Annotated in this window: 40 protein-coding genes and 2 pseudogenes (2 of these 42 cut by a window edge); 24 read left to right on the top strand and 18 right to left on the bottom strand. The window is 60.9% G+C overall.

Features of this window, described 5'->3' with window-relative positions; all coding sequences use genetic code 11:
• Positions 1-562, top strand: partial view of a putative bifunctional diguanylate cyclase/phosphodiesterase gene (locus NKL06_RS10145; protein ID WP_023694859.1) — the 3' end only. 1,349 nt of this gene lie to the left of the window's left edge; 562 of the gene's 1,911 nt are visible here — the last part of the coding sequence; its start codon lies beyond the left edge, outside the window; it ends in the stop codon at positions 560-562.
• Positions 563-656: 94 nt separating this feature from the next.
• Here the strand turns inward: NKL06_RS10145 and NKL06_RS10140 are convergent, their stop codons facing one another.
• The gene (locus NKL06_RS10140) at positions 657-938 is read right to left on the bottom strand and encodes a DNA -binding domain-containing protein (protein ID WP_084567760.1); all 282 of its coding nucleotides are present in this window, start codon (positions 936-938) and stop codon (positions 657-659) included.
• A 104-nt stretch (positions 939-1,042) separates the two neighbouring features.
• Here NKL06_RS10140 and NKL06_RS10135 point away from each other — a divergent pair, with 104 nt between their 5' ends.
• From NKL06_RS10135 to rlxS, 10 genes are all read left to right on the top strand, one after another.
• Positions 1,043-1,276, top strand: coding sequence for a helix-turn-helix domain-containing protein (locus NKL06_RS10135; protein ID WP_023694857.1), 234 nt, complete (start codon positions 1,043-1,045; stop codon positions 1,274-1,276).
• Positions 1,277-1,648: 372 nt separating this feature from the next.
• On the top strand, positions 1,649-2,611 hold the full coding sequence (locus NKL06_RS10130) for an ArdC family protein (protein WP_023694856.1): 963 nt from the start codon (positions 1,649-1,651) through the stop codon (positions 2,609-2,611).
• A 248-nt stretch (positions 2,612-2,859) separates the two neighbouring features.
• Positions 2,860-3,279, top strand: a complete 420-nt coding sequence (locus tag NKL06_RS10125) for a DUF2958 domain-containing protein (protein ID WP_023694855.1) — start codon at positions 2,860-2,862, stop codon at positions 3,277-3,279.
• A gap of 79 nt (positions 3,280-3,358) precedes the next feature.
• A complete protein-coding gene (locus NKL06_RS10120) occupies positions 3,359-5,080 on the top strand; it encodes a ParB/RepB/Spo0J family partition protein (protein WP_031210790.1) in 1,722 nt (573 codons plus the stop codon).
• Positions 5,081-5,627: 547 nt separating this feature from the next.
• Positions 5,628-5,951 (top strand): DUF736 domain-containing protein, encoded by a 324-nt coding sequence (locus NKL06_RS10115; protein ID WP_023672372.1) that lies wholly within the window; start codon positions 5,628-5,630, stop codon positions 5,949-5,951.
• Between the two features lie 171 nt (positions 5,952-6,122).
• Complete coding sequence (locus tag NKL06_RS10110; protein ID WP_023672373.1) at positions 6,123-6,392, top strand: helix-turn-helix transcriptional regulator; 270 nt, start codon at positions 6,123-6,125, stop codon at positions 6,390-6,392.
• Positions 6,389-6,937, top strand: coding sequence for a S26 family signal peptidase (locus NKL06_RS10105; protein WP_023694853.1), 549 nt, complete (start codon positions 6,389-6,391; stop codon positions 6,935-6,937). Before NKL06_RS10110 ends, NKL06_RS10105 begins: the two co-directional genes overlap by 4 nt.
• Positions 6,925-7,218: a transglycosylase SLT domain-containing protein gene (locus NKL06_RS10100; protein WP_348625514.1), complete on the top strand. Its 294-nt coding sequence runs from the start codon at positions 6,925-6,927 to the stop codon at positions 7,216-7,218. Before NKL06_RS10105 ends, NKL06_RS10100 begins: the two co-directional genes overlap by 13 nt.
• Positions 7,209-7,610: a lytic transglycosylase domain-containing protein gene (locus NKL06_RS10095; RefSeq protein ID WP_023694851.1), complete on the top strand. Its 402-nt coding sequence runs from the start codon at positions 7,209-7,211 to the stop codon at positions 7,608-7,610. Before NKL06_RS10100 ends, NKL06_RS10095 begins: the two co-directional genes overlap by 10 nt.
• 187 nt (positions 7,611-7,797) lie before the next feature.
• Positions 7,798-9,768, top strand: a complete 1,971-nt coding sequence (gene rlxS, locus NKL06_RS10090; protein WP_023694850.1) for a relaxase/mobilization nuclease RlxS — start codon at positions 7,798-7,800, stop codon at positions 9,766-9,768.
• A gap of 725 nt (positions 9,769-10,493) precedes the next feature.
• On the opposite strand, the pseudogene NKL06_RS10085 reads toward rlxS, so the two are convergent.
• From NKL06_RS10085 to NKL06_RS10075, 3 genes and pseudogenes are all read right to left on the bottom strand, one after another.
• Positions 10,494-11,689: pseudogene (locus NKL06_RS10085) on the bottom strand (IS256 family transposase).
• A gap of 344 nt (positions 11,690-12,033) precedes the next feature.
• Entirely contained in the window at positions 12,034-13,680 is a 1,647-nt protein-coding gene (locus NKL06_RS10080) for an MFS transporter (protein ID WP_023692500.1), read from the bottom strand.
• 548 nt (positions 13,681-14,228) lie between these two features.
• Positions 14,229-15,374: a trans-sulfuration enzyme family protein gene (locus NKL06_RS10075; protein WP_023692498.1), complete on the bottom strand. Its 1,146-nt coding sequence runs from the start codon at positions 15,372-15,374 to the stop codon at positions 14,229-14,231.
• Positions 15,375-15,463: 89 nt separating this feature from the next.
• Here NKL06_RS10075 and NKL06_RS10070 point away from each other — a divergent pair, with 89 nt between their 5' ends.
• Complete coding sequence (locus NKL06_RS10070; protein WP_023692497.1) at positions 15,464-16,108, top strand: helix-turn-helix domain-containing protein; 645 nt, start codon at positions 15,464-15,466, stop codon at positions 16,106-16,108.
• 49 nt (positions 16,109-16,157) lie between these two features.
• On the top strand, positions 16,158-16,796 hold the full coding sequence (locus tag NKL06_RS10065) for an FMN-binding negative transcriptional regulator (protein WP_023692496.1): 639 nt from the start codon (positions 16,158-16,160) through the stop codon (positions 16,794-16,796).
• Between the two features lie 642 nt (positions 16,797-17,438).
• On the opposite strand, the gene NKL06_RS10060 is transcribed toward NKL06_RS10065, so the two are convergent.
• From NKL06_RS10060 to NKL06_RS10040, 5 genes are all read right to left on the bottom strand, one after another.
• On the bottom strand, positions 17,439-19,502 hold the full coding sequence (locus NKL06_RS10060; RefSeq protein ID WP_023692494.1) for a carbamoyltransferase family protein: 2,064 nt from the start codon (positions 19,500-19,502) through the stop codon (positions 17,439-17,441).
• Positions 19,503-20,642: 1,140 nt separating this feature from the next.
• Positions 20,643-22,853, bottom strand: coding sequence for a xanthine dehydrogenase family protein molybdopterin-binding subunit (locus NKL06_RS10055; protein ID WP_023692493.1), 2,211 nt, complete (start codon positions 22,851-22,853; stop codon positions 20,643-20,645).
• A gap of 3 nt (positions 22,854-22,856) precedes the next feature.
• Complete coding sequence (locus NKL06_RS10050) at positions 22,857-23,315, bottom strand: (2Fe-2S)-binding protein (protein WP_023692492.1); 459 nt, start codon at positions 23,313-23,315, stop codon at positions 22,857-22,859.
• Positions 23,316-24,486: 1,171 nt separating this feature from the next.
• Entirely contained in the window at positions 24,487-25,389 is a 903-nt protein-coding gene (locus NKL06_RS10045) for a dihydrodipicolinate synthase family protein (RefSeq protein WP_023692490.1), read from the bottom strand.
• Between the two features lie 52 nt (positions 25,390-25,441).
• Positions 25,442-26,674: a trans-sulfuration enzyme family protein gene (locus NKL06_RS10040; protein WP_023692489.1), complete on the bottom strand. Its 1,233-nt coding sequence runs from the start codon at positions 26,672-26,674 to the stop codon at positions 25,442-25,444.
• A gap of 83 nt (positions 26,675-26,757) precedes the next feature.
• Between NKL06_RS10040 and pdxR the strand changes: the two genes are divergently transcribed.
• The 4 genes from pdxR (at position 26,758) to NKL06_RS10020 (ending at position 32,311) form a co-directional block, all read left to right on the top strand.
• Positions 26,758-28,254, top strand: coding sequence for a MocR-like pyridoxine biosynthesis transcription factor PdxR (gene pdxR / locus NKL06_RS10035; protein WP_023692488.1), 1,497 nt, complete (start codon positions 26,758-26,760; stop codon positions 28,252-28,254).
• A 160-nt stretch (positions 28,255-28,414) separates the two neighbouring features.
• Positions 28,415-28,906, top strand: coding sequence for an MOSC domain-containing protein (locus NKL06_RS10030; protein WP_023692487.1), 492 nt, complete (start codon positions 28,415-28,417; stop codon positions 28,904-28,906).
• 6 nt (positions 28,907-28,912) lie between these two features.
• Entirely contained in the window at positions 28,913-29,863 is a 951-nt protein-coding gene (locus tag NKL06_RS10025) for a PDR/VanB family oxidoreductase (RefSeq protein ID WP_023692486.1), read from the top strand.
• A gap of 51 nt (positions 29,864-29,914) precedes the next feature.
• Entirely contained in the window at positions 29,915-32,311 is a 2,397-nt protein-coding gene (locus NKL06_RS10020; RefSeq protein ID WP_023692485.1) for a transketolase, read from the top strand.
• Between the two features lie 163 nt (positions 32,312-32,474).
• On the opposite strand, the gene NKL06_RS10015 is transcribed toward NKL06_RS10020, so the two are convergent.
• The 3 genes from NKL06_RS10015 to gmd all read right to left on the bottom strand — a co-directional run bounded on the left by NKL06_RS10015 (position 32,475) and on the right by gmd (position 36,262).
• Positions 32,475-33,896 (bottom strand): phosphomannomutase, encoded by a 1,422-nt coding sequence (locus tag NKL06_RS10015; protein ID WP_023692484.1) that lies wholly within the window; start codon positions 33,894-33,896, stop codon positions 32,475-32,477.
• Positions 33,897-34,247: 351 nt separating this feature from the next.
• The gene (gene fcl / locus NKL06_RS10010) at positions 34,248-35,192 is read right to left on the bottom strand and encodes a GDP-L-fucose synthase (RefSeq protein ID WP_023692483.1); all 945 of its coding nucleotides are present in this window, start codon (positions 35,190-35,192) and stop codon (positions 34,248-34,250) included.
• Positions 35,192-36,262, bottom strand: a complete 1,071-nt coding sequence (gene gmd / locus NKL06_RS10005; protein ID WP_023692482.1) for a GDP-mannose 4,6-dehydratase — start codon at positions 36,260-36,262, stop codon at positions 35,192-35,194. Before gmd ends, fcl begins: the two co-directional genes overlap by 1 nt.
• Positions 36,263-37,234: 972 nt before the next feature.
• Here gmd and NKL06_RS10000 point away from each other — a divergent pair.
• The gene (locus NKL06_RS10000; RefSeq protein WP_023692480.1) at positions 37,235-38,221 is read left to right on the top strand and encodes a nodulation protein NodZ; all 987 of its coding nucleotides are present in this window, start codon (positions 37,235-37,237) and stop codon (positions 38,219-38,221) included.
• A gap of 239 nt (positions 38,222-38,460) precedes the next feature.
• On the top strand, positions 38,461-39,876 hold the full coding sequence (locus tag NKL06_RS09995) for a mannose-1-phosphate guanylyltransferase/mannose-6-phosphate isomerase (protein WP_023692479.1): 1,416 nt from the start codon (positions 38,461-38,463) through the stop codon (positions 39,874-39,876).
• A gap of 201 nt (positions 39,877-40,077) precedes the next feature.
• Here NKL06_RS09995 and NKL06_RS09990 read toward each other — a convergent pair whose 3' ends face one another.
• From NKL06_RS09990 to NKL06_RS09975, 4 genes are all read right to left on the bottom strand, one after another.
• Positions 40,078-41,634, bottom strand: a complete 1,557-nt coding sequence (locus tag NKL06_RS09990; RefSeq protein WP_023692478.1) for an E2 ligase fold family C protein — start codon at positions 41,632-41,634, stop codon at positions 40,078-40,080.
• The gene (locus NKL06_RS09985; RefSeq protein ID WP_245267108.1) at positions 41,621-42,025 is read right to left on the bottom strand and encodes a hypothetical protein; all 405 of its coding nucleotides are present in this window, start codon (positions 42,023-42,025) and stop codon (positions 41,621-41,623) included. Before NKL06_RS09985 ends, NKL06_RS09990 begins: the two co-directional genes overlap by 14 nt.
• A gap of 98 nt (positions 42,026-42,123) precedes the next feature.
• On the bottom strand, positions 42,124-42,741 hold the full coding sequence (locus NKL06_RS09980; protein WP_023692476.1) for a putative metal-binding protein: 618 nt from the start codon (positions 42,739-42,741) through the stop codon (positions 42,124-42,126).
• The gene (locus NKL06_RS09975; RefSeq protein WP_023672403.1) at positions 42,734-43,030 is read right to left on the bottom strand and encodes a DUF2604 domain-containing protein; all 297 of its coding nucleotides are present in this window, start codon (positions 43,028-43,030) and stop codon (positions 42,734-42,736) included. Before NKL06_RS09975 ends, NKL06_RS09980 begins: the two co-directional genes overlap by 8 nt.
• Positions 43,031-43,466: 436 nt before the next feature.
• Here NKL06_RS09975 and NKL06_RS09970 point away from each other — a divergent pair.
• Positions 43,467-43,837 (top strand): annotated as a pseudogene (locus tag NKL06_RS09970) (DUF6088 family protein); the annotation flags it as partial.
• Between the two features lie 1,332 nt (positions 43,838-45,169).
• On the opposite strand, the gene NKL06_RS09965 reads toward NKL06_RS09970, so the two are convergent.
• Positions 45,170-45,658: a hypothetical protein gene (locus tag NKL06_RS09965; protein ID WP_156939143.1), complete on the bottom strand. Its 489-nt coding sequence runs from the start codon at positions 45,656-45,658 to the stop codon at positions 45,170-45,172.
• Positions 45,655-46,941, bottom strand: a complete 1,287-nt coding sequence (locus tag NKL06_RS09960) for a hypothetical protein (RefSeq protein ID WP_156939142.1) — start codon at positions 46,939-46,941, stop codon at positions 45,655-45,657. Before NKL06_RS09960 ends, NKL06_RS09965 begins: the two co-directional genes overlap by 4 nt.
• Before the next feature lie 295 nt (positions 46,942-47,236).
• On the opposite strand from NKL06_RS09960, the gene NKL06_RS09955 reads away from it, so the two are divergent.
• The 4 genes from NKL06_RS09955 to NKL06_RS09940 form a co-directional block, all read left to right on the top strand.
• A complete protein-coding gene (locus tag NKL06_RS09955) occupies positions 47,237-48,274 on the top strand; it encodes an IS110 family RNA-guided transposase (RefSeq protein WP_023692467.1) in 1,038 nt (345 codons plus the stop codon).
• A gap of 842 nt (positions 48,275-49,116) precedes the next feature.
• Positions 49,117-54,219, top strand: coding sequence for a RecQ family ATP-dependent DNA helicase (locus NKL06_RS09950; RefSeq protein ID WP_023692465.1), 5,103 nt, complete (start codon positions 49,117-49,119; stop codon positions 54,217-54,219).
• A gap of 466 nt (positions 54,220-54,685) precedes the next feature.
• Positions 54,686-55,516 carry a hypothetical protein gene (locus tag NKL06_RS09945; protein WP_156939141.1) on the top strand — a complete coding sequence of 277 codons (831 nt, stop codon included), beginning with the start codon at positions 54,686-54,688 and terminating at the stop codon, positions 55,514-55,516.
• Positions 55,517-55,865: 349 nt separating this feature from the next.
• Positions 55,866-57,671, top strand: the 5' portion of a protein-coding gene (locus tag NKL06_RS09940) for an SIR2 family protein (RefSeq protein WP_023692463.1). 12 nt of this gene lie beyond the right edge of the window; 1,806 of the gene's 1,818 nt are visible here — the first part of the coding sequence; the start codon lies at positions 55,866-55,868; its stop codon lies beyond the right edge, outside the window.

Genomic DNA, 57,671 nt, shown 5'->3' with positions numbered 1-57,671 from the left:
CGCCGACTGTTGTGCTTTTATCGACGGCTTGGTGAAAGCTGACTGTCGTGACATTCGTGTGGCGATGAATGTTTCCCCTCGCGAACTGGAAGCCGGCGATATCGACGACATGGTTCTGGATGGTCTGGCGGCAAGAGGCCTGCCTGCGACGATGTTCGAAATCGAGATTACCGAAGAATCGCCGGTGGACCCGGACAGAGTGGATGAAAAGCTCGGACGGCTTTCACATGCCGGTATTTCCATCGCGCTCGATGACTTCGGCACCGGCTTTTCTACCTTGGCATCTCTCAAGGACCGTCGGATACGCAAGGTGAAAATAGACCAGGGCTTCATTCGCGGCTTGGCCAAGTCCCGAGAGGACCGACTGCTTGTCAAATCGGTCATCGAACTCGGTGACATGCTCGGGATCGAGGTCATGGCCGAGGGCGTCGAAACAGAGGCGGATCGGCAAACCCTGCACAAGCTTGGCTGCCGAACCGCTCAAGGCTTCCTCTTCTCCAAGGCTGTGCCTTTGATGCAAGCACTGGAAGTGGCAGTCAAACAGCACGCGAACCAGTTGTGACCGCTCCCGCCGCGCCGGCCGTCGCGGCCGTGCGCTGCCGAATTTGGCTACAGAGACTTGCCTGCTCGAAACACGTGGCAGTGGGCGTTGTGCATCAGCCGCCGAACAGTTCCTTGTAGCCGGTCGTCACCATCCAGTTCGCACGGTCGATATGGCTGCGAAGAGCTTTGCGGGCGCGGACCGGGTCAATGGACGGGTCGATGCCGAGAATGCGCTCGGCCATCTCCTTTTCGCTGGCATTGTCGGCGCAGGCATCCAGGATCCGCAGGTAGATCTTGAAATGCTCCCTGTCGTAGCTCGTGAGGTTCTCCGACCAGGGGACTTCATCGCTCAAAGTTGAGCTTCGCGTCTCATCTGTTCCCATTGGTCCATTCATGCCTGCGGATCTCGCCTGTGAGCGCACGCAGTATATCCCAAACTGGGATAATCCGAAACCGGGATTAGTCGCTGATCCGGTCTTTACCCGACCGGTTCGCCTCCATGCCTAAATCCCTTCGATCGCCCCGCCACCAGCGGTTCCTGGCCCGGCTGGTTTTGCTGCGCAAGACCAAAGGCCTGACCCAGAAGCAGCTGGCTGACAAGCTTGGTCGTCCCCAATCCTTCGTGGCCAAGTACGAGGGCGCAGAGCGGCGTCTCGACGTCATCGAGTTTCTCGACATAACTGCGGCCCTTGACGCTGATCCGTGCGAGATTCTGTCCAGCCTCCGGTCCTAGCGGGCGCCCGCGCGCCTGACGACGCGCATCAGGCGCTCGTGAACCGAGCCCGCTTTCTTCGGCAAGCTCAGGCGGTCTCGGCCATTCGGCTTCGCCCCTTGGCGTGGGCAGCCCTTCGGGCTGAGACGGCCGCCGCCCTTGCGGGCGGCCCGGTTTGTCGGTTGGCCTTTCCCGGTGGGCGCGGGGTGGGCGGCACTCCCTTCTAGGCCCGCCGCGGCAGCCCGCAACCCTTCGCGTGCCGCTCAGGGTCCTCCTCTTCGTTCCGGTCCTTCGGATGCGGTCCGCCTACCACGGCGGGCCTTTCCGGTCGCGACTCGCCGCCCACCCCGCTTCCGGGGAAAGGCGCGGCGATTGGTGAGCGGAGGATAACACATGCGTGCAAACAGCAAGCGTACCACCAGCACAGAGGCTGGCGCAGGCAAGGGCCGGCGCCCGGGCGCCAGCCTCTATCAGGAGATCACCGACGGCATCATTGCCGAACTGGAGCGCGGTACCGTGCCATGGGTCAAGCCATGGGGCAGCGCAAAAGCAGGCTTTGGCCTGCCGAGGAATGCGTCCACGGGGCGCACCTATTCCGGCATCAATATCCTCATCCTGTGGGGCGCCGTCATCGAGCGCAGCTATCCCAGCCAGAACTGGCTGACCTTCCGGCAGGCGCTTGCCCTTGGCGGCAACGTCAGGAAGGGCGAGCGCGGCACGACCATCGTGCATGCCGACCGCTTTGTCCCCAAGGACGAGAAGGAGCGCGCACGCCACGAGGGCGATGAACCACTGGCGGTCCTTTTTTTGAAGCGCTTCACGGTCTTCAATGTCGCGCAGTGCGAAAATCTTCCGGAAGAGCTCCATGCCGCCGCCGAGCCGCTGCCTCAGTGCGAGATCGTGCCGCAGGCCGAGACGCTCATTCGCGCCAGCGGTGCGGATTTCAGAGTCGGCGGCGATCGCGCTTTCTACATGCCGGGCAGCGACCACATTCAGGTGCCGCCGCAGCCGGCGTTCCATCAGCAGATCGACTATTACCGGACCTGCTTTCACGAGCTTGGCCACTGGACCGGCCACCCGACGCGGCTTGCTCGCGACCTCTCCGGCTCGTTCGGCTCCAAGGCCTACGCGCGTGAAGAATTGGTCGCCGAAATCGCTGCCGCCTTCGTCTGCGGCAATCTCGGTATCGAGCCGATCGTGCGTCACGCCGATTACATCGGCTCATGGCTGAAGGTGCTGCGCGAGGACAACCGCGCCATCTTCCGTGCCGCCAGCCTCGCCTCGAAGGCCGCCGATTTCCTGCTTGGCCTTCAGGCCGATGCCGAAGGCGAGGCGCAAGAAGGGATTGCGGCATGACGATGCGCGATCCTCAACTGGCCGTGACCGAGCCGACGCCGCAAAGGAGCAGATGCTCATTCCCGGCGTCCAGCCCATCACCACGCGGGCAAACCCTCCTGATGGACGCGCCGATGTGTCCGCGCGCGGCGCAAAGCTGCTCGAAGTCGGCCTCTTAATGGTGAGGCGGATCAGAGGAAGGTCCAGGGAGCCTTTCTCCCGCCGGACGCAAGAAATCAACGCGACCCGTTCTGACAAGGAGTCTTTCCATGATCCTGATCACCAATCCACTGCGCGCACGACTGCTCGCCCATGGCGCCGCCGGCGCCGACATCGACCATTTTCCCGTTGTGAAACTATTTAATCCGACAGGTGCCGCGACCTGGCTTCTGAGCGAACTCGACGCCGATGGCGACACGCTGTTCGGTCTTTGCGATCTCGGCTTCGGCTTCCCCGAACTTGGCAGCGTCAGTCTGGCCGAGCTTGCATCCGTAAAAGGTCCGCTTGGCCTCGGCATAGAGCGCGACCTGCATTTCCAAGCGCGCTTTCCGCTCTCCGTCTATGCCGAAGCCGCCCGCATTTGCGGCCACGTCAGCGAGGCCGAGCGACTGCTGCGGCAAGCAGCAGACGCCCTATCAAAGCCCCATTCCGAGCTTCCGCCCGACACGGCGGAACAGCAGCGCCGATAGGCGCAAAAACCGTCCCGCCGCGCCGGCCTTCGGCCTCTGCGGCGGGGACAACCTCAACCAAAGCAAAAGGAGAGTAACCATGCAGCTTGCCCACATTCCCTTGGATCAGCTCAACATTTCCGCGCTCAACATGCGCCATGGAAAACGCGCGCCCGACATATCCGACATCCTGCCCTCCGTGCGTGCGCGCGGCGTGCTGGTGCCACTCCTTGTGCGGCCGAACGGCCAGCCGGAAACCTTCGAGATCGTCGCCGGCAGGCGGCGCTATTTCGCCGCGAAATCGCTTGCCGACGAGCGCGGCGAAGGCGATCCCTTGCCCTGCGCCATCATGGAGGACGGTGACGACGCCGATGCGCTGGAAGCTTCGCTGATCGAAAACCTCGCCCGCCTCGATCCTGACGAAGTATCGCAATGGGAGACGTTTTCGCGGCTTGTCAGGCAAGGCCGCACCGTTCCCGACATCGCTGTGACCTTCGGCATCACTGATCTCAAGGTCAAACGCATTCTGGCGCTTGGCGACCTCTTGCCCAATATCCGCGAAGCCTATCGGCGCGAGGAGATCGATACCGAGACGGTGCGCCATCTCACCATGGCTTCCAAGGCGCAGCAGAAGGACTGGCTGGCACTCTGTGCCGATCCCGATCAATACGCGCCGCGTGGCTATCAATTGAAGCAATGGCTGTTCGGCGGCCAGTCGATTTCCACCAAGGTGGCGCTGTTTGCCATCGAGGAGTATCCCGGCCTGATCACCTCGGACCTGTTCGGCGAGGACAGCTATTTCGCCGATGCCGACCTGTTCTGGCAAAAGCAGAACGAAGCGATTGCCACCAAACGCGACACCTATCTAAACGAGGGCTGGAGCGAGGTTGTGCTGCTGGAACCGGGCCAGTATTTCCACGCATGGGACCACGAGAAGACCCCGAAGAAGAAGGGCGGCAAGATAGTCATCACTGTCTCGCATCGCGGCGAGGTCGAGTGTCACGAGGGCTGGCTGTCACGCAAGGAAGCCCGCCGCGCCCGCGAGGGCGGCGAGCAAGAAGAAACAGCCGCCAAGCTGCCGCGCCCCGAAGTCACCGGCCCGATGCAGAACTATATCGATCTGCATCGCCATGCCGCCGTGCGCGCGGCCATGCTCGACCATCCCGCCGTGGCGCTGCGCCTCGTGGTGGCGCACGCCATCACCGGTTCGGGCCTGTGGCAGGTGCGGCCCGAGCCGCAGCGCGCAGCCAACGAGACGGTGACTGCCAGCCTTGCCGGCTGCAAGGCTGAAGCCGCATTCGGCAAAAAGCGGCGCGAGGTATTGGCCCTGCTCGGATCACCGGATGAGGATAGCTTGGTCGCCGGCGGCAATGGCGACGCCGTTGCTATCGCCGGCGTGTTCGCGCGCCTCTTGGCGCTCTGCGACGACGATGTCATGCGCGTTCTCACCCTTGTCATGGCCGAGACGCTTGCAGCCGGCAGCGCCGTCATCGAGGCGCTCGGCAACCACCTGAACGTCGACATGGGCATATGGTGGCAACCGGACGATGCCTTCTTCGACCTCTTGCGCGACAAGGAAATCGCCAATTCGATGCTGGCCGACGTCGGCGGCAAGCTGGTCGCGGACGGCAATGTCGCCGAGAAGGTCAAGACGCAAAAGAACATCATCCGCGACTTCCTGGCGGGCGAGAATGGCCGCCCCAGGGTCGAGACCTGGCTGCCGCGCTGGATGAAATTCCCGGCCGAAAGCTACACCAGCCGCGGCGGCTTCCGCACCGCCGATCAGTGGACACAGGTGCAGCCGCTGTTCGTGCGCGAATAGTCGATCAGGGCACGGGCGGCGGTTCTCTCGATTACCGCCGCTCAGGTCGCGCGCGCCGCTATGGGCCACGCCGGCTGCCGATTGGGCGTCTTGTCGAGCCAGTGCCGCGCGCGAGAAATTCCGACGCCAGTTCGCCCCATTTCGGCAGCCCCGCACCGCGCCGGGTTGCTTGCTGAGGCGCCAAAGGCGCATGGGGCCAATTGTCCGATCCGGTTGCCGACAGAGCCCGCGCAGCCGGCGCCCTGCATTGCCGCCGGCTTCTTGTGTCACCGATCGCGCCACCTGTCTCCATTGTGTCTCAGGGACCATTCCCCTGCGGCTGGCTTGTCGACCTATGGGCGGATCCGGCCCGCCCGAAACCCTCGCCGGCAGCTTTTTTCCCCGCCGCCTGCGGCGGCTTCCTCGCGCCGCTTCGCTTCAAAAAAGCTGCCCGCGCGGGTCCTCCGCTATCGCTGCGGCCGTCCCGGTTCCGGCGGTCCGGACGCGCCCATCACGGTCCGCCATCGCAGGGGAATGGTCCCCTGCGAGCACCAAGAGGAGACTGGAAATGACCGCGATCGGATACGTCACCAAACAGGAAAACGGCGGCTACAAGGGCCAGCTCAAGACGCTCAGCGTCCGCGCCGACATCGATATCGTGCCCAATCAGGCAAAGAGCGCCGACACCCATCCCGACTTCCGGGTGCTGACGCAAGGGGTCGAAGTGGGTGCGGGCTGGATCCGCACCGGCGAGACCTCCGGCAAGGACTATGTGAGCCTGTCGATTGCCGCCCCCGAGTTTGGCCCCCGCAAGCTCTACGCCAATCTCGGCCGCGCCGCCGGCCAGGATGACGACGACACTTACGCCATCATCTGGAACCCGGTCGACTGACCGGCCGATCCGGAAAGCCCCGCGCCGCCACCGGCGCGGGGCCTCTCTCAGGACCCGTGAGGCCGCCGAAGGGGGCGGCGAAAACTCGCCCCCCTACTCTTCGCCCGTCCCCAAAACGATCTCGCTCGCCGATCCTCGCCTTGGCTTGTCCGTAGCGAAACGAGGATCATCATGGACGACGAAAACGAACGCGCAGCCCGCGCCAAGAAGGGCAGTCCGTTTCTCAATACCGCGCAGGCGGCCTTCTATATCGGGCTGTCCCAGCGCACGCTGGAGAAGATGCGCCTCAAAGGCGGCGGCCCGCAATTCCGCAAGCACGGCCGCTATGTCCGCTATCACATCGACGAACTCGACGATTGGTCGAAGGGGCACGCGCAGGAGACCGGGCCCGAGGACGGCGGGCACGATTCCGGCTCGGCCGGCGAGGGAGGCCGCTCATGAGCCGGCGTCCCACCATCCATCTGATCGGCAGCCATCTGCGGCGCATTCGGGCGCGCAAGACGATCGCCGTGGCCACGATGGGCCTTGCCCTGATCGGCTTCGCCGCCTTCTGCAAACCATCGCCCAGGCTGGTCTGGAACGCCTCGGCGAGTGCGCCGGTCGGCCTCTATCGCGTCGCATCCGGATCGCCGGCTCTTGGTGATCTCGTACTCGTCCGCCCGCCAAAACCGGTCGTTGATCTGGCCGCCGAACGCTTCTATCTGCCCAGCAACGTGCCGCTGGTCAAGCACCTTGCCGCGCTGCCTGGCGAGCATGTCTGCGCCTTCGGCGACGCCATCATCATCAGCGGCGAGATTGTCGCGCGCCGGCTTGCAACCGACACGCAGCACCGTCCGCTGCCTTGGTGGAATGCCTGCCGAAAGCTCGCCGCTGCCGAGGTTTTCCTACTCGGCAGCGATAAAAATCGCTCGTTCGACAGCCGCTATTTCGGGCCGGTGCCGACCGAAAATATCATCGGGAGGCTCGTGCCCCTATGGACCGAGTGACCCTCCTGATGCTGGGCATGGTGTCTCTCGCACCATGCTCCTGTTCCGCCGCGACCAACACGAAGCCGGTCGTCATCTCCCATAGTCCGCAGCTTACAAGATGGCAGCCCTTGGTAGCCGAAGCAAGCCGGCGTTTCAGCATTCCACAAACCTGGATTTATGCCGTCATGGATGCCGAAAGCCGGGGGCAGACGGCGCTCAATGGGCGGCCTGTCACGTCGAGCGCCGGCGCCATTGGCCTCATGCAGGTGATGCCAGGCACCTACGAGGATTGCGCGTAGAGCTTGGCCTGGGAGCCGCCCCGCACGACCCTCGCGACAACATTCTGGCAGGCACTGCCTATCTGCGCGCCATGTATGACCGCTTCGGATTTCCAGGCCTGTTTGCAGCCTATAACGCCGGGCCGGAGCGCTACGAACAGCATTTGCAGCGTGGGCGGCCACTGCCCAGCGAGACGGTTTCGTATCTGGAAGAGGTCAAGGCGGCGGGCATTTCGGCCGCCGATATGGACGCGCTCACCGACAAATCCCGTTCCAAAACCGCGCCGGGAATCCCGTCCGGGCAGTCGCTGTTTTTCCTCCGAAACGGTGTTTCCGTGACCGGCCCGAATGGCCAACTCCTGGTGCCGCTCGGATCGGAGCGAGCAAGGTCAGGCCGGCCGGATCGCAGGTGAGGGCAGCGGCTACCGTGGTTCGGGCGGGGGGCAGGGAGGCAGGTCCGCGAAAGGCAAGATAAAGGCATCGCCTCCTGGAGGCGGCGAAGTGTTTGTCTGCACATCGTTTTCCCAGGAGGTTGCCTGCGGGTCCAGGAGGGTCTGGCGCGCAAGCCTCTGATTTTGCTGCTGGTTCATCGGAGGCCGCATGCAGGATGACGAATTCACGCCGAGGCTCGGCAAAATTGGGTCGCGCGGCTCGAAGGCGGGCAAACGCTATGCTGGCCAGGTCCGGGCCGCGGTCAACCGAGCAGGCGGCAGGAGCGGACGCGGCAGCCGCTTCATCGGTAGCCGGGTGGGGCGCGGCGGGGCTGCTGCCGCCGTTCTTAGAGCGCGCGACCCTCACGCGGCGTTTCGGCAGCGGCGCGCAGTCGTCAAGGCACGCGTCGTCAAGCTGGCCGGCAAGGGAGTCGACGGGGCTCGTGCGCACCTCCGCTACCTCCAGCGCGACGGCGTCACCCGGGAAGGCGAGCGTGGCGAGCTCTACGCTGCGGACAATGACCGCGCCGACGGCAGGGCCTTTCTCGATCGCGCGAACGGTGACCGTCATCAGTTCCGCTTCATCGTCGCCCCCGAAGACGGTATCGAGTATGATGACCTGAAGCCGCTCACCCGGCGCCTCATGGCGCAAATGGAAGAAGACCTCGGCACCAGGCTAGACTGGGTGGCCGTCGACCATTTCAACACCGGCCATCCTCACACCCACATCATCGTGCGCGGCAGGGACGATTACGGCGAAAACCTCGTCATCGCGCGGGACTACATTTCCTCTGGCCTGCGCGAGCGCGCAGCCGAACTGGTTAGCCTCGACCTTGGCCCGCGCACCGACCGCGAGATCGAGCAGCGCTTGCGCCAGGAGATGGAGCAGGAACGCTTCACCAGCATCGACCGGCAGCTGATGCGCATGCGCGACGATGAGGGGCGTGTCTCACCGGCCAGCCGAGACACCTTTCGCCAGACGCTGCACCAGGGCCGCCTGCGCAAGCTCGAGCGGATGGGCCTCGCCGAGGAGATGCCTGCGGGTCGCTGGCGCCTGGAGGATGAGCTCGAAGCCACGCTACGTCGCATCGGCGAGCGCGGCGACATTATCAAGACCATCCATCGCGAGCTGACCGGCAAGGGGCTCGTCCGCAGTGCCGCCGACTATCTTATCCACGATCGATCCGACGGGTCGGCCCAAACCGTGGTCGGACGTGTCGTCGGGCGCGGGCTGGCCGACGAAATCACTGACCGCCAATACCTCGTCGTCGACGGCGTGGACGGCAAAAGCCACTATGTTGATATCGGCAAAGGCGAGGCTACCCAACCCACGCCAGAGGGCTGCATAGTGCGGGTCAGGCCGAGGGACGCCGGGCCCAGACAAGTCGACCGCACAATTGCCGGCATCGCCACGGTCAACGACGGGCGCTACAGCATCGATATCCATCTCAAGCATGACCCCTCGGCCACCGAACGCTTTGCCGAAACGCACGTGCGGCGACTGGAGGCGATCCGCCGTGCGACCGGTGGCGTCGAGCGCGAGCCGGACGGCACATGGACAGTCGCGCCTGACCATCTCAACCGCGTCGCGGATTACGAGCGTCAACGAGCGAGGGCCCAGCCTGTTGTCGTCGACAAGCTCTCATCAATGCCGCTGGAGAGCCAAGTAGGCTTTGACGGCGCCACCTGGATCGACCAGGAGCTGGTATCAGCCCACCCTGAGTCCTTGCGCGACTCTGGCTTCGGTCGCGAAGTACGTCAGGTCCAGGCCCGCCGACAGCAGTGGCTGATCGCGCAAGGTCTTGCCCATGATGCGCAGGATCGGGTCATCTATCGCGCCAACATGCTTTCAATGCTGCGCCAACGAGAGCTGAACCGTGTTGCCAGTCAGCTCTCGGACGAACTCGGGCTCTCGTATTCTGAAGCGCAGCATGGCAATCGAATAAACGGCACGCTCCGCCGCTGCGTCGAGCTCGCCGGCGGAAAATACGCTGTCATCGAGAAATCGCGCGAGTTCACGCTGGTGCCCTGGCGGCCGGCGCTTGAGCATCATATCGGCAAGGAGGTGTCTGGCATGGTGCGAGCCGAGGGGATTTCCTGGACGATCGGACGGCAAAGGAGCGGGCCTGGCGTTTCGTGATCTGGCTAAGAACCTTCTTGTTCGCGCTGAAACTGGTACTCAGTCCAGACGGAGTTCCTCCGCCTGCTAGTTGCCCGGACCATTCATTTGGCGGAGAATTCAGTGTCTGCCAAAAAAGTGAGTCCCAAAAGCGTGCCGCCCTGGTTGGGCATCGGCGCCGCTCCCAAATCGGCCACCAGCTAGAAAGGTGGCTGGCGCCTCGTGGCAGGGCCAGGGGCTTTTGGCAGCCGCCGTACGGCGAAGCCGGCTGTTGTTATTCTGCTCCCGAGATCAGCAGAAGCGGCGGTCGCCCCTGCGGGCAAGCATGCTGTTGGCTCGCGTGAACTGGCAGCCCGTCCCGCTGAGGATCTTGTAACGGGAAAAAGCTCGCTGCGATGCCGAAGATTTCGGTCGTCGGGCGACGACGCGTTCAGCGACCATGCCAGACGAGCTCGGCAGCCTTCTGCCGCGCCATGGTGCCGGCGCGATCAGGCCCCCGAAGGACATCGGGTCGCGCGCTGGGCACCAAGGCAGCTTTGGGCATGAGACCCGATCAATCGCGCCGTGCCGCACGGTCATTGCAGCATTTGGGGTCGAGGTCGGATTAGACCGGGGGAAAACCTGCTTGTCGCGCAGGAGCCCCGCGCCCCAGCAAGCCGCCTTGCGGATTCCTCCTCTGCCCGCTGAGCAGACGGGGGAGGGTTGTGTGCGTCAAGTTCTGCAAAATGGGGCGGCCATGATGCTGGTCATGCGGCTTGGCGCAGAGCGAGCTTCTTGTGCTCGCGCAGGTCGTCCATGTTGATGTATAGGTTGGCCTCCATCCAGTTTTCGTTGGTCTCGACGGCCAAGGCCCTGACCAGGCGCAGGCAGCTTTCGGTATTGGGAAGATGCGCACGACATAGGTGCGCCGGCGGATTTCCTCGTTGAGCCGCTCCAGCATGTTGGTGGACTTGAGATGCTTGTGGTGCTGTCTCGGCAGCCTGAAGAAGGTCAGGGTTTGTTCGATGGCATCCTCGGCCCAGCCTGTCAGGCGCGGATAGCGTGCCGACCATTTGGCAAGCCATGCGGCAAGATCAGCCCTGGCCTCTGCGAGATCGCGCCGGTCGTAGAGCCAGCGCAATTCCTGCAGGCAGTCGTCGCCGTGCTTCCTCGGCAGATGATCGAGCGCGTTCCTGAGGAAGTGCACGTAGCAGCGTTGCCAGGCGGCTTCGGGGATCACCTCGCCGATCGCTGCCACCAGGCCGGCGTGATCGTCGGACACAACCAACTCGACGCCCTTGAGGCCGCGCGCCTTGAGGCCGACGAGGAAGTCCCTCCAGGCCGAGCGGCTCTCGCGATTGGCCATCTCCACGGCCAGGATCTGGCGCCTTCCGTCCCAGTCGATACCGACCGCGATCAGCACCGCCTGGCTCATGACAACACCGGCTTCACGCACCTTCTCGTAGCGCGCATCGAGGATGAGGTAAGGAAACGGCTATTGAAGGGGGCGCCTGGCAAAGGCAGCGAGGCTCTCGTCCAGCCGCTTGTTGATGGCCGAGATCGTCGAGGCCGAGAAGGCATGGCCGCACAGTTCTTCCGTGATCGCCTTCACCTTGCGGGTCGACACGCCCTGCACATACATCTCCGCCAGTGTCGCCACCAAGGCCCGCTCGGAACGCTGGTAGCGCTCGAACAGCTCGGTGGAGAAGCGCCCGGCCCGGTCCTGCGGAACCCGCAGCTCGAGCTTGCCGACCCGCGTCACAAGGGTACGGCCGTAATAGCCCGAGCGATAGCCAAGCCGTTCGGGCGTGCGCTCGCTCTTCGAGGCACCCAGCGCCTCGTCCATCTCGGCCTCAAGCACCTCCTGCATCACCGCACGGAGCACTTCGTGCAATCCATCCGGGTTCGAAAGCAAAATGTCTTTGACGGCAGCGCTGGCGGTCTTAACTTCAGTCTTGGTCATGGTGGCGTTCCTTCGCGGGAATCAGGTGACGTGAACAATCACCAGCCCGCCATGACCGCCCCCTCTCAGCGAATTTGCAGAACTCTCAGCACACTACCCGGGGGAGACCCCTCCGCCCCCTTGCACTTCGTTGCTCGCCGCTATGCAGAGGACAGGCGACCTGAATCCGTGCTCAAGCCGATCTGGCGGCAGAGGCGGTCGGGCTGAACATGGAACCCGTGATGGACACAATTGCCACGCGAAGTCTCATGCTCGCCTAACCGGCCGGAACGATTTGCAATCCGGGCAGACTCGACAAAAGGAGGAGTAGCTCGTCTGCGTCCAAGCCAGACAAGTCTTGGTTCCTAAGGGCGCGATACAAAAGGCACAGGCTGGACTTGGCTGCCGGGGGCGGGGGTTGTCGGCCGCTCGATTGAAAGTGAGATACGAGGCGGAGAATCACCGATCTGCAGAGCGGAAAGGCGCTCGCCTAACTCCCTGTCAGTCACCGTTAGCCGATGGTTTAGACGAAGATAGTCCGTCCATGTCGGCGTGCGGAATGTCTCGGTCCAAAGAGTCGACTTCTGAAGGTCGCGCTGGAGGGTCCAGTTCCGCGCACCGGCGCGGCTCTGAACGCGCCGCCTTTCGCGCATGCAGCTCAGAAATTCCTCGATACTCTCCTCGAGTATCGAGTACTCCACCTTGATCACGATCGGGCCGCTCCTGGGCTTCAAAGGGAGGGCCAGTTCTGGTGGCCTGAAATCGAAGGCCGCTTGATCCGATTCCTCCCATAGCCGCACCGGCAATAGCTTTCCCACAGCTGCAACCAACAACAGTGCCGCTGCAGCACCTTCCAAAGCCCACGTTAGGGAATAGTACTGTGCGACAGCACCCCAGATATAGCTGCCCGCTGCCATGCCGCCGTAGGTCAGGGCGTAATAGATGGACAGGGTGCGACCAACGACCCACCTTGGGCTTGCCAACTGCACACACACGTCAGTTCCGGTCCAGGTGACAACCCAGCCTGCGCCACCGATTGCAAGCGCGATCGCCGCCACAGCCACCGACGATGTGAGAGCCATCAAAAGGCAGCACGCTGCGCAAGCAACCGATGCGAGCGTGATCAAACGGTTCTGGGACGTGATGCGTCTCAAGTAGCTGTTGCCAATGCCGGCGATGAAGGCCCCTGTGCCGAAGCCGGCCAACAGGACGCCGTAAACAATGGGCCCTCCCGCCAGCTGGTCGCGCACCAGGAGGGGGAGCAGAGCAAGGATCGAGATGCTTGACAGCCCGAACAGGGTTGCACGCACAATCGCCACTCTGATCTCCGAGGATATTGCCGTGAATCGCATGCCATCATGAATGGCCGTCGTCATCCGCTCGCGCGGAAGAGGCGAAGAGCGAACTTGCCACTTCGAGCGCAGGACAGCGCTCAACGGGACCAGGTCGCTCAGCGCAGCGAAAGCGAAAGCCGTAAGGGGGCCCAGCAAAGCCAAGATTACACCGCCCAGCGCCGGTCCTATGCTCCGAACCACGTTGTACCCCACCGACATCAGCGTCACTGCAGCGGGTATGTCGCGCCTTTCCAGGATATCGCCGACCGACGCGTGCCAGGCTGGATCGTTCAAGGCAAAGCCGCATCCGGCCAAGAAACTCAGTCCCAAGATCAGCCATGGACTGACAAAGCCCAGTCCAACAGAGAGTGCCAGCGCCGTGGATGCCAGTGCAATCAGGCAATGTCCGGCAAGCATCACGCCGCGGCGGCTGAAGCTGTCTGCAATGGCTCCAGCAAGGATCGACAAGAAGAAGGCGGGCAGGGTCGATGCAGCCTGTACGAGCGCAACCATCAGATCGGAGGCTGAAATCGTGGCCATGAGCCAGCTTATAGCCACGCTCTGCACCAGCCAGCCAAGGCTGGATATCTGCGTGGCTGTCCAGATAGAACGAAAGACCGGGTTTTGAAGAGGGATTAGTGTGTTTGCCGCAAAGCGCGGAGGATCTTGACGCCGCATCACTTCTCACCTCCACTGGGTGTCGTTCTTCCGCTCATTTGCTTACAGCGGTGCGCTCTGTGCACAGACTGCGTCACAACGAAGTTCCGAGATCGCGCTCGCAACAAGGACAATGTGACATCCATGGTGCTGATGCGCGTTGAGGTACCAACCTGGCCGTTAGCCGATGGGTCCCGCAGCCCGCTGGGTGCGGTCAGTTCTCCCCTGCGACTCTTGGCTTTGGACGGTGCTAGCGCCCCGATGGCCGGCTTGTCAAACTGCCGTAGGGCCAGCACATCCATCCCATCTGTTGACCGCGATCTCCGACGAGGTCGAGCAGCAGTAGGTCAACGGCAAATCTGGGTATTTCCGCTATCCGGTCGAGCGCGTGGCCATCGTCCGGAAACCCGAAGACGTTCATCACCCCAGGCGACCACACGCCCGAGACGATGCGACACGGCGGTAGCGGTTCACCAGAGGACGTGCGTTCTACTCAGCAGGAACATTGTTCTGCCGATCGTCGGCTGCGCCAGCCGTCACGTAAAGCGGCGCCAGAGTTCTTGCACCCGTCATTGGACTCCCGCTTTGCAGGTTTCGCCTAGGGCCTGCATCAGGTCATCGATAATGTCCTGAGGATGTTCAAGCCCTACAGAAATTCGCAGCAATCCGCCTGGCGCTTTGGACTTCGCACCTTCAACGGATGCGCGATGCTCTATCAGAGAATGCGTCCCGCCAAGGCTTGTCGCCCGGACAACAATCTTCAGGCGGCCGGCCACGGCCATTGCAGCATCGGCTCCGCCCTCGACGATAAAGGATAGCATCGCTCCGTAACGGCTCATTTGCCGCGTAGCAAGATCGTGTCCCGGATCAGTTTGCAAACCAGGAAAGAGCACTTTTTCGACGCGCGGATGAGACGCCAGGGCCTCGGCCACTTTCTGGGCGCCTTCGCAATGGGCGCGCATGCGGACCGGCAATGTCTGCAGGCCCCGCAACGCCAGCCAACAGTCGAAGGGCGCTGCGACGCTGCCCTTGTGTTTCTGGACCATCCGCAATGGGCGACCGAGGGGTGACGCGTTTGGGACAATGACGACACCGGCCATCAGATCCGAGTGGCCGCCAATGTACTTTGTCGCCGAGTGCATCACCGCGTCTGCCCCGATCTCGAGTGGCAGTTGAAGCACTGGGGTGGCCCACGTATTGTCCACCACCGCCAAGGCGTCTGCCTCGTGCGCGATTGCGCAGATGGCCGCAATGTCGACAACGCGGATCATCGGGTTTGACGGCGTCTCGACCCAGACGAGGCCAGTCCGCTTCGATGTCACCGCGGCGCGCAAAGCGTCCAAATCGCGCATGTCGACGGGGGCAAAGTCGAAGCGAGACCCAATGTCGGTCTCTTCGATCAGCGAACGAATGCCGAAATACATGTCATCCGGCAGAACGATCCGACCCGCCGACGGATGGCTCTCGAAAACTGCAGCGATTGCGGCCATGCCCGAAGCGAAGGCGATGCCGTCTTCCCCTCCCTCAAGCGTCGCCATGGCCGCCTCGAACGCATTGCGTGTCGGATTTCCATCCCTTGTGTATTCGAAGCCGGACGGAAATGACCCGTTGGCGCCTCGTTCGAACGTCGTGCTGGTGTGCAGCGGCATGGATACGGCCCCCGTGGACGCGTCGACACCTCGGCCGCAGTGGATCGCCTTCGTCTCAAAACGCATCGGTTATTTCCTTCCTAACGGGCAGTTGCAATTTCGCGCCGGTCATTATACTGACCGCAATACGTGAGCCGAGGACCAAAGTCAATATAATGACCGATGTTACAACAGCGTTTGATGCCGAGCAGGCGCTTGGGCAAGCGATAGCGGCCCGGATCCGAGACCTGAGGCGTGACCAAAACCTGACCCTGGATCGCCTGGCTAAACTAAGTGGCCTATCGAAGGGAACCGTGGTCGCGCTGGAGCAGGGTAGGGCGAACCCCAGTATCGGCATACTGTGTCGGCTGGCGGCGGCGTTTTCGCTCTCGGTGGCCGATTTGTTGAACGAGCACCCTTCCACGGTGCGCCTTCCCATTGAGCGGACAGAGACCAGGAGTCTTTGGACGAGCGCCAAGGGAAGCTCTGCGCAACTGCATTCGTCGACCTCGGGACACACGATGTTCGAACTGTGGAGCTGGGTCATGATGCCGGGCGACGTGTTTTCCGCGGACGCTCATAGTCCGGATACGCGCGAGCTGATCTCGGTCAGTCAGGGGGCCCTGAGCGTTGTGGTAGGTACTCATGTGGTAATTTTAAGCGAAGGCGAGAGTGCGCGGCTTGTCACTGACCAACCTCACTCATATGCGGCGGCATCTGATGTGCCCGCCCACTTTACGATGGCGGTGCTTGAGCGTGGTGGACACCGAGATCCGGGGCACTCGTCGACGGCAGCGAAGATTCAGGGGCCCGTTCCGTAAGGCCCCGCCGATTACCAACAACCGCACATTCGCGACAGGAGATAAACCGTTGTACGTTCCGCCTCATTTTGCCGTCCCTGATCAGAACGCCCTGTTCGACCTTATCGAGAGACACCCGCTCGGTATCCTCGTCACCCAAAGCAAAGGCACGCTGGACGCGAACCACCTCCCTTTCGAGCTTGACCGCTCGAAGGGAGACAAGGGCGTTCTCAATTGCCATGTCGCTCGCAAGAACCCAGTCTGGGAGGAAGTCGCCAATGGCGATGAGGTTCTCGTAATCTTCCGTGAGGCCGACGCTTACATCTCGCCGAACTGGTATCCGAGCAAGCATGAATTCCACAAGCAGGTGCCGACGTGGAACTATCTCGTCGTCCATGCCCACGGACGCATCACTGTCCGGGATGATGAGCGGTATGTGCGCCGCAACGTGGCGAAGCTCACTCACATGCAAGAAGCCTCGCAGCCGGTCCCATGGAAGATGGGCGACGCGCCGAAGGACTTCATCGACACGATGGTCAAGGCAATCGTCGCCCTGGAGATCGAGATCACCGGTCTGGTTGGAAAATCAAAACTCAGCCAGAACAAAGAGTTGCGCGACATTCAGAACCCTGGTGAAATGCTGCGTGCCCAAGGGGCCATTGCGATGGGAGAAGCGATGCTCGCGGCTGCGGCGGCCAAATCCCAATAGCATGTGTCTTGTCCCGACAAAGCCGCTGGTGCCGGCTTCCCGACGGGTCACCTAGCCCGCCTTGACGCACGGCAATAGCGTTTGACGGCCTGAAGCACGCTGTGGTCACCCTTGTGATGCTTTTCCACGCGCCTGGTCAGGCGACAGGATTGCTCCGTCGTGAGGACAGGCGGGAGTTTGCAGGTTGCGGTCGGCGGGTTCGTTTCCGGCGCCTGCGCCCCGTCGTATGTCGCGAGTCGAGGAATGCGATCGAGGGCGATGTGCAGGATGCGCTGCGGTAACGTCGTCGGCTGGCACAGACGGACTTCCGATTTCACCTCGACCACCCGCGCAGCGGTTTTGAATGAGGCGCAAACGCACGCGTGTCGAATTGGGCGATTTCCCTTGGGCGCCGAGCTCGACCATGCGCGATGATGCGATCGACGCAGCCCCAGCTGGCGGCGCCTTCAACGAACTCCTTGAACCTGCAGACCTTGCCCGAAAGCACTTCTCTTACGGGAGATGATTGGCTTTGTCGCCGAAGCGGCTGATGGAGATGGTGGTGGGCGCCGCCGCGTAGGCGACGACCCCGTAATCACAGCGGGAGCTCGCAGGCGGGGTCGACAAACACCCTTGATTGGCCGAGCTTGAGGTGCATCTCTATCACGCTGATTGCCTATTGGGCTGGTCCAGCGTTTGATCGGACCCATGATCCATCCGACCAGCTTGTGAGGGATGCAACCGAACCAGGCGCTGCTCCCACAGTCTTCGCAGGCCCTCCATTAGAGCTGCATGCCTAGCCTGATCCGGCTCAATCATATTGAGGTGATCTCGCAACACGGCTTCGCCCTCGATCCGCATCAGTAGATTAAACAAGTCGTTTGAAATTCGCACACTGTCAATGCTGAAGTGGTTCGGAATAATCTCGCAGACAGTCTCCTGATGATCTCGCGCTGTGTAAGCACGGGTTTGATGGAGGGAGACTGAGGGAGGCAATGAAATCGCAAGCGCAGTCCAATCCTGCAGCGTTGCAGCCCGTTTTTTTACCAGGAAGGGACCGACCACAAGTCCATCCAGCTCTGTCGTCAAAAATGTGGCAATCGCGTCTGCAACCGTATCCACGATCGGTTCAGCATTGTTGTTAAAGGACGTATTGAGCAGAATTGGAGTGCCTGTCCGCTTCTTGAACGCATTGATGACCTCCCAGTAAGCGGGGTTGGCATCGCGCGATACTGTTTGCAGCCGAGCCGTACCGTCGACGTGCGTAATGGCACCCAACAAGGCGCGCTTTGAGTCACGCACGCGAACGACGAAATTCATGAATGGAAATTCGTGCTTACCGTCCGGGAGGTCGAAAAATTCGCTCGCATCCTCTTCCAGCACAGATGGTGCGAAAGGCCTATAGCCTTCGCGCTTCTTGACCATGGCATTGATCCGGTCCTTGTTTGCAGCGGGCCGAGGGTCGGCAAGAATGCTGCGGTTGCCCAGCGCACGTGGCCCAAACTCCGAACGACCCTGCACCCAGCCGATCACGGCGCCGTTGGCGATCCAGTCGGCTGCACTGCTCGCTACGTCGTCAGAGCGTTCAACCTCGAGATGTCCGGCCCATGCATTCAGTTCCTGTTCCACGGCGCGGTCGCTCCCGAGATCAGGACCCCAATAGACCTCCTGCAGTCGCTCACGCGGCGCGGGGCGGCCCATCTCGTTAGAGACTATCAGCGCAGCTCCCAATGCGCAGCCAGCGTCGTGAGACGCGGGTTGCACGAAGATGTCTTCGAAAAGCCCTGAATACAGCAGCTTGCCGTTCATCGTGCAGTTGTGGGCTACCCCTCCCGCCAGACACAACCGCTTCATGCCGGTGGCCTCACGGTGGTGCCGGAGAATGTGGAACACGATCCGCTCAAGCGCTTCCTGCAGTGACGCACTCACATCTCGATGCTGCTGGGTGAAAGGCATTCCCTTTCGCCTGATCTCGATGTTGCGGAGCAACGCCGGACCGATGCGGTCGAGGTGAACACGGTAGCCACCGTTGGCGGAGAGCTCGTAGAACTGCTCGAAGAGCTCGCGATAGGGAGCGGGGTCGCCATAGGGCGCGAGTCCCATTACCTTATACTCGTCGAACAGGCCGTAGCCGAGATAGCGGATCGTCTCGAGATAAAACAGCCCAAGAGAATTGTCCTCCGGGAAAGCCTCGATTTGCGTAATTTCTGTGCCAGACCCTACCGCCACAAGGCCCGACAGGAAATCACCACAGCCATCAATCGCTAGAATGAGACTTTGTTCGAAGCCCGACATTGCAAAGGCGCTCACGGCGTGCGCCTGATGATGACCTACGAATGAAATACGTGAACTGTCCAACTTAGTGTCGAACTCACGCGCTAACAGGTTCTGCACCAACATTTTAGCATCCAACGGAATGGAGAGAATGTCCGGTTGGGAAGCGGACATACCTTCAAGCATGGCGTTGGCGTAGGTCTCGCTGGCGTAGACCGCGACACGATCAATGTCGCTGAGCTGAACCCCGGCCGTCGAAAGACAGTATTGAATCGAACCACTTGGCAGCTTGTTCGAGTGCTTGATTCGATTGAGGCGTTCCTCTTCGACGGCGGCTATCACCTTTCCGTCTCGGACGAGCACCGCGGCGCCATCGTGCATAAAGGCGTTCGGACGCTCGAATCGGTTTTCATGGACTTGGTCAAGTCCGCCGCTGATTCCTAGACACAGCATTTCTTTCTCCAAATAGTAACGGGAAAGCCAAATTGGCCTACCTCGACTGTTTCCAACTAAATAGGCCGTGTTGTCGCCTGCAGCTGCGACCGCCCGTCAGGCATCAGCGGCATCGAAGAAAGCCTCATAAACGATCAATGAGATGTTTCGACTGTGACACCTACGGTGCCATCACGCGAGAGCTTGGCTGGATCATCCAATCTTGAGCGGCTGCTGACATGTATCCGGCTCTGTCGTTTTCATCGGCAGAACCAACTTGCGATGCCGCCTGTTCTTGGGAAGGGCGGCCGTCGACGAATAACAGTACCGCCCCCTTGAACTGGCCCGATTTCATTCTCCGAAGCGACCATAGTCGCACCGCCCGACATTGTCGGCCAGTTGCAACTCACTTTCTCGGCACGACCTCCACTGCACGTCAGGGCGCATCGAAGATTTTCTCCTTTGGATTATTCCTAAGGCAGCTTTCGTCACGCGATAGAGCAGCGTGTGATTGGTGCGTGAGGCTCTTTTTTTGTCCATGCACGATTCCGGAAGAGTGATGAAATCGATTGTTTTGATCAAAGTCATCCACGCTATGAATAACAGCCGCAGCACATGCGTTTCAAAGCGCTTCAGGCTTCCCGGATGGCTACTCCGATGTGAAGCGCATGGCATTCCAAGCGCTCTGTCAACTAAACGATGAGTATCGGCGTCGACCCTCATTGCCTTCGTCTTCGCGACTCCGTGACAGCGGCTGGCATTGTGTTTGTAGGGCATCGGGCGAAGATCATGTCGATCGGCCATCTCGCCTGCCTATCGGCAAACCCTTGAACAATGATCCACGCACCAGCGCGATTGTGATCACGAGCGCCTCTGAGCTCGGGAGGTTCGGTTTTCTGAGGGTTCCTGGGTCTCCGAAGCGATGGAGGTAGCTAGCCTTCCTGGTGCTATACGGTTGTGCTCTTCATGGAGTGGACGCATTTGCGTCTCGAAAGCGGTTCTTCAGTGGAACCGGCGCCAAGGCCCGTCTGTGGTCGTTCAGAACACGGGGTGCCGTCTCCAAACTGGATATTGGAGCCGGCAGCCGCCGGAACTTGACCCATGGAGATGAGCGCCTGTCAGGAGGCGTTCGAAAACGGCGCGATCTTCATCGCGGCTGTTTCATGGTGTCATTCCTGACATGTTCTTTATAATCGGCAGCTTGCGGATAGTCTTGCCCGTCGCCGCCCGTAGCGCGTTGGCGACGGCCGGGCCGATCGGCGGCACACCTGGCTCACCAACTCCCGTGGGCGGCTCCTCGGAGGGCACAATGTGCACCTCGACTCGCGGCATCTGCTCGATCCTGAGCGGTGTATAGGTATCGTAGTTCTCTTGGTCTACGACACCGCCCTTCAGGGTCAGCTCCTCCTGGAGGATCGCGCCTAGCCCGAAGCCGATACCGCCCTCCATCTGAGCGCGAATCTGGTCAGGATTTATCGCGGTGCCGCAATCTACCGCGCAGACGACGCGGTCGACCTTGAAACCATTTTCATCGTTGAGGGTGATCTCCACCACATCGGCGACATAGGTCGAGAGGCTTTCATGCAGGGCCACGCCGCGGAAACGGCCTTCCGGCAGAGGCTTGTCCCAGCCTGCCTTCTCAGCAGCCACTTTAAGCACGGCGGCATGCCGTGGATGGTGACCGAGCATTGACAAGCGGAAGTCGACCGGATCACGGTTCGCAGCGGCGGCGAGCTCATCGATCAGGGTTTCCACCGCGTAAGCGGTGTGGGTGGAGCCTACCGAACGCCACCACAGCACCGGGATGTTCACGTCCGTGGTGGTCAGCTCGACCTTCAGGTTCGGGATCGCATAGGGCAGGTTGGTGGCGCCCTCTACGGAGGTTGGATCGATGCCGTTCTTGATCATCGCCGCAGAGGTCGAACCGCCCAAGACCGATTGGCCCACGATGTGGTCATGGAGAGCGACGACATTGCCTTTCTTGTCGAGCCCCGCCTTGACTGCGTGCACATAGGCCGGCCGGTACCGCCCACCCCGCATGTCATTCTCGCGGGTCCACTGCACCTTCACTGGCTTGCCGCGTCCCAGTGCACGCGCTGTGGAAACAGCTTCGATAATGACATCTGCATCCAAGACGGCGCGGCGGCCGAAACTGCCGCCGGTCTTCATCACGTGCAGCCTCACCTTGTCCGGCGTGGTGTCGCCTACCTGAGCGGCAGCCGCCTGATAAAGGTCGGGCATCTGGTGTCCGCCCCAGACGTCGATGGTGCCGTCTTCGTTGATTCGGGCGGCCGCGTTGAGTGGCTCGATCGAAGCATGGACAAGATAGGGGAATTCGTAGTGCCCCTCGATGATTTTCTCAGCACTGGCGAACGCTGCGGGAGTGTTACCGTCGTCGCGCGCGGTGGCCGCGCCCAGATCGTCTGCTGCCTTGTTGTATTCGGCCATGATCTCGGCCGTGCCGCGCCCTTCGGCCTTCTCCTCGTTCCAGGTCACCTCCACGAGGTCGCGGCCCTTGAGCGCCGTCCAGGTGTCCCTGCCAACCACGGCAATGCCTCGCGGCGTCTGGACGACATCGACAATGCCGTCGAGTGCCTTGGCCTTGGTTGCGTCGAAGCTCTCGATCTCGGCGCCGAACTTCGGCGGATGGATCATAACGGCCGTCTGGAGTCCCTCCATCATGAGGTCGATCGTGTAGGTCTGCGCGCCGTTGGTCTTGCCGGCGGAATCGTAGCGCTTGAGGCTGTCCGATCCGATCTGGGCCCACTTGTCGCGCGGCTTTAGCGGCACGTCGTCGGGAACCGGCATTCCCGCTGCGGCTTCAGCCAGGTCACCGTAGCGCGCCTGCATCCCTGAGGCGTGCGACACGACCCCGGAAGCGACTTTGATCTCGCCGGCTGGCACATCCCACCGCTGCGCCGCGGCCGCCACCAGCAAGGCCCGTGCGGCAGCACCCGCCTTGCGGTAGCGTTCCCACGACGAACTCATCGACGTGGAGCCACCAGTTGCCTGTGCGGCCCCGCCCCAGGCGAGATTGCCGTAGAGCGCGGTATTGCCATATCCGCCGACCACGTCCACCTGCGCCCAGTCGCCGTCGAGCTCTTCCATAACCAGGGTGGCGATGCCGAAATAGGAGCCTTGTCCCATCTCGAACTGCGAGGAGTAGATGATGATTCGGTTCTCCTTTGTGATCTCGACATAGGTCTGGAAGGGGTTCGCCTGAACCTTTGCAGTAGTCGTTTGTGCGATGTCGGACGCCGCCAGCACTAGCCGGTAGCCCACGGCGAGGCCAGCGGTGGTGACGCCCGCGCCGACGAGGAACCGGCGGCGCGTGGGCCGCACGGAGTTATGCTTCGAGAGAAACTGCGACATGCCTCAAGTCTCCAGCCGGTTGGCGGTCTCGTGGATGGCCGCGCGGATGCGATGATAGGTGGCGCAGCGGCAGAGATTGCCGCTCATCGCCGAATCAATATCATCGTCCGACGGCTTAGGCGTCTCTGTAAGGAGGGCCACGGCCGACATGATCTGGCCAGACTGGCAATAGCCGCATTGAGGTACGTCGAACTCGGCCCACACGGCCTGGACCGTTTCGCCTATCTTGCCCGACACACCCTCAATGGTGATGATCGAGGCTCCTTCGATGTCGCCGACTGCGGTCTGGCACGAGCGCGTCGGCATGCCGTTAACGTGAACCGTGCAAGCGCCGCACTGGGCAAGCCCGCAACCGAATTTCGTTCCCGTGAGTCCGATGACGTCACGGACCGCCCAGAGCAGCGGCATCTCTGGATCGACGTCGAGTGTTCGCACCTCGCCATTGAGGGTAAAAGCGACCATTGCTTGCTCTCCTTGTCCTGAGCTGGCTATCTCGTTGAGCCTCCGCCCGCCTGGCAACCGAGCTCTTGTTGCTGAGGCCTAGCCGACCACACCCTAGGAACGCGCAGCTCAAGCAACAAGCCGCTAGGTTGGCGAGTTACGAGATCGTGAAGTGGGTCGTGTCGAAGGCTGGAGGCAACTGAATGTCATTTTTTGGGCGGACAGGCCGCTTTAGGCTGGGTTACACGAGACTGGACATTCGGGTCGTCGCGAACATCGACCGCTGGTCGGCCGCGTCCGGCAGGGCCCTGATTGGCTACACGAAATGAAATGGGACGACTATCGATGGGGGCCTACCTCGACCCGCAACCTCCACGACTGGACCCTCAGGTTTCCGGCTATCGTCCCGGGCGGTGGCCGAGCTCGGCGCCTCGGACGCGATAATAGACGGTGATGCGTTCGTCGTTGACCAGAAGGCTTGTCGCGCATTCCCAGTCTTCAGCGGGCTCTTGGCCGCGGCGGGAGACGTCAGGACCATGCTTGCCGGCTTCGACCCGCTCAAGATCGACGGCGAGGGTCTTCGCGATCGGCCACTCGTCGATCGGCGCAAACCGCTAGTTAACCTGCTGAGACGCCGCCAAACGGCATCGTTCTGAGCGACGAGATCAGCGGCGGCAGCGACATTCTCGCGCAAGTCTCCCAGTTCGGCCTCGACGGCATCTTCTCCAAGCTGCGTGTCAGTCCATATCGATCCGGCCGGCGCCAAGAATGGGTGAGACAAAATGCGTGCTGAGTGATGAGTTCATCGTCATCGGCTGCGAACCCGGCAACAGTTACGGCGGTCGGGAAGCGTGCTCTGGCGAATGTCGAGGACGGAAATCTGGTGTTCGCCGGCGGCATTGGCACCGGCTTCAATGCGCGCACCGGGCCGGAAGTAAAGCGCCGGCTCGATGCCATTCCAATGGATAAACCACCGATTCCTAGTTTGAAGGCGAACGGTGCGGCATGGGCGGAGTGCCCTGCGCAGTCTGTACCTCCGCAGTCGATTGTCGAGTTCGAAGGGGGTGTGATTGGCGTCGAGACCGCTCCAGCCATGGCTATCAGCACGCCGAGTGCGTTGTTTTCGATCAGTTCTCGAAATGAGCGGGTAATACATGACACTTCCTTTCACTTGCCGAACGGGGTTTGCTGTTCACCGGCTGGCATCCGATGGCAAGCGTTCCAACGCGGCGGCGATCTGGCGCTTCGCTGCTGGGGGCAGAGGCAGGATGGGACGCGGGGGGTCGGCGCGGCAAATGTCGAGCAATTCAGCGAGTGCATAGACGACGCGAAGGCTCGAGAACTCCTTGAAGAGGCTCCAGATCGGGACCAGCGCGGCATCGATCCGTCGCGCTTCGGCCGCATCGCCCTGTTGCGCCGCTGTGAGGATCGTCATGCAGACCTCGGGCAGGATGCCCGCGAGGACGCTGTACCATGTGTCGGCGCCGGCGATCATGGCCTCGGCGGCGTTCCAGTCGCCGCTGTAGCCAATCGAGAACCCTTCCGGCAGTGTGCGCCTCTGGGCGGTCAGGTGGTTCTTGATCGCATCGCTTTTGTCTGTCGGATTCTTGATGGCGACAATCCCAGCCACCTTTGCCAGGCGGCTGACAAGGGGTGGACTGAAATGGAAATGCGTCGTTCCTGGATTGTCGTAGACGACGATCGGCAGGCCACTTTCGCGCGCCACAGTGGAGAAATGTTCGAACACCTCGTCATCAGTAAGCGGGGTGTAGGAGGCGGCGGCAAGCAAACCCGCGGCAGCTCCAAGGGCCTTGGCGTCCTGCGCGAGCCTCACGGCTTCGTCGGTGCGCAGCGCGCCTATACCCACCACGACCGGCATTCGCCCTGCGATTTCGTCCAAGGTCTCGGCGAGCGCCCGCCGCCGTTGCTCCCGCGACAGATACATGTATGTGCCGGTGCTGCCGAGAAGACCGATTGAATGGACCTGAGCGGCGCCAAGCCGAGAAATCAGCTTGCGCAGACCAACGCTATCGACACGGCCGTCACGATCGGTCGGCGTAATGGGGAACGCGGAAAGACCGCTCAGGAATGCCATGGCAAGGCTCCAGGTTCATGCGTGAGCGCAAGGGTGGCCACACGACAGGTCATCATAAGCCGTCCAGACCCCGCCGCAGGTCTGCGATGAGGTCATCGGCGTCTTCAAGACCCACCGAGAGACGCATGAGGTCCTCGCCCACTCCATCGGCCAAATGGGCATCCTTGCGGATCGGCTGCCGAGCACGGGTGAGGCTTGCTGGATGATAGATAAGGCTGTCGGCATCGCCGAGGCTGACGGCGCGAGTGATCAGGTTGAGCCGGTCCATCATCAGGCGCGCTCCTTCGTATCCAGCGTGGAGGCCAAAGGCCAACATGCCCGATCCGTTGGACATCTGTTTTCGCGCCGTCACCTGATCAGGGTGCGAGTCGAGGAAGGGATAACTCACAAATGCCACTGCCGGGTGCGCTTCCAGCGCCCGAGCCACCGCAAGGGCCGTGGCGCTGTGCCGTTCCATGCGCAGCGTCAGCGTCTTCAGACCGCGCAGGATCAGGAAAGCTGACATGGGCGAGAGCGCTGCGCCGGTGATGTAGCGCAGGCCGGTTTCATGCAGCGTGCGGAGCGTTTGCGCGTCGCCGAGAAGCGCTCCGCCAAGGGCATCGCCATGACCATTGATGTACTTGGTCAGCGAGTGGAGCACGATGTCCGCCCCGTGCTCAAGCGGTCGCTGGAGCGCGGGCGAGGCGAAGGTGCTGTCGACTGCAACCCTTACACCGCGCTCGTGAGCGCGCTCGGCAATTGCCGCGATGTCGAGGATGCGGCTCAGCGGATTGACCGGCGTCTCGAAGAAAACCAGCCGCGTCCGCTCGGTGATCGCGGCATCGAGATTTTGGGGATCGGACAGATCGACCGCGACGACCTTGATGCCGAAGCGGGGGACCGCCTGTTCGACCATGGCAAGCGTGTTCGCATAAAGCGTCTTGTGGACGATGAGTTCATCGCCTTGGGACAGGAGCGACAGGATCAGCGTGCCGAAGGCCGCCATCCCCGAGGCAACAACCAGCCCCGCCTCGGCTCCTTCCAGATTGGCGAGCCGCTGCTCGAGGATCTCGGTCGTCGGATTGTATTCGCGCGCATAGAGCCGTCCACCAAGAGCGGCGGCGGCCTCGTTTGCTGCCACGCTTTCGAACCCATAGGTTGACGTCAGGAACACTGGCGGCTGGACGGCATTGGAAAAGCCGGCCGGATCGTAGCCATGATGGATCGCCCGGGTGGCAAATCCGGGGCTGGTGCGGTTGAGAGACCCCGTTGGAGCATCGGTTTCGGATTGATATTTGCGGGTCATTCGGCCTCTGAGATCTTTCTTGGGCTCCGAAAACATTGACGGCAAACTGGCCGATGTGAAATATCCAGTTGGCGATGAAAGAGATGGTCCAGTCTTCAAGTGCCGGGTCTGCAGCGCGCTCGCACGCGATGGGTGCACGCCAGATATACGAAGCCCTTCGCGAGCAAATCCTCGGCGGCGTCTACGAAACCGGCAGTCAGTTGCCATCCTCCCGGGCCCTGGCAAATGACCTCGGCGTTTCGCGAACCACGGTAACGGTCGCCTATGAGCAACTGGCTGCGGAAGGTTTCATCGAAGCCCGTCAAGGCGCGCGACCTCGCGTTGCGTCTTCGTTGATTGGCCATGAGACGGGCCGCACTCACGCGAAACGGGTCGGCCCAATCCACCTGTCCGCATATGGCGAGCGGCTGCGCGCGACGTCACCCTGGCCAGATTATCTGCCGACTGGGCTGAAGGTCGAGTTCCGCTATGGGGACCTGGCACCGTCGGATTTCCCATCGTTGGTCTGGAAACGCGCGATGAACGAGGCGATGGGGCAGCGCCCGCTGCGTCTTGCCTATGACGATCCTCGCGGCTCGCGCCGGCTCCGCCAGGCGCTTCAGGGATATCTCTGGCGCGCCCGGACCCTGAGCTGCGACCTCGACCAGATCATCATCGTCAGCGGTTCGCAGCAGGGCCTTGATCTGTGCGCGCGCCTGCTTCTCGATCCCGCCGACCGCTTCGTCATCGAGGATCCGTGCTACAGGATGGCGCGTCAGGTCTTTGCCAGTACGGGTGCCTCACCCATCCCGGTCATCGTCGACGAAGACGGGATGAAGACCGAGTTGCTGGCGGGGATCGGGGCACGACTGGCTTATGTCACGCCATCGCATCAGTTTCCGCTGGGTGGCGTTATGCCTATTGCGCGCCGCCACCAACTCTTGGAATGGGCGCGGCACAACAACGCCTATGTGATCGAGGACGACTACGACAGCGAATATCGCTACGACATCAATCCGGTTCCACCGCTGCACAGTCTCGAGGACCACGGGGCTGTCATCTATCTCGGCACGATATCCAAGACGCTCTCGCCAATGCTGCGCATCGGCTACCTCGTCGTCCCACCCGAATTGCAGGAGGTCTTCGCAAACGCCAAACAATTCGCAGACCGGCATTCGCCGGTCGCTGAACAGGAAGCGCTGGCATCTTTGATCGAGAGCGGCGGCTACGAAAGCCATGTGCGCCGTGTGCGCAGGCTGAACGGCGAGCGTCGGGAAATGTTGTTGGATGCCTTGCAGCACAGCTTCGGGGATCGCATCACTGTCCAGGGAGCTGATGCGGGACTGCACGTCGCGATTTGGTTCAATGACCTGCCACGATCGCGGGAAACGGCCTTGGTCGAATCCGCCCGCGACGCTGGCCTGGGGCTACACCTGATCTCGCCGCTCTACGAACGGCCATCGAACGAAGGCCGCACCGATCGCGTCGGACTTGTCATGGGCTATGCCGCCTTGAGCATTCGGCAGATCGGGAAGGGCGTTGAGGTCCTGCGAGAGGTTGTCAAGCAGGTGCAAGACGCGATGCCGGTGCGGAACAACTGAGACGGGGGACGTCAAAAGCTGGCGCTGCAAGCAATCCTAAGGCCCACCCGCATTTCGTGGCAAAGCCAACTGGACTGGGAAAACGCCATGCAACTGGTGCTGTTGATCAGGCCAGTTTGGCGGCAGATTTTGGTGCGAGACGAATTTCCGAGAGCGATGCATGATCTGGCAAGGAAAGCTGCTTCACGTCCATATCGCGCCCGCTGCCTCCTATGAAATGGAGGAGCTGGCGCAGGCGCAGCTTATTGCCGGCCAAGGCATTGTCGGAGACCGCTACTACCTGGGGACGGGGACCTATTCGGCGCGTCCTGACGTTCGGGAGGTGACACTGATCGAAGCTGAAGTTCTGGACGCCATCGCGAAGGGCGAGCCCGGGATTCCGGGCTTCAAGGCCAAGCTCGCACCCGAAGATCACCGGCGCAATCTGACGACACGAGGCGTTCCGCTTGGCCATCTTGTCGGCAAACGCTTCCGGGTCGGGGAAACGATCCTCAGAGCCGCCCGGATGAATGTGCCGTGCAAGTATATCGAGGAGTTGCTGGGGCTTCCGGGTCTCTACGAGGGGCTTCTGAACCGCTCCGGCCTGAACTGCACAATCGAGGTCGGGGGCGTGATCCGCCCCGGTGATCTGATCTTGCCCATCGACGAGTGAAACGCCATGGCCTCGCCGCGTATTATCATGAAGCTGACCGTGACCGCTGTCCGCAAGGAGCCGGGCGACGTGCTGGTCATCGACCTGAAACGCCCACGCAAACCTGTGCTGCCGGCGTTCGAAGCGGGTTCTCACGTTGATGTCCATCTTCCCGAAGGAAAGGTACGTCAGTATTCACTTTGCGGCGACCCGACCGAGCTCAGCTGCTACACCATCGCGGTGAAGCGCGAGAATGACGGCCGTGGCGGCTCGGCGTGGATCCACGAAACCATTGTCGTCGGCTCCACACTGCCTGTCTCCACGCCACGCAACCATTTTGCTCTCAAGCCAGGCGAGGGGCCGACTTTGCTGCTGGCAGGGGGGATCGGGATCACCCCGGTTCTGGCCATGGCGCGCGCGCTCGCCCGGCAGGCCAAGCCCTTCGAGTTGCACTATTTCACCCGCGGCCGGGCGCTCACGCCACTCTTGGAGGTAATCGAGGACGATCTTCCTGGCGATAATGTTCGGTTCCATTTCGACGACGAGCCGGCGACCCGCCAGGACATCGCCGCGCTGCTGGCGAACCGTTCGGCCGAGGCTCAGGTTTACTATTGCGGGCCGCCCGGATTCATGGCCGCCGTGGGGCGGGCGGCTGAACCCTGGCCCGAGGGCACGGTTCATTTCGAAACTTTCCAGCCTCCCGAGTTTGATGGCGCGCCACCGGAACCATTCGTCATAGAACTCCGTGCGGGCAGGGTGGTTGAGGTTTCGGCTGAGACCACGGCACTGGCCGCCTTGCGTGCGGCCGGTGTGCCGTTGATGGCCTCGTGTGAGAACGGGGTGTGCGGGACCTGCGAATGCGCAATGCTGGCGGGACAGCCGATCCATCGGGATGCCGTCCTGTCCAAAGAGGCACGCGGCCACCGCTTCATCCCCTGCGTGTCGCGCGCGACAGGTGTGTTGAAGCTCGATCTTTGACCATTTGGGCGGGGGTCCTGTGAGACCGGCAGCTGATTTGCGGGAAACTGAATGACGAGGAAACTGGAATATCTGAACGAGATCGAGCGCTGCGTCTCCTGGCTCGCAGCCTGGACGATCCACCACGCCAACCACCTCCGCGAGGGCGATGAGATCAAGGTCGGGGGGCATCAGGCCTCGTCCGCGTCGCTGAGCACCATCATGACCGCGCTCTACGGTTCGGTCCTGCGCCCGCAGGATCGGGTGGCGGTCAAACCCCACGCGGCGCCGATCTTCCATGCACTTCAGTATCTGGCGGGCAACCAGACCCATGAAAAGCTCATGAACTTCCGCGGCTACAAGGGCGCGCAGAGCTATCCTTCGCGGACGAAGGATGTCGACGATGTCGACTTCTCGACCGGGTCGGTGGGTCTCGGCGTTGCTCAGACGCTGTTCTCGTCGCTGGTGCAGGACTACGTCTCGGGTCACGGCTGGATGAAGGAGCGTTCCGAGGGCCGAATGGTCAGCCTGATCGGCGACGCCGAGATGGATGAGGGCAACATCTACGAGGCCCTGATCGAAGGCTGGAAGCACGGGCTCAGGAACTGCTGGTGGGTGGTCGACTACAATCGCCAGTCGCTCGACGCCGTGATCCGGGAGGGCCTCTGGCAGCGGTTCGAGCAGATTTTTCGCAACTTCGGCTGGGACGTGATGGTCCTGCGCCACGGCGCTCTGCAAGAGGCTGCCTTTGCCGAGCCGGGGGGCGAGAAGCTGCTCGAGTGGATAGAGCGCTGTCCGAACCAGCTCTATTCGGCGCTGACCTTCCAAGGGGGGGCTGCCTGGCGCAAGCGGCTGCTCGACGAGATCGGAGACCAAGGGCCGGTCACCACTCTGATCGAAAGCCGCTCCGACGACGAGTTGCAGGCGTTGATGACGAACCTTGGCGGGCATGACATGCCGAGCCTCCTCGAAGCCTTCGAGGCGGCGTCCAGGCATGACCGTCCCGTCTGCTTCATCTGTTACACCATCAAGGGCTACGGTCTGCCGCTTGCCGGACACAAGGACAACCACGCGGGGCAGATGACGCCCACGCAGATGGAAGACTACCGCCTGCAGATGGGCGTAAAGCGGGGTGAGGAGTGGGACAAATGGGCGGCCGCCACCTTGCCGGAAGCGGAACTTGACGCCTTCTTCGCAAAAGCGCCGTTCTTCAGTGAGGGGCGTAGGAGGCTGTCTGCGCCTTCGGTGCCGGTGCCCGAAACCCTTCCGTCACCGGGGCAGCCCGGCAAGCCGCTCTCGACCCAGATGGGCTTCGGCCAGATCCTGAACGACATCGCACGCGAGCGCAGTCTGCTTGCCGACCGCATTGTGACCACCTCGCCCGATGTGACGGTCTCGACCAATCTCGGTGGCTGGGTCAACCGGCGCGGCCTTTTCGCCAGGGAGACCATGGCGGACACCTTCAAGGCCGAACGCATTCCGTCGACCTTTACCTGGGAATTTGGGCCGAAGGGGCAGCACCTCGAGCTCGGTATCGCCGAGTCGAACCTGATGATCATGCTCGGGGCGCTCGGTCTCTCGCACTCGATCAATGGCGTGCGTCTGCTGCCGATCGGGACAGTCTATGATCCCTTCATCTACCGATCGGCCGACCAGCTAAACTACGCCTGCTATCAGGATGCGCGCTTCATGCTGGTCGCAACGCCCTCGGGCGTGACGCTGGCGCCCGAGGGCGGGGCACACCAGTCGATCGGCACCCCATTGATCGGCATGGCGCAGGATGGGCTTTGCGCCTTCGAACCGGCCTTCGTCGACGAACTGTCCGTGATCATGCGCTTTGCCTTCGATTACATGCAACGTAATGGCGAGGGGGATCCGGATGAGACGACGTGGCTGCGTGATCAGACCGGAGGATCGGTCTATCTTCGCCTGTCAACCCGGCCGCTCGAGCAGCCGCTGCGCGACATGAACCCGGCGCTCGCGCGGGACATCGTCAATGGCGCCTATTGGCTGCGTCCGCCCGGGCCGAACGCGAGTGTCGTCATTGCTTATCAAGGCGTTGTCGCGCCGGAGGCGATTGCCGCGACGGGTCTTCTGGCGGAGGACCGGCGCGATGTCGGGCTGCTCGCGATCACCTCCGCGGACCGGCTTAATGCGGGCTGGCAGGCGGCGGAACGAGCCCGGCAGCGTGGCGCGATTGGCGCCCTGAGTCATATCGAGCGGCTGCTCACGCCGCTATCGCGTGACTGCGGCATCGTCACCGTGATCGACGGCCACCCGGCGACGCTCGCGTGGCTCGGTGGGGTTCACGGGCATCGCGTGAAGGCGCTCGGGGTCGAGCAGTTCGGCCAGACGGGGACTATTGCGGACCTCTACCGTCACCACGGCCTGGACACCAACGCCATCGTACATGCGGCACAGGCGGTGAGTGCGGGACCGGCTGTTCGCTACCGGAAGGCGCTGCCTTGACCATGAGCTACCGGACGGGCAGTGGCCGGTACGGATCGGCTGTTTCCACGGGCGTTCCGGTTCGCTTCAAAGCGGACAGGGCCAGGGACACTGTGGACGTTCTGATCGCGCTAGAGTAGCTCGTGCGACCCCCAGGGTCGCCTGGAATGGAGGCGGCTTTTATTTAGCCTTGCGTCCAATTACGAATTCGATCCAATCCAGTCCGGAGCAAAAGCTCCGCGTCCTCCCGATTTTCGGCTTCGACGTAGCACCGCATTTCCGGGGCATTTCCGGATGGACGCAAATGCAAGACACGGTTATCCGCGAGAGTGATACGAAGTCCGTCAACATCGCTAACCTTGCTTACCACTCCAATCGACCCGACGAAGGCGGCGATGTTAGTTTCCGCTGTACGAAGGTATGTCATGAGGCGAGTGCTGCTTTCGACGGAAAAATTTTCCAAGCGATCCGCCGCCGCTGCCGGCAATTGAAAGGAACTGCCAATCTCCGACAGTGGCTGCCCACTTGTACTAACAAGGGAAAGTGCCGCAAGGATGGGGAGAAAACTGTCGCGTGTAGGGAGCGCTGGCAGTTTAGTTCCGTTCGGGTCAAAGTCCGTGCCGGTCAACAAACCACCGTTTGCTTCGAAACCAACCACGCGCTCGTGACCCGACGCAACCAAATCGAGCATGGCAGCAATAACAAATGGCGATCCAACCTTAGTACGCACGACTTTAAAAGAACCTGCGGTCTCGATACCAGAGTTTGATGTGACCGGCGTGACGACTGCGTTCGCTTGCAGGAAGTTCGCCGTAATCAGGCCTAACAAATCACCGCGAAGGGGGTCTCCGTGGTCGTCAGCTACCAGTGGGCGGTCACCATCGCCATCTGCCGAGACGACCGCATCAAGCCGATGCTCTTTGGCCCAGAGCTTGAACTGTTGAGCAGTCTCGTCAGAGACCGCTTCAGTGTCGACAGGAATGAAACCTTCCGAACGTCCCAGGGTTACGACCGTCGCACAGTGATATGAGAGAATGTCAACCAAGAGATCGCGCGCGACTGTGCTGTGCTGATATACGCCCACCGTTAAGCCCTTTAGAGCATTAATCTCCATAAGCTTTCGATTGCGCGCCATGAAAAAGGCCTTGCATTCGGCCTCCCGGTGCTGCCGACGTGCAACAGCACCTTCAAGGACGTATCCGCGCTTCTCCAACTGCAAGGCGATGCGCGTTATCTCCCGCTCATCACCCTTGTCGATCTCACCGTCGGGTCGATAGAATTTTATTCCATTACGGTCGGCCGGAATGTGCGAGCCTGTGATCATCAAACAACCACTCTTACGCGCCTGAGCATACAGTGCCAGGGCAGGGGTGGGGACTGCGCCGCAATCGACTACGATGAAGCCGAGCGCAGACAGTGCCGCCGCACAGACGGCGGCGATGGCCGGACTCGAGGCGCGAAAGTCGCGCCCTATGAGTATCTCGTCGCCAATTCTGGCCAGGCCGGATTCCAGCAGGAATGTCGCGAATGCCGTTGCATATAGGGCAGAGGCGGCTCCTGCCAATTCTGTCGCCAGGCCCCGTAATCCACTTGTTCCGAATTTCATACCAAATCCGACGTTGCTAACCGGGTTTTGAAGGTAACATGCTCAAACTTTGGCTCGTCCGGAATGCCCATCGACAGATCCCTCGGACGAGAACAAGAGTACATTCGGTTACCGTAGACGCGTTCGGTTCTCGACGGTTACCCTTGTGAGGATTGACGCAGTCGGCGTCGGCGTGGGCAGCGCACCGTGACCTTCACGGCGACGAGGTTGGAGCGGATGGGGTCCGGGTCCGGCAGGGCTCCTCGCGGCTGGCTCACATGAGCGCTATCGCCATCGAGTGATTGTCTCAGTCTACATTAGCTCTGGGTCCCGAAAGCGCGTACAGGCCTGAGACGCAGCAAATCCTCTTATCTATCGCCGTTCGGTGTAGCTCCCGTTCAGAAATGCATGATAGACACTCTCGATGCCTTCCATGAGAGTGATCTTTGCTGCCCATCCCAAAGTGCGCAGCTTGTCGACGCTCATCAGCTTTCGCGGTGTACCGTCAGGTCTAGAGTGATCATGCGCGATCTCCCCGGTAAATCCGACTACACGGCAGATCATTCTAGTCAGCTCTAGGATCGTGATGTCCTGTCCGCAGCCGAGATTGACGTGATCATGGTCAGAGTAGTTCTTCAGAAGGAAGACTAATGCGTCGGCGCAGTCGTCGACGTGCATGAATTCCCGACGTGGTGTGCCCGTGCCCCAGATGGTGATTTGCTTATCACTTATGAGCTTAGCTTCATGCGCTTTCCGGATCAGCGCTGGGATGACGTGGCTTGACTGCAAGTCATAATTGTCGCCTGGTCCGTAGAGATTCGTCGGCATAGCGGAGATGTAGTCGCGGCCATATTGCTGGCGATAGGCTTGAGCCATTTTGATGCCGGTGATCTTGGCGACGGCGTAGCATTCGTTGGTGCGCTCTAGTGGCCCGGTCAAAAGCGCGCTTTCAGGAATGGACTGTGGTGCCATCTTCGGATAGATGCAAGACGAGCCGAGGAAGAGGACGCGGTCGACATTGTTTTCGTGGGCTGCCGCGAAGATATTGGCCTGGATCATCAGATTGTCGTAAAGAAAGTCGACCGGATAGGTGGCGTTCGCGAGAATACCACCTACCTTTGCCGCCGCCATAATGATAGCGTCCGGTTTCATCACTGCCACGAAGTTTTCAACCTCGGTCTGTCGCTTGAGATCTAGCTCTCCCCGAGGGGCGGCCACAACTTTGCAGTCTTCAGACGCGAGTCGGCGTACAACAGCGCTGCCCACCATACCTTTGTGGCCAGCGACCCACACGGTTTTTCCGTTCAGATCATACATTACGCTTCCTTCATGACTACAGATGTCTGCATGACCTTCAGGTCTTCGCGTACCATTTCCGCAGCAAGCTCGCGCACGGATGTCTCATGCACCCAGCCGAGCTTCTCCTTCGCCTTGGTAGCGTCACCCAGGAGAAGATCGACTTCCGTGGGGCGGAAGTAGCGTGGGTCCACTTGGACTAGGCATCTGCCGCTCGCTACATCATAGCCCTTTTCGCCGACACCCTTGCCACGCCATTCGATCTCGACGCCGATATCTTCGAAAGCCCACTCGACGAATTGGCGGACAGGAGTCGTTTTGCCCGTAGCCAGCACGTAATCATCCGGTTGATCCTGCTGTATCATCATCCACATACCTCGCACGTACTCACGCGCATGGCCCCAATCGCGTTGAGCATCGAGATTGCCGAGATAAAGCTTGTCCTGCTTGCCCAGGTAGATAGCAGCGGCAGCGCGGCTGATCTTGCGCGTCACAAAAGTTTCGCCACGAAGGGGGCTTTCGTGATTAAAAAGAATGCCGTTGGAAGCGTGCATACCATAGCCCTCGCGATAATTGACGACCATCCAGTAGGCGTAGAGCTTGGCGGCGGCGTAAGGGCTGCGCGGATAAAAGGGCGTCGTTTCGTTCTGCGGTACGGACTGCACGAGGCCGTATAGCTCCGAAGTCGAGGCTTGATAGAAGCGGGTCTTGTCCGTCAGACCGAGGAGGCGAATCGCCTCAAGAAGTCGCAATGTACCGATACCGTCCGCGTTTGCTGTGTACTCAGGTGTTTCGAACGACACCTGCACATGGCTCTGAGCAGCCAAGTTGTAAATTTCGTCTGGCTGAGATTCCTGAACCACGCGGATGAGGTTAGTCGAATCAGTGAGGTCACCGTAATGCAAGATCAGGCGCGGATCGGATTCGTGCGGGTCTTGGTAGAGGTCTTCGATACGACCCGTGTTGAAGGAGGAGGAACGTCGCTTAATCCCATGAACGATGTAGCCTTTTTTGAGAAGAAGACGGGCAAGATAGGCACCATCCTGTCCAGTTATGCCCGTAATAAGAGCAACTTTCCTGCTATCGCCCATTCTATTCCTGCTCTATTAAAGTTTAAAGTTTCGGCTCCGGCTCGCCACGCCGACACAATGTGCGGCCAGCCCCGTGCGCTATGGAGCACTTCGACAGATGCGGCGCGAAGCTCGTCATTGACAGTCCGCCAGCCGAGCACACCTCTTGCTTGGAGTCACAGCAAAATAGAGTTGCGCCGCTAACCGTCGGCTTCGTACATGCGGTCTGAGTGCCGCTCAGCTCACGCCGTGAGCGACATGTACTCCCAGCACCTTGCCGCTGATTTGCTCATCCATCAGCGAGTGAGGACGCCTTTCTTTCTTGCTTCAGCGTCTTCTAATGGGAATTGTTTGGATCAGTGAAATCGATTGTTTGGATAAAGTGCATCCACAGAATGGATGGTCTGACCGAGCAGCGGGGGCGCATCGCCGGCCCGGAGTCGTAGGCGCGAGCTTCCGTTCGGGGCGAGGACAAAGTTCGTGGCCGCGAGCCCTCACCACAGCATCCGGCACAGGTCGTGCAGAACTTTGGGAGCAGACTGCAGATTCTGTCGATCAGCTGGTTCCAGGCGCGTCGAGCTGTCGACCTCATCTCGCCCGGTACAGGTTGCGTATGCAGCCTTGCACCCTTGGCGTATGGCGTCGACGGAACGATTTGCTCCGGCAGGCAGTGTCGCAACGTTCCCCGGCTGTTTCGGCTCTATTGGCCGGGCCCGCGTCAGCCGAGCCCCTTCATCATGGCATCCAACGCATGGATGGCCGGCATCCACTCAATAGATTTTACATATGCCGCGGAGGCCCAGTAGAGAAGGCTGAACCGAAGCGAGGGCATCGGCTTCAAGCTGTGCGAGCGTCACGGGATTAGTGGGCAGTGCTGAGTGAGCTCTTCTGCCCTATGGCCCGGCCTCTGCCAAGCGCCCGGCGTCAGGGTCTACGTGTCGACTAAGGATTCCAAACCGGATGCAACCTCCTCTCTGAACGAGATTTCCGAAAATGCATGTTAGTGGAGTGGAAAAGCGCCGGTTCGTCATCTCTCGGAGGCGTACGGGGTTCGGTGATTGTCTGTGGTCGTTGGCGGCCGCTTGGCGCTACGCGCAGCGGTCGGGACGAACTCTAGTCATCGACTGGCGGGGGGCCTGCTACCTCGACCAACCCTTCACAAATGCGTTTCCGGTGTTCTTCCAGCCGATCAATGACATCGCTGGCGTGCCGGCTATTTCCGACGACCGGGTCAACGACGTTTCCTTCCCTGGTCCATTCTTCCCGGAGTGGTGGAACAGGCCGGCGATCGAGTGCCTTTACCGGCCAGATGAGCAGATTTTCCAAGAGCGCGATGAGTTGGGCGAGCTCTTTCAGGCCGAACACGATGTCGAAGCGAACACAGTAGTGTGTGACGCTTGTCTGATGTGGCGGTGCGATGAGGATGCAGAGCGGCAGGTGTTCCAGAGTGTCCAGCCTCGGCCAGAAATTCAAGGCCGCATAGATGCCATTTATCAGGAATGTTTTGAGGGGCACAGCATCATCGGGATTCATGTTCGGCACGGTAACGGTGAAGACATCATGGAGCATGCGCCCTACTGGGCCGATCCGGAGCTCGCCGTTCGGCAAGTGTGCGCTGCAATTGACAAGGCTAAGGCGTTACCGCACCCCAGGCCTGTGCGGCTGTTCTTATGCACGGACAGCGCGCGGATACTGGATCTTCTGTCGGCCAGGTTTCCCGATCTGCTCACTGTCCCGAAGCACTTCGGATCCAATCAAGGTGGCCCCTTACACACTGCAGCACTCGGGATTGACGGCGGAATTTCCGCCCTCGTTGAGATGTATCTTCTCGGGCGCTGCGATACCGTAATTCGGTTTCCCCCGACGAGCGCCTTTACACGATATGCACGTCTATTCGCACCACGGGTAATTGAATTCGATCTGAAGGAGCCAAGTCGTTTGACTTTGATAGAAGACAGCCAAGTCTCTGATCTCAGTTAAGACCCGCCACCTGCGCAATTCGGCAGAGGCAACCAACAGGCATAGTTGAATGCGCATTTCTCACCGACGCCAGTGGAGGCGTCGTACATTACCGATAGCGTCGTCATCTGACGCCGCCTGCAACGCACCAGAACTTCGCTGTTACGCGGGGCCGCAGACAAGCCAGAGCGACGGCGATCGTGACGCTGACGCTCGAAACAACGCGGGCGATCACTCCAGAGACGAGATTGAGGTTGGTTATGAAAGTCATTCCCGTGATCATCAGCGGCGGAGCCGGATCGCGGCTATGGCCCGCCTCAAGGCAATCGCACCCCAAACCTTTCCTCAAAGTAGCGGATGGATATTCTCTCATTCAGCACACTGTGCTGCGCGTCGCTTCGATAGAAGGTGTCGTGGAACTCGTCGCTGTGACATCCGGGGAACACCTCTTCCTGACCAAGGACGAATTTGACGAACTGGATTCCGTGGTCCTGCCACGCACCTTTCTGCTCGAGCCCGAACCTCGGGATACGGCCGCCGCCGTGGCTGCAGCCGCGATCCATGCGAGGGCAACGCAAGGCCCTGACGCGATCCTGTGCGTCTTCCCGGCCGATCACCTGATTGGCAACCTGCCTGCGTTTCTAGACGTCATGGGCCTGGCCATGGAACATGCGAAGCTCGGGCGGATCGCCACATTGGGCATCACCCCAACCAGACCGGACACAGCATTCGGCTACATCGAAGCAGATGGTGAGAACGTCGTCCGTTTCGTTGAAAAACCGGATCTGGATACAGCCAAAGCCTATGTCGCGTCTCAACGCTTCTTCTGGAACGCCGGCATCTTCTGCTTCAGTGCGCAAACCATGCTCGACGAGATGGTTTTGCATTGTCCCGAGGTGCTCCAGGCCGTCGCCGACAGCTACGAGAACGGCCGCGCCAGTCAATGCCAAGGCTTTGCCAAAATCGAACTCGCGCCTGAGCATTTCGGTTCCGCGCCGCGAATTTCGCTCGACCACGCTGTCATGGAGAAGACTAACAGACTTGCCGTGATTCCCTGCCACATGGATTGGAGCGACATCGGATCTTGGAACGCAATGGCCGATTTGATCGCCCCCGACGAAAGCGGGAACAGGATACGCGGCGATGTGCACATGGTCGACACGACCGGCACCTATGTGAGCTCCGACAAGCGCGTCATCGGCACGGTGGGCGTAAGCGATCTGGTGATCGTGGATTCCCCGGACGCTTTGCTTGTCACATCCCGCGACCGCGTTCAGGACGTTAAGAAGCTCTTCGAGGGCCTCAAGGCTTCCGGACATGAAGCTCATCTGGTCCATAGCACGGTACACCGGCCCTGGGGTACCTATACGGTTCTGGAGGAAGGCGAGCGCTTCAAGATCAAACGCATCGAGGTGAAGCCCGGTCGCCAGTTGAGCCTGCAGATGCACTATCATCGTTCGGAGCACTGGGTCGTGGTCAGCGGCTCCGCTAAAATCGTCAATGGCGAGCAGGAGTTGTTCCTGGGGACAAACGAATCTACTTACATCCCCTGCGGCCATAAGCATCGGCTCGAGAACCCAGGCAGAATTGACCTGGTTATCATTGAAGTGCAGAGCGGCGATTATCTCGCCGAGGATGATATCGTTCGCTTCGACGACGAATATGGTCGAACGTAGATAACAGTACAAAAAACGTTAAACGGCGAGCAGTCGCTCAAGGATCTCTGTCGTGGGTTCTGGGCCTGACATGGGCAAGCAGCGGGCCGAGCGTGTCATAGTATCCGCCCCGCACTCTCATCAGGCACTCGATCGTGGTCCAAAACGTCGGTGAGCGCTTGACAGCGCGCCGTCGGCGGCAACGAAGACTTCAGATCTTTCTTAGGCGGACCCGTCGCTCAGCTGTTCAACGGCACAGCCGTATTTCAGCCTGTAGGCGGCAACGAAATCCTCATCGCTGCAGATGCAGCGGCCGCTGGAATCTTTGGCTTTCGGATCATGGAGGTAAGAACCAAGGGGGCGCAGTAGATTCACGCGAGTGCTGGTCGTCGGACTCATCGGAAAACCCGCACTATGCTTGACCAGGTCTGCGGCAAGCATGATCCCGGCAAGCGCTGATTGAAAGGCCATCGGAACCACGGTTCGAAGGAGACGACTTCCATCGCTAAGCTGGAACACCAGGCCGCCGCAGATAACCTGCTGATAAAAGGAACGGAGGGGCTGGCCAACAAACGCGGCGAGCGGCTCAAACGGCACAGCCATCGCCGTAGCCACCCGAGCTACGAACTCATTGGGGACTCCGGTATTGGTCTGCAGGAGCGTTTTTACCTCCTCGTGTGCTTCCGGCATTCCGAGTTCCTCCGCGACCAGTTGGTGTTCGTCCTTGGATTTCCCGGTCGGCATGTACATGCAGCAAAGGCAAGCCTGGCCGTCATCGAAACCATGCCGCGAGATGCCTAGATCTTGCTCCTGAGTCCAGGCGTTCGCGATCCATCGGGGCAGAGCACCTTGGACAGCTAGACGGTCGGCGGCGGTGTCAAGCGCCACACCCACTCGGTCGAATACCCAGTCGCCCCGGCGCGCAACATATTCTGCCCACTTCATAGGGTGCGCCTCGACCTCAAGGGCGGTGGACCGAAGGGCGTGGGTTGCTAGGGCCGCCTTAGAGAGGCCGACCTCCGCCTGACCTGCCAACACGTAGCGCTGCAGGTTTGAGAGTTCGATAGCTTCGTGATCAACTACATGCAGGCGCCCGGACAGACCGGATTGCCTCGCCAGCGCCCAGAGCGAGCTATGGCCTATCGCGCCGAGCCCAACGAGGTGCGTTTCACCGAGGTCGACAGGGAAGTCTAAGGGGCTGGAATCGCCAGCGTTGCTCTTGTTGTAGGTGTATAAACAGAGGTCGATGTTCTCGTCCAGCTCCGCGCCGGTCAGCTGGGAAGCAAAGACGGTTCGAAAGACGTTGGCGGCGGCAAAGCAGCTTGCGGCGCCGGCTCCATAGGGCAGCAAGCTCGAGCCAGAGCCCACCGGGTCCGTACGCGACAACTTTGCCGCCCAACCCTGCGATCCCAAGAAGAACGTTGGGCACCGAAGTGTTGGGTGCACCGCGCCTGCAGCTACACAGACTGTGGCAAACTTGCCGGAACGCCGGATGCTGATTTTTGGATTGATTGACTTTGCCAAGCGTTCGAGCGCTTGGGCTTGAGAGCTCGCGGTCATATCCAGGGGGAGTATGGCCAGAACCGGATACAGTCTGGCGAGCAATCTGACCGTAAGATCAAGCGTCGCCTGGCCCTCGGCACATGAAGCGGCTTGGCTGTCGAAGGCCACAGCCACGACCTGCTGCTCGAGAGCTGCTTTGAAGTCGCCTAGATGAAAGTCGGCCAGCACCTGAGATGCTGCCGTGGCGGCACGGTCGATGAAGTTAGCGAGTGCCATTGTTCAAACCCGTTATCGTGATCATTCGCGTGAGTGCCGCGGACGGGACCTCATTCCAGTTCGCGTTCGCGTCAAGTCGATAGGCGGCGACCCGAGCAAGATCGAAAGGCTCGCGGGCGAAATTTGGCACCACCAGCGACAGACACCCAACCGTAGTAGCGACCGCGTAGGCGTCGTCGGTCGTCGAATGGTAGGCTCGACCCGGATGGCTATGGATTTGGGCGAAGAGTTTCAGGCTGCTCTTGTAGAGCCAGACATTGAGCCGGTGCAGTTCTTCGGCCGGAACTATCACGCAAACGCCGTCGCCCGTCCGAATGTGACGCTGTGCCGGGATAACAGTCTCTGTTACGGCAAAGTGCTGGTCCTGCTGAACGCCGACCCAGAGCGCCATCCCCTCATTGCCCCGGCGCCCAACTGAGCGCAGGTGCTCCGAGACACTTGAAAGACAGTCTCGGGGAAGAGCGACTGTCCTGACGTCCTTGAGCGCGGTCATTCTGGAATGGCGGGAAGGGGTGCTATCATGGCTCCCACTGATATTTGGAACTGATACTGAAGCTGCTCCACGGGAGCGGTCCCGTACTTGATGATCTTGTCCAGGACGAAGGCCAAACAGCCTTCGCCAGAACCCCGGTGGAGAAGCCATGAATCACCTGAATGGGCTGGATTGTCGTGGTATTCCCGGACGCCTGCCATGCACAGGAATGGCGTGTGTTCCGCACTGTTGGCCTGGATGAAGTCCGATAGCGACAGAGCGTTCTGCTGCATGAGGACCAAAATCATATCCGGGGGGGTTCCGGGTAGATGCGGCCGTCTCAACATCCTAAGCAGTAAATCCTTCCGGGCAATCGGCCGGCGCATAAAGGGGTCGACGAAGACCACCGACGGAGGTCGGAGGTCGTAATTGGAGAAGTCGACCTCGACAGCTGCACCGATGATCTGTGGCTTTATCTTCGGCGGTGCGAAGATGAAGAAGGCCTTCGGGAAGCTCGCCTCGATCAGGAAACAACCCTGAGCCCGGTAAATAGCTGCTTGCGTTTGGAACCAGCCGATCTGCCGATCGAACTTCGCTCGGGAGACCTCCGGGTCCACAGTTTGGAGTTCAGGCACCTGCGACGCCCGCCTTCAGGCTGAGGAACAGGGTCACAGTGGTCGCGAAACCGAAATCGCCAACTTTTTTGTCGACGTCGAGCAAGGTGCCGGCCTCGTCCTTGAATTCCCAATTCTCGGCCGGTTGGGCGACGTTCTGCGTGTTTTCAAGCGCTTTGGTGCGGACGACGTGAAGCGGCTGGTTGGGATTGGCTTCGACCTGTGTGGGCTGGCCGTTCACCACCACCGTGATCTCGATCTTCCCGGGGCCGCCGCCGTGATTTTCGCCCTTGCCCGAATCCTTCGACATTGTCCTACTCCTGTGGCTTACCAACGGGCCCCAAGCCGCCAGTGCAGACCTGCTGGTGAGCGGGCTGGCGGTCCTCAATCGTCCACTCGGCGCCACGGACCGCGAGTACGCGAAAGACAAGGGATAACATCGAATCGATGCTGTCTCCTTTTATGGGGACTTGTGGGGCAAGTAAACGGCCGAAACTGCTCTTCACAACTATAATCGATTAGAGCATTGGCTAAATACCGGCCCCCACCTATTCATGAACACGCCGCAGCTTGCTCATTCCACTGGCCGCGTGCAACTCGGGCACTTGGTGATTCAGTTGGCAACATGCAAAATGGACCCCTGCCGCCAGTATCCAACGTGGAAGTCGGCAATACCCCCGCAAGTTGTCCCTGCTCCTTTGGAATAACGCGCCTGGGGTTGGGCCCGCTCTCGCGACGTCGCCTAGGCGCTCGCTCGCGAGATCGGCTCGCGGGTGCAGATCGCGGGCACTCGCGCTGCGAACGTGCTTGGCCTCTGCACCCAAGTTCCGGCCAGGAGCACTTACCTGACCGATGGCCCTTCCCGCCGCGTTGTGCTCGGCAAGCGGGTTGTGGATCTGCGTCACGCCTCCCCGAAGCATCTGATCGCCCCGGCCAGCGCCGCTGGCAGCGTCGTGCAGGCTCTGCGCCACCTGGGTCCAATGCGTGCGCATGACGTCGCGCAGGTGGCCGCGCGCCAGCTATCGGTGAGCGACAAGAAAGCACTTGTCGCTGGCGCCACTCGGGCACCCGCATGGATGCGGCCACGCTCGTCGCCATCGCCAAAAACGCAAGTGGGTGCCCCTGGGTGAATAAGGTTGCCCTCTTGCCCGCACACGAACGCTCCGCGCTGTTCGGCGAAACGGGCGCGACCCGCGGCGTTGCCAATACGATCGTAGAGAAGGACTTCTGGGTCTGCGGGACTTTGAGACGACTCTTCGAGGTGCCAAAGGAGGACGTCCACCTTGCTCTTCAAAGGCGGAACGTCCTTATCCAAAGCTTACCGGCGCGATCCGCAGATTCTCCGAGGACATAGATCCGTGGTTCGACCGCGCTCTGTGGTTTGACCGCGCCGAGCTCGGCTGTACCCTTCCCATCTTCGGTGTCGAGCAGCATCGCTATATCGCGAGAGATATTGCGGCGTCGGCGCGACAACACGGTCACTGTGGAATCCGGATTCTCGAAGAAATCTGGAAAATCTTCCGCCGCATAGGAACGGGTCGTCTTGTGTCGGTAGGGCCACGGGCGCTGAACTCGAGCTTAACCCGCGGAGTGGTGTTGGCCATGCCTTCGTAATCTTCCGCGGCCGGCGCGGTCGGATAATGAAAGTTGATCGTGTGTAGATCGCCTGCGTCGATCTTAAGGGACCATTCGCCCTTCGTCGGCTCGCCGAGATCGGTTCGGCGGACATTATGGGAAAGATAACCGCCCTCCATGCCGAGGCACACAGGCCCGAGGAAACTGTCCGCCGATTGCTGCGCGCAGCGCCGGCAGCAGCTTCTCTGCGACGTGCATTTTGACATCGCGGACGAGCTCCTCGACAAGCCTGCCGGCCTGTTCTGCTGATCCCGTCCCGCTCGGGATCACGATCGCCGATAGGACTTTGAGCTGCTCGAACAGGTAGCCAAGCACAAGGCGGTCTTTTTCCGCTCTAGCTGGGCGAGCTACGATACAGGGGGCCCGGGACGCTTCAGCTCGTGCCTATGCGACTGCGGACCCTGCGCTCCGACCACCGTGGCATGCCGCCGATGATGTTCGATGAAAAGCCACTGTCGTTCGACAAAGTCGTTTCGCGTCTCCGGGAATTTCAAGAAACCATCAATGCCTCGTCGCCCGTTCTGCAGAAGCCGGACGAGTAATTCAAGTCTGAGCAGCGTACGGCCGAATACAGGGCCCGTTGTTCCAATCGCGGCAATCGGCCGGCACTGGCGGTGGCGTTATCGCGACAGGAACAGTTCTCGATCTTTTTACTTCGCCAACCACTGCTTTGCGCCCAATTTTGGTCGTAGAAGCCTTCTCACGCCGTTCCTGAAACCGGCCATTCAAATGTTCCGCTCTCCTCCGGCCTGACCGGCGAAATGCGTCAAAAGATGTTCGACGACGCGCGGTGTAGCATCGACGTCTGCCATGCTCAGTCCTCGGCGATGAGCGCCAGTGCCTTTGCAAAGGTAGCATCAAGGGAGGTCAGCGCCTCGATCGCTCCGTCATATACGCTGTCGAGTGTCGCCCCCCAGCCGCCTGCTGCGCTACGAGTATCGATGCCAAAGCGGGCGAGCGCCTCCTCGATGCCGGCGTCGATCTCCTGCTTGCGGTGACCCTTGAGCTGCCTGAGATCGGAGATGGCGAAGAGCCGTGTGAGAGGTTGAGCCGGATTTGTGCCCTCCCGGTGATATCGGTTGACGATCTCCGGTCCTGCCCTCGTCAGACTTAGGCCGCCGGCGTTGGCGACATGCGTTAGGCAGGCAAGGCGGTCGAGTAACTTCAATCCCCGGAAGCTATCGATGTTGTCCTCGGGAGCCCCAATGGCGCGGACCATCGGGCGGAGATGTCGTTCCGCAAGTGATTCGATCGCGAGCTTGTCTAGGTCCAGGCAACGGTCCAGGAACGCATCGCGGCTCATGTCCATCGGCACATGGCGGGTGACTGGCTCGACGAAGAGACCGTTCCACCAGCCGTTGTAGTTGATAATTCGCGATCCAGGCAGACGAACTCGGCGCCCGGGCGCTCCGTCAGCTTGAGCGCGGAGGTGAGCGCCGAAAGGTGCTCGCCTATCGCAACTAAGGCGTGGACAAGCTCGCTCGTCCGGATGGCGATGTTGCGCGCGTTGGCTCCTGCACCTTGCAGGTCTGGGCCAGGGACGATGGCGTGCGCGTGCCAGTGGCGGATCACTCGGTCGGGCGTGCCCTCGTAGAGCTTCTTGAGCTCCGCCCTAATCACGTCGCGACCCACGCGCTGACAATATCCCATGCTCCACTGCCCGCCGAACGCGACGCTGCCGCTTTCCGGATAGACTTGAAAGCCCGCGCGGCCTTCGTAAGCGGCCAGCACAGTGGCTCTGACGTAGACACAGTTGTGAAGGCGAAGTTTCCGCGCGACGTCATGCGTCACATGTTCCGCGATGCCCGGCCATGCCAGTCCCACATTGTCCAGATCGTCGGCGGTGATCGGCATGGCGCCGGGTCCCGCGATGACGCGGGCGCCCCAGACTTGGGCGGTGTAGCTGCTGTCGCGGTTCATGGAGATGTCGAACTCGCGGTCAAGCAGACGCTCGGCCTGACGGTCCTGACCGCCAAGAACCCCTTGGATCGCACTGTCGCGGACGGCGGAACGGCATTCGTAGAACACGTGCACGAGGTGCATCCCGCGCAGGGTGAGGTAATCCTGTAGGCGTGAGCGCGACACCCGCGCACGGGCGCGTGACACCTTGAGGTTCTCGTAGACCGAAGGCGGATCGATGATCGCAACGTCGAACTCGGGAGCTGCGGGATCGTCCCAGCGGATGGTGCCGTCGCCGAGTGCCCGAGGTACCAGTCCATAGGTCATAGCAAACCTTGGATCGAGCATCATCGCTGTTCGGTTCGCGTTGACCCATCCGAGGACCAGCGGCTCGCATTCGATCCGGCGGTCGTCCAGGTAAGCCGAGATGTGGAAGCGCGGGTTTACCGCACCGGCCATCCGCGGGCCGGGCCGACCGGTTGACTGGACCTCGTGGTTGAATGCCCGCAGATTTCCATCCAGCGAAGCCAGATCCTCCGGGGAGACCAGCGCGGACCAGAGAATCCTCTGGCCGGGATGCATCGGATCGTCGTAGCCCGCCATCTCGGCGACCGTGACCAACTCCTCGCCCCACGGATCTTCGTTTGCGAGGTCGCTCATCATGTCAGGCCACCAGTCTGCTTCCATCGACCGTCATCCTCTTAAGCTCGTGGTTATGCTGCCGTCCGATATCCGGTGAACCGAAGCGTGGGGTTTACTCCCGTACTACATGACCCTCAAGCTTCGCAGGCTCCACCACCGACGGAAAAGCGACCGGGCGGCTAAGGCCCCAAACTGCTAGTCGGCAACGCGCCCAATCTCGGCCGCTACGTTCGCACTAACCATCTCCTGAAAGCAGATGAGGTGGATGGCTCCCGCTCCCGGCATCTGAGTGCCACAGTGGGTTTGCTGTCAGGCAACCCGAGCAAAGGAGCCATCCGCCATGCAGATTACCACCGTGGGCCTTGATCTGGCCAAGCGGATTTTTCAGGTTCATGCCGTCGACGCGTCTGGAGACGTTGTTGTGCGCAAGACACTGCGCCGATCGCAAGTTCTGCCGTTCTTCACCAAGTTGCCACCCTGCCTGATCGGCATGGAGGCGTGCGGCACATCGCATCATTGGGCTCGAGAATTGACGGAGCTCGGCCATGAAGTCCGCCTGATGCCACCGTCCTACGTGAAGCCCTATGTGAAGCGCGGAAAGAATGATGCGGTGGACGCGGAAGCGATTTGCGAAGCGGTGACACGCCCGACCATGCGTTTCGTCGTGATGAAGTCAGCCGAGCAGCAAGCGGCCCTATCGCTTCACCGCACCCGCAATCTTCTGGTCAAGCAGCGTACGCAACTGGTGAATATGATCCGCGGCCTGTTGGCCGAGTTCGGCATCGATATTCCCGAAGGTTTGGAGCGAGCGCTTAAGCTGGCGCGCCAGATAGCCGCGAAGAAATCCACATTGGACGTACCGGCAATGGCACTGCAGATTCTGTGTCTCCTGTGCGAGCAGGTGCTCGACACCCATGCCCGGCTCCAGACCATCGACCGGTCGATCCTTGCCCAGCAAAGAACGAATGAAGTGGCACGGCGTCTATCGACCATACCTGGCATTGGCCCGATCGGTGCCACTGCGTTGGCGGCCTCGGTTGCTGATCCGAGTCAGTTCCGCTCGGGTCGAGAGTTTGCCGCCTGGCTCGGGCTGACACCTTCGCAAAACTCGAGCGGCGGAAAGGACCGTCTCGGGCACATCACCAAGATGGGCGACCGGTACCTGAGAAAGCTCCTTGTGATCGGCGCGACCTCTCTGATCCGACGGGCAAGGCATAAGCCCGATGCTGCGGATCCGCGCCTCCTCGCGTTGCTCGCCAGGAAGCCAGCGCGCGTGGCGAGCGTAGCGATGGCAAACAAGATGGCCCGCGTGGTGTGGGCTATCATGGCGCGCGGCGAAACCTATCAAGCGCGTCATGCTCCGAACCTTGCGGCGTAAGTTGCGCAGAAGACGAGACACTGAAGCAGAAATCAGATCGAGCCGATCAATCGGCTCCATGAGGTTGTAAGAGCAGATCGAGCCGATCAATCGGCTCCATGAGGTTGTAAGAGCGACGCGATGTGATGGCGAGACCGGTCAGGCCGGGAACAGGGACAACCCATGCGATGTCGGAGGCATCATAGCCTGCAAAGCAGATTGGGACCTTGTTCGCCGACCCCATCAAGGCCAGCAGCTTCGAACGGCTGCATGAACAGGCCGGACAGAAGACTGCACCCGACCAATGCGCCAGAACAACGAATTACCTCTTGCAATACGGGAGCCATCCACAGAGGACATCGCTATTAGAGAGGCTGCAGGCAGCTGTGCTCTTCAAGTCGGTCAGTAGTCGCTCTGCTGTCATTGCCCCAAAAGCTGCCATTGTCGGAAACTTTGGTGCGCTTGGGCTGGAGCACTAGATTCTCGGGCAGCGAGCTCGCGCGACTTTCTCATCCCTTCAGTCGCAGCGAGCAATTTCAAATCGAAAGCCTTCAGCGTCTTCAACCCTTCGCGGCACCTCTAGGCATCAAAGCGCCACGTGCTATAGCTCCCAGATTGCGGCATTTGGCAGATATAGCTTCTCGAATGGTGTCGCTGCGCGATGAACTCAGGCGCACATTGCCCTCTGCGAGGCATAATCAGGATTAGTCGATAACCTCCGTAGTTACGGTGTCGCGTGTAGAACTGAGCTGGATAGGTGGCTGTCGGCCAACGTTTTTGTGGCTCAAGTTGAACGTTGACCTTTCATCGAGCGCGCGACCATGATCGCTGACCGTTTCATCCCGTGGGTACAGCGTTGCAGTATGACTGAGCTTTTCCAACCCTTTCTGCAGCGTTGCGTTTCGGTCGATCTGGAAGTGGATCCTGCAACCGCCACCATCTTCGCTTTTGCGGCGGTGCGCGATGACGCTCGTCCCCCAATCCTGGCAAAGAAACGCGATCTCATGGCGGCCCTTGACCGTCTGGGAGCAGAATCAGCCGAAGCCGAGCATCTGCTGGGCCACAACATCATTCGACATGACTTGCCTCATCTGGTCGCGGTGCGGCCTGGGCTGGCGAACATTTTTCGATCGCCGATCGACACCCTATGGCTCAATCCGCTCGCATTTCCGCGCAATCCCTACCACCACCTGGTCAAGCACTACCATGACGGGCGCCTGCAAGCTGGCCACGTCAACGATCCAGAAATGGATGCGCGACTGGTGTTTCAGGTGCTGCGTAATCAACTGGCGGCTTTGACGCAGCAGAATGCCGACCAGCCCGATGCCGTGGCAGCCTTTCATTTCCTTACCACCAGAATGGAAAACCCTGGCGGGTTCGACGCAGTGTTCCAGGAGGTTCGGGGAGCTCTTGCGCCGGGTCCCCTTGCGGCGAGAGAAGCGATTTCCCGGCTGCTGGCGGGGCGTGCCTGCGAGAGGCGGGTCGAGCAGACGCTGAGCCGCCTTTCGAGCCCGCAGCTCGGATGGCCCATGGCCTATGCCTTGTCCTGGATCTTGGTCGCGGGCGGGGATTCCGTCATGCCGCCCTGGGTGCGGGCGCAATTCCGCGAGGCTGCACTGATCGTGCGGCACCTGCGCGATACCAATTGCGAAAGCCCGGATTGCGCCTGGTGCAGCGAGAAAAACGACCCGGTACGCGCGCTGTCGCGCTGGTTCGGGTTCAATGCCTTCCGCGCGCAGCCGGTGGACGATATGGACCGCCCCCTGCAGGAGCGAATCGTCGATGAGGCGATGCGCGGGGCGAGCGTCCTCGGGATTCTGCCGACCGGCACCGGCAAATCGGTCTGCTACCAGATTCCCGCCCTGTCGAAGTTCGACAAGACCGGAGCGCTGACCGTGGTGATCTCGCCGCTGGTTGCGCTGATGGCGGATCAGGTACAGGGCATGGCGCGTGCAGGAATTTCCTCGGCCGTCACCGTCAATGGAATGCTCTCGATGCCCGAGCGGCAGGATGCGCTGGATCGTGTGCGCATGGGAGAGGCGGCGATGCTTCTGATCTCGCCCGAGCAATTGCGCAGCAATTCGGTCCGGTCGGTTCTGGCGCAGCGTGAGATCGGGCTCTGGGTGCTGGACGAGGCGCATTGCGTGTCGAAATGGGGCCACGATTTCCGGCCCGACTACCGGTATGTCAGCCGCTTCATCAAGGAATCCTCGGGCGATGAAGCGCCAGCTCCGGTACTCTGCCTGACAGCCACCGCCAAGCCCGAAGTCGTGCGCGACATCCGCGACCATTTCCAGTCACGTCTTGAGCGCGAACTGATGCTGCTGGACGGCGGCGCGGCTCGCACCAATCTTAGCTTCGAGGTCCGGCCCACGCAGCGCGGCACCAAGCTGGCCGATATCCTCGATGTGATCGAGGCCAAACTGCCACAAGACGGCGCTTCGGGTGCTGTGGTCTACTGCGCCACCCGCAGCGAGACGCAGCGCGTCGCCGATTTCCTCAAACAACAGGGGCTGCCGGCGGAACGGTTCCACGCCGGGCTGACGCCCGAGGAAAAGCGCGACATCCAGGAGCGATTCCGGGTCGGCGATCTGCGGATCATTGCCGCGACCAACGCCTTTGGCATGGGCATCGACAAGCCCGATATCCGGCTGGTGGTGCATGGCGACATTCCCGGATCATTGGAGAATTACCTTCAGGAGGCCGGGCGAGCTGGCCGCGACCGCGCCCATGCCAATTGTATCCTGCTGTTCGCCGCCGACGATGTCGAGCGGCAGTTCTCGCTTTCGGCCCGCTCGCGCTTGGCCCGGCACGAAATCGGCGCCATCCTCAAGGCGCTGCGGCGGCTGGACGACCGGATGAAGAAGACCGGCACCGTGGTCGCCACCTCGGGCGAAGTCGTGCGAGCCGAACGCGATCAGGAGTTCGAGCGCGACAGCGCCACCGACGACACGAGGGTGAAAACCGCCGTCTCCTGGCTGGAAGAGGCCACGCTGCTGAGTCGTGAGGAGAACCGGGTTCAGGTCTTCCCCTCATCGCTCAGGATCCGCAGCCTGGAAGAAGTCGAGGCGATCCTGGCCAGGGCCGCGATCACAGGCACCCGCCGAAAACAGCTTCTGGATATCACCCGCCACCTTATGAACGCGCCCTCCGATCAGGGCATTTCCACCGATGAGCTGGCCGGGATTAGCGGGTTGACGGGAGCTATGCTGATCAAGGCAATGGCCGATCTCGAGGCGCTCGGGGTCGCCCGCAATGAAGTGGTGGTCACGGTCTTTGTTCATTTCGCCGTCGAGGGTCATTCGCAGCAGCGGTTCGCGCAGGCGGCACAGCTTGAGACCGCGCTGATCGCCCTGATGCGCGAAGCCGCCCCTGATGCCGACGATGCAGGGGGCGTTCCCCTGCATCTGGCCGAGACCTGCCAGGCGCTGCGCAATCAGGGGCATAGCGCAGTTCGCCCCGACATCGTGGAAAAGCTGCTGCGCAGCATGGGCCGAGACGGGCGCGATCAGGACGGCGGCAAGAGCAACCTGCGGCTCCGCAAAGCCTCGCGCAACACATTGATGGTGACGCTGCAACGGTCCTGGCAGGCGCTGAAACAAACGGCAAGCCTGCGGCAGCAGGGTGCCGAGCTGGTGCTGGCGCATCTTCTGGGCAAGCTGCCGAAGGGCAGCCGCGGCAAGGACATTCAGGTCGAAACCACGATGGGCGATCTCCTCGCCGCCCTAACCGGAGACGCCTTGCTTCGCAGCAGCGGCATTCAGGACATGACGAAGCTGATGGACCGCGCACTTCTGTGGCTGCACGAGCAGGAGGTGGTCACGCTGGGCAAAGGGCTCACGGTGTTCCGGCAGGCGATGACGGTGCATCTCAACCCCTCGGGCGGCCAGTTCACCGTGAAGGATTTTGTGCCTCTCGAAGAACACTACGCCGAGCAGACCATCCAGACCCATGTGATGGCGGCCTATGCCGAAAGGGGCCTTGCCGCGATGGATCAGGCGGTGCGGCTGTCCGAGGACTACTTCGTGCTGGAGCGTGACGCCTTCCTGCGCCGCTGGATGCCGGGAAAGGACGTCGAGCTCCGGCGCCAGACAACAGGGGCCTCGTGGAAGGCCATCGTCGAGTCGCTGGACAATCCGGTGCAACAGAAGATCGTCTCGGATCATCGTGAAGAGACCAGCGTGTTGGTCCTGGCAGGACCGGGTTCGGGCAAGACGCGCGTCCTTGTGCACCGCATCGCCTACCTGATCCGTGTCCGCCGCGAGGATCCACGTGGCATCCTCGTGCTGACCTACAACCGTCATGCCGCCGCCGAGATACGCATCCGGCTGCGGCATCTGATCGGCGATGAAGCGAATGCGGTGACCATTTCCACATGCCATGCCCTCGCGATGCGACTGGTGGGAGCCAGCTTTGCCGGAGCAGCGGGCGAGACGTCGCACGACTTCGACGGGATCGTTTTGGAAGCAGTCCGCCAACTGAATGGCGAAGGACTCAGCAAGCCCGAGGCCGAGGCGCAACGCGAAACGCTGATCCAGGGGTATCGTTGGATTCTGGTGGACGAGTATCAGGACATCGGCCCTGAGGAATACGCGTTAATCTCCGCCGTTGCAGGCCGCTCGCTGGACGATAAGGAGCTTCGGCTCAGTCTGTTTGCGGTGGGCGATGACGATCAAAACATCTACGCCTTCGCCGGGGCGTCCATCCGCTTCATCCGCCAGTTCGAGGCCCACTACAGTGCCCGACCGGAGTTCCTGATCGAGAACTACCGCTCGACCGGACATATCATTGCGGCCGCCAACGCGGTCATTGCGCCAGCCGCCGCCCGTATGAAAGCCGGTCAGGACATTGCCATCGATCGCAAGCGCAGCAGGACGCCGCCCGGCGGAGAGATGGCGGCGCTCGATCCGGTTGCCCGCGGGCGGGTGCAGGTGCTGGAGTGCCCATCCAGCGATGTGGCGCAGGCGATGGCCGCAGTTGATGAACTCGTCCGGCTATCGCGCCTTGATCCGGAGTGGAGCTGGTCGCGTGCGGCGATCATCGCACGCGACTGGCGGCGGCTGGCTCCGGTGCGGGCCTATGCTGAAACGCTTGGCATTCCGGTGGAGATGGCAAACGAGAGCCTGCCCAGCATCTGGCGTCTGCGCGAGATGCAGCAATTCATCGACGCCCTGCGCCGCTATACCAACCGTCTGCTGGCCATCCGTGATTTGGTCGATGTGTTGAACGCGATATCGTCCAACCGTTGGACGGACCTGATCGCCGAAGGCATCGCCGCGCTGGCGAAAGAGCTTGCGAACAAGACCATGACCGTGCCGGACCTTGTCGAGTGGTTCGCTGAATGGGCCAATGATGCCCGCAGCGATCAGCGCACGCTGCTGCTGCTGACGGCGCATCGATCCAAAGGTCTGGAGTTCGATGATGTCGTCATCCTCAATGGCGGGTGGGACAGGCCCTCCAAAGGCGAGGACCCCGATGCGCCGCGCCGCCTGTTTTATGTCGCCGTGACCCGAGCGCGACGCAGCCTCGCCATCATTGCCGACGGGAACCATCCATTCGTCCCGCAGGGCGCAGAGTATGTGCTGCGCCGAGCCGCGCCAACCGTCACCGATGCTGTCGCTCTTCCGACTGCGCTATACCAGGTGCCGAACCTGAAGACCGTGGACCTGTCATGGGCGGGGCGTCTCAGGACGGGTCACCTCTCACTTGCCGCGATCTCGGCGGCCAAGGCAGGAGATCGGATTCAGATCGTGCGCGAAGGCCCCACCTGGATGATACAGGATGCTCAGGGACAAGCCCTCGGACGCATGGCCAAAAGCTGGTCGCCTCCCGAAGGCCTCAGCTTCCTCGGCGGCGAAGTCGGCGCCATCGTGCGCTGGCGCAAATCCGACAATCAGGAAGAGTTCCGGCCCCACCTTCACCGAGATGTCTGGGAAGCGGTTGTCCCGGAGCTCGTATTCGGCTGATGGTGTACCCGCAGGCTCGGCGGGTCGACTTTGACAGCTTCGCTCAGTATTTGACATTGTGCGGTGTGGTGTTATCGAAGCAATGCTCATGGAAAAAGCGCCAAAATGTCTTGTTTGAGCCAGTTTGAGACCTTGGCGTTTTCAGCCTGAAAGCCTGCTTCGCGCACCGTAACGCTGGAAGCGGTCAATCTGCTGTCGGCCCCAAATTCTCGTCGAGTAGCAGCCAGACGGGAACGCGCCTCAAGTAAGCCATCTGGCCAGCGCGGCGCGAGTCCGATAGCAGTCGTTTCAGATTGCGCGCGAACAGCGCAATTGGCGGTAGGTTGTCGTCGATTGCAGGTCGCCGTCCGACGTCGTCTAGCCCCGAGGCTTCGCGAGACGGAAAACGTGAGCAATTGTCGTCAGGTTGGATTTGACAGAGGAATGGGGCATTCTCTTATGAGTAGGGACCCAGGGGATTCGCAGATTGTTGCTTGGAAAAATTGCACGGCGGCGGGGAAACAACGATAAATCGCATTTAGGCTGGCTAAACCCCTATACGGGAATAATTAGTACTTTTTGTGCCGTGGTTGTCTGCTTTGTAAGCATTTATAACATCTATCTCACGACTCGCCAATCCGAAATTGCGGAACGCGCTCTCAATTTGTCGAATCGCAATACAGAGATGGCAAATCTTTTGGTATCACTTCGCAGGACTTGTCAATCCATCACCAAGATTCGCTCTGATTTTTTTGGTAACACCAATTTTTACTACAAAGCAAATTTTAACATGCGAGAGCCACAAAAGCCGGACGACGGGGAAAAGCTTAAGATGACATTTGTGGAAGCTTCCAAATATCCAGACCCGAGCACGCAACAAGTTTTGAAAGACGGAAAGGAATTTCTGGAGCTTTCTCAGGATACGCTTAGCCGTTTTCAGGTAGTGGAACTTTACCTTACAGACAAGGAGGCAGCCGAAGAGAAAAATAGTAACCTCCGATATGCGTTTGAAGAGCTGGTTGACGTTGCCGATATGGTGACCAATGAGGAGGTCAGCACTCACGACCTAATCGGGAATTTGATAGTCGCGTCATCAATGTGCAGGCTTTTGCCGGAAAAGCTTTCGCCTTGGTTTCGAAATTCTGAAGCCAACAGACTCGGATATATTTTTACCGAAAGTGACGTCAGGTTCGAATGGATCAAAGAACCGGAAGATTTTGGATTGACCCGTCAATCTTGGGGCCTAAGCCTTGAAGACCGGACTGAGAACGAAGGCACGATGCGTCAACGAATCCTAAATCCTCCGTCTGAGTTCTGAAGTGAAAACGGCGACAGCCCTGTCATCAGAATGATGGATTCGCTCACCCTTTTTCGCAGTGAAGCAATTACCGTCACACCATAGGTCTTCTATTCGGTTAAGCTCTGAGTTAGCCCGATCTATGCGTGACTTGCCGAGCATTGGACACAGGTTCTGACCGCCCAGCTACTTCGCACGGGGTCTGGCCTGGAACGTCACTGTGTAAATTGGCCGAATTGACTTTACAGAAGTCCGCCGTCCCCAGATATGATCATCTTTCGATTTCGATTGAGGGAACAACATCATTAATCCTATCCCGACGATATCCGCCGCTCAGTTCGCAACCACCTTCGATCTCAGGCCAAATCTGATGGCATGGTTCCTTGGCGCCGGCGCATCGGCCGCCTCCGGCATTCCGACCGGCTATGCAATGATCCGGGACTTCAAGACGCAGATCTTCTGCCGCGAGACCAACCTATCTAAACGGGAGATTGACACGGCGGATCCGATCTGGATCGAGAGGATCGACGCCTTCTTCCGGCAAACATCTCTTCTGCCGCCTGACGGCGACCCGACGGAATATGCCAAGGCCTTCGAAGCGGTATATCCGCAGCCCCGGCATCGCCGGCAATATATCGACGACGCGATCTCCAAGGGCACGCCCTCCTTTGGGCACAAAGTGCTTGGGAGCCTGATGGCGGCTCGCAAAGTCGACTGCGTCTTCACGACGAACTTCGATCCGCTGATCGAGGAGTCGGCACTTTCGGCAAACGCGATCCTGCCCGTCTCCGACCAGAACCGACCGACAGTAGCGGCGATCGATTCCGCCGGTCGGGCCATGCGCTGCCTCAAAGAGTCGGACTGGCCGTTGGTCGCGAAGCTTCATGGCGATTATCAGTCGATCGCGATCAAGAATACGGGATCGGAGTTGGAGGAGCAGGACGCCCAAATGCGCCATGTGCTGGTGGAAGCCGGTAAGCGGTTTGGAATGGCCTTTGTAGGCTATAGCGGTCGCGACGCCTCGATCATGGAGGCTCTGACCGCCGTTCTCGATTCGCCGTCGCCATTTCCCAACGGGCTGTATTGGCTCACCTCGTCAGCCTCGCGCCTGCTGCCCGCGGTCACTGAATTTCTGAGCCGGGCCCGGTTGGCCGGCGTGGACGTAGCTGTCGTCGAGTGCGCGACCTTCGACGAACTTGCTGCCAACATCATCAAGACGACTGATCTGCCCCAGGCGCTCTTCGATCGGGTGATGGAGGGGCGTCCGACACCACGCCTAGTGCCGGTACAACTGCCAACCGCCGAAGCCCGAGCCTTTCCCGTCCTGCGCTATTCCTCCTTTCTGGTCGAAAGGATGCCGAGTACGGCGCGGCGCATGAGACTGGCGCAATCCACGACCTCTCCCGCCGTCCGAGAGTTTCTGAAGGCGAACAACGTTCGGGCGACAGTTGCGGCGCACGGCCGGGAACTGGCCGTCTTCGGCAGGGATCGGGATATCCTAGACGCGCTAGCACCACTCGGTGCGACGCTCGATGGCGAGGTCGAACTGGATCCGGTCGCCGATAGCTGGGCGATGGGCCTCCTTTACGACGCCTTGGTCAGGGGCCTGGCACGACGCCTGCCGCTCATTCCGCGTTACAAGCGTGCCGGACATTCCCTCGTTATTACCCCACCTCGCGAAGGAGACGATCTGGAACGAGCCCGTCGGCACGCAAACGCACTGTCGAACCTTCGGAGCGCGTACAAGAGCGATTTGACCGGCACCGTCCCAGGCCTCGGATTTCCATTTCAGGAAGGCGTGTTCCTGAAGCTGGACATGGTCGACGGGCGCTGGTGGTGCGGCTTCGAGCCCTACACCTTTGTGAATATCCCACGGCCCGAGGAGGCCCAGAGTGGGGATTCGGGGCATGAGGAATTCTCCAATGCGGATCCAATGGACATGCGTCCTGACCGCAGCCGCGACCCTGCGGGCGACTGGCGCCGGGAACGCTGGGCGCAGCGCTATAACAAGAACTGGGCGAGCATCATCGCTGCATGGGCTCAGCTTCTCACCAACGCCAGCGGCGGGATGAAGCGGGCATTCGGGCTGGAGGACGGCGCCGGGATCGATGCCGTGTTCCAGGTGTCCCCGGTAACCGGCTGGAGCCGGCCAGGCCATCACCACGTCTATTTCGAC

The sequence above is a fragment of the Mesorhizobium sp. C268A genome (genome assembly GCF_040324475.1).
Classification (GTDB): domain Bacteria; phylum Pseudomonadota; class Alphaproteobacteria; order Rhizobiales; family Rhizobiaceae; genus Mesorhizobium.
Note: the sequence above shows the minus strand (reverse complement) of the source record. Positions and strands in the feature narration are given on the sequence as shown.

What these genes read in the sequence shown, in the direction of transcription:
- NKL06_RS10135 (WP_023694857.1), top strand. Translation starts at nt 1,043, where the DNA reads ATGCCTAAATCCCTTCGATCGCCCCGCCACCAGCGGTTCCTGGCCCGG.
- NKL06_RS10080 (WP_023692500.1), bottom strand. Translation starts at nt 13,680, where the DNA reads ATGCGGCGTCAAGATCCTCCGCGCTTTGCGGCAAACACACTAATCCCT.
- NKL06_RS10060 (WP_023692494.1), bottom strand. Translation starts at nt 19,502, where the DNA reads ATGCTGTGTCTAGGAATCAGCGGCGGACTTGACCAAGTCCATGAAAAC.
- NKL06_RS10105 (WP_023694853.1), top strand. Translation starts at nt 6,389, where the DNA reads ATGAGCCGGCGTCCCACCATCCATCTGATCGGCAGCCATCTGCGGCGC.
- NKL06_RS10045 (WP_023692490.1), bottom strand. Translation starts at nt 25,389, where the DNA reads ATGGCATTCCTGAGCGGTCTTTCCGCGTTCCCCATTACGCCGACCGAT.
- NKL06_RS10100 (WP_348625514.1), top strand. Translation starts at nt 6,925, where the DNA reads ATGGACCGAGTGACCCTCCTGATGCTGGGCATGGTGTCTCTCGCACCA.
- NKL06_RS10070 (WP_023692497.1), top strand. Translation starts at nt 15,464, where the DNA reads ATGACCGATGTTACAACAGCGTTTGATGCCGAGCAGGCGCTTGGGCAA.
- NKL06_RS10140 (WP_084567760.1), bottom strand. Translation starts at nt 938, where the DNA reads ATGAATGGACCAATGGGAACAGATGAGACGCGAAGCTCAACTTTGAGC.
- NKL06_RS10130 (WP_023694856.1), top strand. Translation starts at nt 1,649, where the DNA reads ATGCGTGCAAACAGCAAGCGTACCACCAGCACAGAGGCTGGCGCAGGC.
- NKL06_RS10040 (WP_023692489.1), bottom strand. Translation starts at nt 26,674, where the DNA reads ATGACCCGCAAATATCAATCCGAAACCGATGCTCCAACGGGGTCTCTC.
- NKL06_RS10020 (WP_023692485.1), top strand. Translation starts at nt 29,915, where the DNA reads ATGACGAGGAAACTGGAATATCTGAACGAGATCGAGCGCTGCGTCTCC.
- NKL06_RS09965 (WP_156939143.1), bottom strand. Translation starts at nt 45,658, where the DNA reads ATGAGCCGCGATGCGTTCCTGGACCGTTGCCTGGACCTAGACAAGCTC.
- NKL06_RS09995 (WP_023692479.1), top strand. Translation starts at nt 38,461, where the DNA reads ATGAAAGTCATTCCCGTGATCATCAGCGGCGGAGCCGGATCGCGGCTA.
- NKL06_RS10075 (WP_023692498.1), bottom strand. Translation starts at nt 15,374, where the DNA reads ATGCGTTTTGAGACGAAGGCGATCCACTGCGGCCGAGGTGTCGACGCG.
- NKL06_RS09950 (WP_023692465.1), top strand. Translation starts at nt 49,117, where the DNA reads ATGACTGAGCTTTTCCAACCCTTTCTGCAGCGTTGCGTTTCGGTCGAT.
- NKL06_RS10025 (WP_023692486.1), top strand. Translation starts at nt 28,913, where the DNA reads ATGGCCTCGCCGCGTATTATCATGAAGCTGACCGTGACCGCTGTCCGC.
- NKL06_RS09960 (WP_156939142.1), bottom strand. Translation starts at nt 46,941, where the DNA reads ATGGAAGCAGACTGGTGGCCTGACATGATGAGCGACCTCGCAAACGAA.
- pdxR (WP_023692488.1), top strand. Translation starts at nt 26,758, where the DNA reads ATGGTCCAGTCTTCAAGTGCCGGGTCTGCAGCGCGCTCGCACGCGATG.
- rlxS (WP_023694850.1), top strand. Translation starts at nt 7,798, where the DNA reads ATGCAGGATGACGAATTCACGCCGAGGCTCGGCAAAATTGGGTCGCGC.
- NKL06_RS09975 (WP_023672403.1), bottom strand. Translation starts at nt 43,030, where the DNA reads ATGTCGAAGGATTCGGGCAAGGGCGAAAATCACGGCGGCGGCCCCGGG.
- NKL06_RS10125 (WP_023694855.1), top strand. Translation starts at nt 2,860, where the DNA reads ATGATCCTGATCACCAATCCACTGCGCGCACGACTGCTCGCCCATGGC.
- NKL06_RS10120 (WP_031210790.1), top strand. Translation starts at nt 3,359, where the DNA reads ATGCAGCTTGCCCACATTCCCTTGGATCAGCTCAACATTTCCGCGCTC.
- gmd (WP_023692482.1), bottom strand. Translation starts at nt 36,262, where the DNA reads ATGGGCGATAGCAGGAAAGTTGCTCTTATTACGGGCATAACTGGACAG.
- fcl (WP_023692483.1), bottom strand. Translation starts at nt 35,192, where the DNA reads ATGTATGATCTGAACGGAAAAACCGTGTGGGTCGCTGGCCACAAAGGT.
- NKL06_RS10110 (WP_023672373.1), top strand. Translation starts at nt 6,123, where the DNA reads ATGGACGACGAAAACGAACGCGCAGCCCGCGCCAAGAAGGGCAGTCCG.
- NKL06_RS09985 (WP_245267108.1), bottom strand. Translation starts at nt 42,025, where the DNA reads ATGGCGCTCTGGGTCGGCGTTCAGCAGGACCAGCACTTTGCCGTAACA.
- NKL06_RS09955 (WP_023692467.1), top strand. Translation starts at nt 47,237, where the DNA reads ATGCAGATTACCACCGTGGGCCTTGATCTGGCCAAGCGGATTTTTCAG.
- NKL06_RS10000 (WP_023692480.1), top strand. Translation starts at nt 37,235, where the DNA reads ATGCATGTTAGTGGAGTGGAAAAGCGCCGGTTCGTCATCTCTCGGAGG.
- NKL06_RS10050 (WP_023692492.1), bottom strand. Translation starts at nt 23,315, where the DNA reads ATGGTCGCTTTTACCCTCAATGGCGAGGTGCGAACACTCGACGTCGAT.
- NKL06_RS10030 (WP_023692487.1), top strand. Translation starts at nt 28,415, where the DNA reads ATGATCTGGCAAGGAAAGCTGCTTCACGTCCATATCGCGCCCGCTGCC.
- NKL06_RS10115 (WP_023672372.1), top strand. Translation starts at nt 5,628, where the DNA reads ATGACCGCGATCGGATACGTCACCAAACAGGAAAACGGCGGCTACAAG.
- NKL06_RS10055 (WP_023692493.1), bottom strand. Translation starts at nt 22,853, where the DNA reads ATGTCGCAGTTTCTCTCGAAGCATAACTCCGTGCGGCCCACGCGCCGC.
- NKL06_RS09990 (WP_023692478.1), bottom strand. Translation starts at nt 41,634, where the DNA reads ATGGCACTCGCTAACTTCATCGACCGTGCCGCCACGGCAGCATCTCAG.
- NKL06_RS10015 (WP_023692484.1), bottom strand. Translation starts at nt 33,896, where the DNA reads ATGAAATTCGGAACAAGTGGATTACGGGGCCTGGCGACAGAATTGGCA.